The following is a 57,671-nucleotide window of genomic DNA, read 5'->3' on the forward strand; positions in this document are numbered from 1 at the left end:
ATGACGAGAGAGCATAAGAGACATACTGAACCTTACGGTGATACACAAAATTGTACCACTAAGGCTTGGGAAGGGAGTTTTCAGTACTTTAATCATTACTTATTAAGTACTTAGGTATAAATTGGTGGAGGCCCTGCCAGCTACATCCCGGCACACACGACACCTGCTATGGCTGCTTCCTTCCGGACCTGACCGAGTTAACAAGTTAGCGTTGCGGGAGAACCAACAGGGCCCCCATTGACGTTGTCGGCTTCATTTCTCCTGAGAGAATCGAAGCGGTGGGCATTATCAGTGATGCCCGAGGCAAAAGCAAGTTAACCGCCGACAACCGTTGTTTTCTTAAACAATACGCCTGAATCAGGGCGGACAGAAGGACATTTTTTGCGTCATACTGTTCGCCAAACACTGAGGAGGATGTCATGTCAGAGCCCGATAACTTTCGCCAGCGCGTATTCCAGATAATCGCCGCCATCCCCACGGGTCAGGTCACAACTTATGGCAACGTTGCACAGCTGGCCGGTTCTCCGAGAGCAGCACGTCAGGTGGGCGGCGTACTCAAAAAGTTACCGGAAGGCAGCACGCTTCCCTGGCATCGTGTGATTAACCGCCACGGTGAAATTTCCCTGCAAGGTGAAGACTTTAAACGCCAGCGTCAGGCGCTTCTGGCGGAAGGAATTACCTTTAAGAAAGGTAAAGTGGATTTAGAGAAGTACGGCTGGAAGTGGTAGCGGGTGATCGTTAAAAGGCACCGCCGGAGCGGTGCCTGAATCAATGTCAGTCACGGGTTGTTCAGTAACGTGTTAGTACGTTGCAGACTGCGTCGGAACTGCGCTTACCGGTGCTGGTGCAGTGCCCATCCCCGGATTTGACGGGTTAGTCATTGGCCCCAGAGCACTCGGTTTGGTCGCGACAGGAACGGCTACGACCGGGACAAGTTGCAGGTCGGCACGTGTGCCCTGACCGTTATTGATGACTTCTTTGATGCTGTCGGTAACAAAGGTCACCTGACCATTAATGGTCACCGCCGCACTTAACAGAACACGCGCGTTAGGCGCTATTTCCTGCGGGTTGTACGGCAGGATAAAGGTAAACGGTGCCTGTTTGCCCTGGGTTCTCGCGACTTTCTGCGAAATCACGCGCGATGGCGCATCGGCAACCGAAGCATCCGACAAGGTCACGGTCAGAACCGCATCAGGCGGCAAAGCCACACGCTGATTAATGAACACACTACCCGAAACGTTCGGGCCGGTGATCGCAGGTTCAGTGGCCGGGCTGGCCGCGGTATTTACAGGGGGTTGCTGCGCTGGTGCCTCATGATGCTGTGCACACCCGGCAAGAGTCAGAGACAGCGCGGTTCCACCTACTATCTGCCAAAGTTTCATTGATCGTACTCCCTTTTATTATTCGCTTGTCGACAAGCTGTAATAAACGCCGACGATGAATTTAGTGACTTAAACCAGCTTACCCGTTAATCATGGCACAAAAAACCAAGGTTTGCCGCCCGATGGTAAAACAAGACTTCTGAGCCATCAAAAGATCCACTATGATTAACAGGTTAGACCTGTCAGTGAAGGCGTATTTCAGAACATTCCTGCCTGCGGTATCCCGAGTAACTTGGGTCAATATCACCGGTAACTTTCATGAGGCCACTATGAGTCAGGCATTAAAAAATCTGCTGGATCTGTTAGATCTGGAAAAAATTGAAGAAGGGCTGTTTCGTGGTCAAAGTGAAGATCTGGGCTTACGTCAGGTCTTTGGTGGTCAGGTTGTCGGTCAGGCGTTGTACGCGGCCAAACAAACCGTGCCTGTCGATCGCGGCATTCACTCTTTTCACAGCTACTTTTTGCGTCCCGGAGACAGCAGTAAACCCATCATTTATGACGTGGAGATCCTGCGCGACGGCAACAGTTTTAGCGCACGACGCGTAAAAGCCGTTCAGCATGGCAAACCGATTTTTTATATGACCGCGTCGTTCCAGAGCCTGGAGAATGGTTTCGAACATCAGAACACCATGCCTGATGTCCCGGCACCGGAAACGTTAGTTTCTGAATCAGACATTGCCAAAAATCTGGCGCACCTTATCCCGGAAAAATTCCGCGAAAAATTCATTGGCCACAAGCCGATTGAAATGCGGCCGGTGAAATTCCATAACCCGCTGAAGGGAAGCGTCGAAGAGCCTCACCGCGCGGTGTGGTTCAGAGCCAACGGGGAGATGCCGGACGATTTGCGCATTCATCAGTATCTGCTGGGTTATGCTTCGGACTTCAATTTCCTGCCTACCGCGCTGCAACCGCATGGTATCGGGTTCCTTGAGCCGGGCATGCAGGTCGCCACTATCGATCACTCGATGTGGTTCCATCGCCCTTTCCGGATGGATGACTGGCTGTTATATGCCGTAGAAAGCACATCCGCTTCGGGTGCCCGCGGTTTTGTACGCGGACAGTTTTATACCCGTGATGGCGTGCTGGTTGCCTCAACGGTGCAGGAAGGCGTGATCCGCCAGAGAACGCCTGAATAGAATTGCGGGTAATGGGCAGTTAAAAAACAGGCATTAAAAAGGGGCGATATCATTATCGCCCCTTTTGCATATCATCATTATTTTATTGTTTGGTACTGCCTGATAAGAGAGTTAGCGCACTACTTTCTCTGAAATCATATTATTACTGGCTTACTGGTTGTAAGCGTTTTCGCCGTGGCTGTTAACGTCCAGACCTTCACGTTCCTGCTCTTCAGGAACACGCAGACCAACAATCATGTCAGCCACTTTGTAACCGATGAAGGCTACAACACCAGACCACACCAGCGTGACGCAAACACTGAAGAACTGCACCCAGACCTGATGGCCCATAGTGACGCCTTCTGCATAACCGACACCGCCGAGGGAGCTGGAAGTGAACACGCCGGTCAGGATGCAACCTACGATACCGCAGACGCCGTGAACACCGAACACGTCACAGGTATCATCTACACGCAGCCATTTTTTCAGGGTGACCACACCCCACAGGCCAGTCACACCGCCAACCAGACCGATAATCAAAGCACCGCCGACGCCGACCGTACCACAAGCAGGAGTGATGGCAACCAGACCTGCGATAGCACCGGAGCTTGCACCCAGCAGTGAAGGTTTACCGCGAACCATCCACTCAACCAGAGTCCAGGACAGGATTGCGCCAGCCGTTGCAATCACCGTGTTCAGGAACGCCAGCGCGGCAATGGAACTCGCTGCACTTGCAGAACCTGCGTTAAAGCCGAACCAGCCCACATACAGGATTGCTGCGCCAGTGAATACCATTGGCAGATTGTGTGGTTTGAAAGCTTCTTTGCCAAAGCCTGCACGTTTACCCAGCAGGTAAGCCCCCACCAGACCCGCAATAGCGGCGTTGATGTGAACAACAGTACCGCCCGCAAAGTCCAGTGCGCCATCAGCAGCCAGGAAACCGCCTGCCCATACCATGTGTGCCATCGGAATGTAGGAGAAGGTCAGCCAGATCACGGTGAAAATCAGCACCGCAGAGAAGCGAACACGTTCCGCGATACCACCGACGATCAATGCCACAGTAATACAGGCAAATGAGCACTGGAATGCCACGTGGATCATCTGAGAGAAGGTGCCGGTAACAGAATCCAGGCCGATGCCTTTCATCATTACATTGCCGAAACCGCCGAAGAAGGCGTTACCTTCGCTGAATGCCAGACTGTAACCGTAGAGGATCCACAGAACGCAGACCAGTGCGAAGGTCACGATGACCTGAGTCAGCATAGATAAAACGTTTTTAGAACGCAGTAAACCGCCGTAGAACAGCGCCACGCCAGGTACGGTCATGAACAATACCAGCGCGGTACAAATCATCATAAAGGCGTTATCAGCACCGTTTGCGACTGCTGGTGCTGCGGCCATGGCAAGCGAAGGCAGTAATGCCACGGCGCCAAGCCCCATCATGGATAAAAGTTTTTTCATTATTAACCCACCCCTGTTTCTCAAAACTGTTTTTCTAATCTGCTTTATCTCAAACCTGAAGGCATGAGAGATAAAAACCGGAAATTACAGTGCTGCTTCGTCGGTTTCACCAGTACGAATACGGATAACACGTTGCAATTCAGCAACGAAAATTTTGCCATCACCGATCTTGCCGGTGTAGGCCGCTTTGCTGATCACGTCGATCACTTCATCAAGCTGATCGTCTGCGATAGCAATGTCGATTTTTACTTTTGGAAGGAAGTTCACGCTGTATTCCGCGCCACGGTAAAGTTCGGCATGACCTTTCTGACGGCCAAAACCTTTAACTTCCGTTACGGTCAGCCCCTGAATTCCAACAGCAGACAGCGCTTCACGCACGTCTTCCAGCTTAAAAGGTTTGATCACCACAGTAACCAGCTTCATTGTGCCACTCCTCGAATTAAGGGCTTACCGCGAGAGGATTCGCGCCCGATACGCAATGATTAAAGCAAAGGGTGTGCCAGATTTGAAACTGACTAAAGATTCCTGCGATCCCCGCGCAAAATGGCATTTTAAGAATATTCGTGACCAGGCGCACAGTTGTTCCGCCATAAAGCGCACGGCAGTACGCGCACCATTTAAGTGCTCATCGCCGCTTTATAGTGCAAGATTTTAATCGCTGGCATTTTGCCTGCATGAATACGGTGCGCACACCGTTATAGCGGGAAGATAAGACCTTCGGGAGAGTATGCTGGCGTAACGGACCTGTTACGCCAGCAGAAAGATTATGCGTTTTCTGTGAAAGGAATTACCTGCTCAGCCGAAGCCAGTTCTTGTCCGGCGAGTTGCAACTGATACATCTGATAATACCGGCCTTTTTCTGCCAGAAGCTGCAAGTGGTTGCCCTGCTCAACGGCCTGCCCGCGATGCAGTACCATAATATTATCGGCATCCACAATCGTAGACAGACGGTGTGCGATAACAACCAGAGTGGTTTGCTGACGGATAGCACGCAGAGCGCGCTGAATTGCCTGCTCAGTTCCTGAGTCGATATTAGCCGTTGCCTCGTCAAGGATCAGAATTTCCGGTGCCTGCACCAAAACGCGCGCCATCGCCAGCAATTGCTTCTGTCCGACAGAAAGATTATTGCCCTGCTCCCCCAGACGCGTATTCAGCCCTTCCGGCATTTCACGCACCAGCGGAGAAAGTTGTACAATATCCAGTGCGTGCCAGACCTGCGCTTCATCGATATCGCGTCCTAAAGTTACGTTAGCGAATACCGACTCTGCCAGAACCACCGGATCCTGCTGAACCATCGCAATGCCCTTTCGCAGACTGGTGTGCGAGAGGTCAGCAAGATTACGTCCGTCGACGCGGATCTCGCCTTTATTCAGCGGGTAATAGCCCATCAGCAGATTCGCCAGCGTACTTTTTCCGCTGCCCGTGTGCCCCACCAGCGCCACAAACCCACGTGAAGGAACATGCAGAGAAATATTCTCCAGCACCCATTTGTCCGGGCGGTAGGCGAAACTAACGTCGCGGATATCGATCTCGCCGCTGGTAAGCAATTTATCGTCCGATCCGTATTGCTGCTGACTCCGGTCCATCAAATCAAATATACGTTCACCTGCAACCACGGCCTGCTGGAGTATGGATTGTTGCGACGTCAGCTCAATCAGAGGTTCGTTGAGACGCCCGAGGTAGTTGATGAAAGCATACAAAACCCCCACCCCGATCGAACCTTCTGCGCTGAAACCGAAGAGGATTAACAAGCCGCATAAAATCAGGGAAGAAAATAAGCTGAGCAGCGGCCGAAGCAAAAATCCTTCCAGCCGCAACGTTTGCATACGGGCCATATAATGCGACTGACTGGCACGAGACAGGCGTTCACCAAACCGTTTTTGCTGACGGAATTGCTGAATCACGTTCATGCCGTTGATGACTTCGTTGAAACCATCATTAATGTCTGCGAGATAAGCACGCACTTTGCGAACGACTGGCGTGCTGTAAATCTGGTACAGCGCCATCACCACAAATACAGCCGGGAAGATGCAGATAGCCACCGAGGCCAGCCGCCAGTCGAGGCTGAACATCGCCACCAGCATCGCGCCTATCAGCGCAATGCTGCGTAACACAGTCGAAACGACAGTGACATAAAGGTCGCGGATCACTTCCGTGTCATTAGTGACGCGCGAAATCAGCTGCCCGACCGGCTGGGTATCAAAGGCACTTAAAGGCTGACGCAATGCCGCATCCATGACATCGGTGCGCAGTCTCTGAACCACACCGACCGCAGCACGGTTAAACAGAAGCGCCTGAAAATAGTGCAGACTTGCTGCGAGAAATTGCAGAAAGATGAAACACAGCGCCAGCAAACTGACTTTTCCCCAGGGCAATTCACCTTTCGCCACATAGTGATCGATAAAGAAGCTGATCAGGATCGGGCCGGTAACCTCCGCTGCTGCTGCTATCCACAACATCAGGACGGCATAAGAAAGAGGCTTACGATAAGGTTTGCCATATCCCAAAAGACGTTTCAGTGTCGGCCATAGCTTCTGGATTTTACTTACTTTTTGTTCAGCCATGTTATTCCGCCTCCTTTTCCGGCACATCATCCAGCGCAGCTTCAAGTTGCTGATAGCGGAACATATCGCGATACCAGCCTGGCTTCGCAGCCAGTTCATCATGGCTACCGTGCTGTGAAATGCTTCCGTGACTGAATACCAGGATCTCACTGGCTTCGGTCAGCGCAGAAAGCCGGTGAGCACTGATTATGACCGTTCTGTCACTCCCCCACTGGCGAAGGTTTTGCAGGATCTGATGTTCAGTACGCCCATCGACAGCGGACAACGCGTCATCAAGGATCAGGATTTCCGCTTTCAGCAGCAGTGCTCTGGCAATCGAAATACGTTGTTTCTGGCCACCCGAAAGCATAACGCCACGCTCACCGACTTCAGTCTCATAACCCTGAGGCAAACGCAGAATGTCATCGTGAACGCTGGCCAGTCGTGCCGCTTCTTCAATTTCTTCCTGCGTGGCATCCGGGCGACCCAGTGCGATATTTTGCGCCACGGTATCCGAAAACAGGAAAGGCGTCTGGCTGACGACGGCAAGTCGTGCGCGCCAGTCATCGAGGCGGATCTCTTTAAGCGACAATCCGTGATAACGCACATCGCCTTCGGTCACATCGAACTGACGCTGGAGCAGAGAGAGCAAGGTACTTTTGCCGGATCCCGTAGGGCCACATAAACCCAGCATTTGCCCCGGTTGCAGGGAAAAAGCCACGGAAGTTAATGCCGCATGTTGGTTTTCGGGATAATGGAAGTTTTTGATTTGGGCATCAAGCACCGCGCGCCCCGCCGGTAAAGGGGTTGTGCCATCAGCCACTGCCGGCGCTTCCTGCAACAGGCTGCGGATACGGCTGTAGGCTGCACTGCCGCGTTCTACAATATTGAACATCCACGCCAGCGCCAGCATAGGCCAGATCATCAGCCCAAGGTACATCACGAAACTGGTCAGTTCACCGAGTGTCAGATGACCGTTGACCACCATCCAGCTGCCACCGCCGATGGCCAGAAGATTTGCCATACCAATGGAGACATAAATCGTCGGATCAAAACGCGCATCAACCCGGGCTACACGCAGGTTTTTGGCACCGGTGTCTGCTGCTACATCGGCAAATTGCGAGGATTGATGATTTTCCAGACCAAAGGCTTTGATCATGCGGATGCTGGTCAGGCTTTCCTGCGCCTGATCGTTAAGCGAGGAAAACGCCGCCTGCGCGGTTTTAAAGCGGGAATGAAGCTGATCGCCGTAGCGCTTGATAATGATCGCCATCACCGGCATCGGCACCAGCGAAAGCAGCGTCAGTTCCCAGCTTATCTGGGTTGCCATCACAATCAGTACGGCAAACCCCATGACCATTGAATCCACCAGCGTCAAAACGCCCTCGCCTGCGGCAAAGACCACGCGATCGACATCATTGGTGGCGCGGGCAATCAAATCGCCGGTGCGGTGACGCAAATAAAAAGCTGGATGCTGGCGACTGAGCTGGCGGAAATAATCTTGTCGCAGCTCCACGGCCAGTTGATATGAAGCACCGAATAGCAGCACGCGCCAGACATAGCGCAGCAGGTAAACGACTATCGCCGTGCCGAGCATCAGACCTAACCATGCGAAAAGCACGTTGTAAGACATTTGTTTTGACGTTACGCCATCAATGATTATGCCGACCAGTTTTGGCGGCAATAATTGCAGGACAGCAATAATGATCAGCAAGCCGACGGCACCCAGATACCGGCGCCATTCGCGACGGAAGTACCAGCCTAATTGTGCAAACAGTCTCACGCAGAGTTTTCCATACAAATAATAATGATTTTATTGAGTTAACTGATATCCGAAATACCCGTTACCTCTTCAGGCTGACAAGGATAACAGAGTTAACAGGCGTTTCTGATGAAACTTTTTACTGCAACTTTTGCATTAAATTGGCAATGCGGTGGTCGATTTTATGCGCTCCATCGCAAAACTGGAGGTCACATCGTTCAGTCCTGGAATGCCATTCACAAGTCGCTTGTAAAAGTTGTCGTAGCTTTTCATATCGGAAACCTGCACCTGCAATAAATAATCATATTCTCCGGCCATTCTGTAGAAACTCAGCACTTCCGGAAACGCTTCAACCTGTTGCACGAATCGCTGATACCACTCGCTGTTGTGATGTTGGGTCTTGATCAGCACAAATGCCGTCAGACTCAGCCCCAGCTTATCGCCATCCAGCAACGCCACTTTGCCGCAAATAACTCCGTCATCTTCGAGGCGCTTGATTCTTTTCCAGCAAGGGGTGGTCGTGAGATTGACGGCCTCCGCCAGTTCGTTCAGGGAAAGGGTGCAATCTTTTTGCAGCAGCGATAACAGCTTCAGGTCAATTTTATCTACCACGAGGTACTCCTGGAGAAAATAATTCTACAAATAAGTAAATCCGTAGATCAAAGAGTAACTTATTTCTCTGATGATTACGTTATTCTTATCTCATCAAAACACTTTCATGAGCCTGCAACATGCGCAATTCCTGGGTCACTCACGCCATTAAAGAAATCGACGCCGATTTTCAACGTTCCGCCGATACGCATTTAATTCGTCTCGCACTGAACGACTTCCCCGGGATTTCGTTGTATCTGAAAGATGAAAGTACGCATCCTTCGGGTAGCCTGAAACATCGCCTGGCACGCTCACTGTTTTTATATGGTTTGTGCAACGGCTGGATCCGCGAAAATACGCCCATCATTGAAGCCTCTTCGGGCAGCACCGCCATTTCAGAAGCCTATTTCGCAAGATTACTCGGTCTGCCTTTTATTGCCGTCATGCCTTCCTGCACCGCCCCGCGTAAAATTCAGCAAATTGAATTTTATGGCGGTCGCTGTCATTTCGTCGAAAATTCCGGCCAGATTTATGCCGCTTCCGAGCAGCTCGCCAGAGAACTGAACGGCCATTATATGGATCAGTTTACCTACGCAGAGCGCGCGACTGACTGGCGCGGGAACAACAATATTGCCGACAGTATTTTCCGTCAGATGTCCCGCGAACCGCATCCGGTGCCGCGTTATCTGGTGATGAGTGCCGGCACCGGCGGCACCTCGGCAACGCTCGGCCGCTATATCCGCTATCAGGGGCACGATACCGAACTGGTGGTTGTAGATCCTGAAAATTCCGTATTTTACGATTACTATCAGCAACGTAACGCCAGCGTCACCGCGCAATGTAGCAGCCGCATTGAGGGCATTGGGCGCCCGCGTGCTGAACCGTCATTTATCCCGGACGTTATCGACAGCATGATGCAGGTACCCGATGCCGCAAGCGTGGCGACCGTTCGCTGGCTTGAGCAGGTACTGGGACGCAAAGTCGGCGGTTCGACGGGCACTAATATGTGGGGCGCTTTGCAGCTGGCAAAACAAATGCGTGAGAAAGGCGAAACCGGCTCGATTGTCACCCTGCTTTGCGACAGCGGCGAACGTTATCTGAATACCTATTTTGATGACAACTGGGTGGCGAAGAATATCGGCGATATGTCGGTATATGCGGCACAACTGGAAGGACTCAACTGAATTTCCTCGAAATCATTCGGGCTACAACAAGGCAGCAAATGAATGAATCCCGATGAGCTTACAAATGTAAGTGATTTGGGTGAAAGAATGCAGCTAACGCAGTTGTAGTTTGAAGGATGATGAGGAAAAAAGCCGGGACAGAAGAGCCCGGCTTGCTGCAATACCTTAATATTCGGGGGAATAGGTGAGGTGTGGAGTGTGCAGCCAGTGTTGCAAAAAGTGAGACACAGCCTGATTGCGGCAATGCCCGATGATTTGTAAATGAGGTGATTGCTCTTTCAGCACCGGTAATGCGTTGCCCATAATTAATCCCATCCCGACGCCTTCCAGCATTTCTCTGTCGTTCATGGCATCGCCAAAGGCCATGCATTCTGACATTTCAATCCCCAGTCCCGCCGTCAGAAGCGCCAGCGCGCTGCCTTTATTGCTGCCCGCAGGCTGCACATCCAGACAATCTGCCGCTGAGAAACACAGATCCAGACGCGGGCCGAAATGCGCTTTCAACTGAGGAACCAACGCCAGCAGGGTTTCGTGAGGCGCGCAGAAACAGACTTTACTGTTTCCTGAATCTGGCAATAAACGCAGATCCTGTAACTGGTAGCGGAAACCACTGAACTGATGCGGGATAAGTAAATCAGGATCATCGAGCGAGGTAAACCAGCCGTCATCGCGGAATACGTGCAGACTGGCCGGGGTATCCCACTGTGTGTGCAGAAGTTCATGCGCACAATCTTCGGTCAAATCGCTCGCGTGCAGCCGGTGCCCGGCTAAATCATGAATGCGCGTACCGTTACCGGTGATGAGAAAACCATCCAGCCCGATATTTGCCAGAATATCTTTCATTTCCAGGTAATGACGACCGGTGGCAAATGTCAGTTTTACCGGTTTTTCAGCCAGCTGACGCAGCGTTGCCAGCGTTTTTTCGCCCAGGGTGTGATCGGGTAAAAGCAGCGTGCCATCCATATCAAATGCAGCTAAACGGTACATGTTTCCTCTCTGAGCGGGGATAATTTTCACGTTCAAAGTATGTACCCGGATTTACGGAACTAATAGTGAACAGTTTAAGAATACTGTTCCGGTTTTAGCTCACACTTTACCCCAGAGGTGCAAGCCAGCGCGCCGTGGGTGCGATATGCTGAACAAACAATATGCTTAACAAACAAGTAGCCTGAAAAATAAGGTTCCGTATTTATCATGCGCCTGCAAAACCGCCTGAATCAATTCCAGCGCCTTTATCTCAAAACCGGCTCGTTTCCGGTTCAGCTTACCGTGGCAGAACTGGCGGAAATCTTTTGCTGTAGCGAACGTCATACGCGGACTTTGCTCACTCATTTTCAGGATGCAGGCTGGATTGACTGGAAATCACAGGCAGGCCGCGGGAAACGTGCCTCGCTCTGCTGCCTGAGAACACCTGAAGATTTGCGCGGCACCTATCTGCAGGAATTACTGATAAACGGTGAACATTCTGCAGCACTGCAATTAAGTCAGCTGGACCCGACGCACCTTAATGCCCTGCTGGCTCCGCATCTGGGCGGACAATGGCAGGAGGATGCACCTACACTGCGCATTCCTTATTACCGCCCTCTCCAGACGTTGGATCCTCTGACCCTGACCGGACGGGCGGAGCAACATCTTGCCCATACCATTCATGCGGGTCTGACGCGCTATGTGCCGGGGAATTCTGCACCACAGCCGGATCTGGCACATCACTGGCAAGTCAGTAATAACGGCAAGACCTGGCAGTTTTTCCTGCGCAGTCAGTTGTTCTGGCATAATGGCGAACCGCTGAAAACAGCGCAGCTGATGACCCGTTTTCAGCAGTTAAAGAATTCTACACGCGGAAAACATCATCTGGCGTCCGTTACCAGACTGTCACAGCCACATGCGCTATGCCTGCAATTTGATCTCGATAAACCCGATTACTGGCTGGCGCATCGTTTTGCCGATCTCAATTGTCTGCTCTCCCACCCTGAAGATCCGCACATTGGTGCCGGACCTTTCCGGCTGACCACTTTTTCCCCTGAGCTGGTCAGACTCGAGCAACACACGTTGTATACGTTGCAGCATCCCTATCTGGCCGCGATTGAGTTTTGGATCACGCCGCAACTGTTTGCACAGAAGAACAATGTCAGCTGTCAGCATCCGGTCAGGATCATTCTGGGTGAACAGGAAGAATTATCGCGAGTAAAGCCGGTCAGGCGCAGCACCAGTCTGGGATTTTGCTATATCGCCGCCAATCTCAAGCGCGGCATGTTAAATGAAGCCCAGGCGCGCAAAATTGTCCGTCTGATCCAGCGCAGCGGCATGTTAAATAATTTGCCTATCGATCATGACCTGGTGAGATCCAGCAAAGAAATGCTGCCGGGCTGGCCAATTCCTTTACATGACGATGCGGATGTTCTGCTGCCCGAAAAACTGAGTTTGCTGTTTCACCCGCCAGTGGAATTTGAGCTGGTGGCGCAGGCGCTCAAGGAGAAACTGGCGGAAGAAGGCTGTGCACTTGAGGTCAGATATCATGCTGGCAGGCTTTGGGAAGACAATACATTACTCAGCTCAGCGGACCTTTTGCTCGGTGACCGCCTGATTGGAGAGTCTCCCGAAGCATCGCTTGAGAACTGGTTACAGCAAGACCCGCTGTGGCCGGGGATCCTGCGCGATGAAGATTACCGGCATCAGCAACAGCGTCTGACAGAAACTCAGCAAATCCCGCAGGAAAACCGCCGTTCGGATGAACTGCGCGAGCAATTCTTTCAATGGATGCAATCTGGCATCGTGACGCCTCTGTTTAATTATCAGTATCAGGTTAGCGCCCCGCCCCGTATCAGTGGTGTGCAACTAACGGCCTGGGGCTGGTTCGATTTTTGTCAGGCCTGGGTTCCGCCGCCGCTGCCAACGGAAAGTGCCTGAAGGAGCTGTTTCACTACACTCTGCCCGTAAAGGAAAGTAACATTAGGACAGTTTTGCTGCCCGGTGCGCAGTGAGTTTCAGATAATAGTTTCAACAACAGGTAATCAGAATGAAAAGAGCAGTGGTGGTTTTTAGCGGCGGACAAGATTCAACAACCTGTCTGATTCAGGCTCTGAAGCAATATGACGAAGTCCACTGCGTCACGTTTGATTATGGTCAGCGCCATCGTGCTGAAATTGAAATCGCACAGAAATTATCCGTGGAACTGAGTGCCCGTGCGCACAAAGTGCTGGACGTTGGTTTATTAAATGAACTGGCCGTCAGCAGCCTGACCCGCGATAACATACCGGTGCCTAACTTCGGTGATGAAAATGACGGCGGACTGCCAAGCACCTTCGTTCCCGGCCGTAATATCTTGTTCCTGACGCTGACGGCGATTTACGCTTATCAGATCCAGGCAGAAGCGGTGATCACCGGGGTTTGTGAAACTGACTTCTCCGGTTATCCGGATTGCCGCGATGAGTTTGTAAAAGCGCTGAACACGGCTGTTTCACTGGGTCTGGCACGCGATATCCGATTTGAAACGCCGCTTATGTGGCTAAATAAAGCGGAAACCTGGGCGCTGGCGGATTATTACCAGCAACTGGATCTCGTTCGCCATAAAACTCTGACCTGTTACAACGGCATTGCCGGCGATGGCTGTGGCGAATGTGCAGCCTGTCATTTGCGCGCCAATGGTTTGCAGCAATTCCAGCAGGATAAAGTAGGCGTGATGAATAGCCTGAAGCAGAAAACCGGCCTGAACTGATTTAACGAAAACCAGAAGCAAAGCGGGTGGCCTTCAGACCACCCGTTTCTTATTAATCAGTACGTATATCACTACGTAACCGAATCAATCGCTTTCCAGTTCCAGCTCACGCAATCGCTCCAGCAACTCACCTTCCAGCGGTAGCGCTTTTTGCGTACGCAAATCGATACATACAAACGTCAGCGTCGCATCGGCAACCACTTCGCCCTCACAGGTCACCACCTGTTCCAGCACACCGCTGCGTCCGTTTAATTGCTGCATACTGCTGTCAATGCGCAACACATCACCGAGCACTGCCGGTTTACGATAGTTGATATTGATATTCACCACGATGAACGCAATTTTATTTTCGCTCATCCACTGGAAACCTGACTGATTATCGAGCCATTCCCAGCGGGCAGTCTCGAGAAATTCCAGATAGCGCGCATTGTTGACGTGCTGATAAACGTCGATATGAAAACCGCGAACTTTGATAAAGGTATGCATAGTGGTTAAAAAACTCCTGATAGTCGCCTGAGGCATACAACCAAACTGGTCAGATGTCTTTAGAGATTAGCAGAAGAAAACGGCGGCAACCGTTAAGGGTTTACCGCCGCGACATCCGTCACAATTTCAGACGGTCCTTGTTACGTTCAAACAATGCAGCACCAATTCCCGGTACTTCGCGCAGTTGTTCCACATCGGTAAATTGCCCAAGCTCTTCGCGATAGCTGATGATGGCCTGCGCCTTCTTCATCCCTACCCCGTTCATCACTTTGGCAAACTCTTCTGCAGTCGCAGTGTTGATGTTGACGGTACTTTCATCTGTTGCCGCAACCTGCTCCTTTTTCACTTGCGGGCCTGAGACTTTCCCCGCGGCCGTGACCGGTGCCGCCGTGGTAGTCGCCACAGGACTGGTGGCATTGGGTGCCGCGTGTAACATAACGGGCAGAGTAGAAAGTCCCAGCGCCAGAGCCAACGAAAGTGATGTAATGCCTAATTTTTTCATGCTGTATCCTCCATGTGTTTGACAGCACGCAGAGAGTGCACCAGGCAGAAAAAGCGAACAACGGGCAAGTTTCAAATATGGAAAAGGCCGCGAAAGCGGCCTTTGTTTGTTGCAACGCGTTGCAACACTTTGCGGCGTTTACTGGTTTTGTGCGGCTGAACCGTATTTGATTTTTGCTTCCTGACGCAGGTTGGTCAGCAAGGCATCAAAGGTCACGTTCGAGGAGGTTTGTTGCATCTCCTGATTGAAGCGTGCGGTATCCGTTTCAGGAACGGTACCCGGTGTCACAGCATTCAGTTTGACCAGTACGCTGTTTCCTCTGTTGTCCTGAGTCAGACCATATACCGGCTGGCCTTTCTGAGGCTGTGGCAAGGCGTAAACGTTAGATTCAAAGGCAGAAGGCTGCTGGCTGCGTTGGACTTTCTGCGAAGCACCAAAGCTCAGGCCTGCCGCTTTCATCGCGTCATCGCCTTTACCTTCTTTCAGGGCAGCCAGCAGTTTCTCGCCATCCATCCGTGCCTGATCCTGCGCTTTCTGGCGTTTAACCAGCGTCGTCACCTGATCTTTCACTTCAGCGAAAGGTTTCACGCCTTCAGCTTTATGCGCATCAACACGAACCACAAAGGCGCGATCGCCATCAACAGTAATGATATCGGAGTTACTGCCCGGCGAACCGTCCTGACCAATCAGACCGCCATCAAAAATCGCCTGTACGACAGGTTTAAAATTGATGCCAGCAGGGATTTGGTTTTGGGTAAACCAGTCGGTATGCAACGCTTTAGAACCTGCCACTTCTTCGGCTGAAGCCAGAGATTCATTATCATTGGTGGCAGCTTCGCTGACTTTTTGTTGCAGCGCGTAGTAAGCATCCAGTGATTTTTCCTGCTTAAGCTTGTCAGTGATCGTGTTGCGGACTGCCGCTAACGGTTTCACCTGCTCAGGCGTCACGTCATCAAGACGCAGGATGAAGAAACCGCTGTCAGATTTAATCACGCCGGAAACCTGACCTTTGGTTGTCAGTTTCGCGTTCTTAAATTCTGGCAATGTCGTTTCCGGTTCCATCCAGCCCAAATCACCACCCTGTTTCGCACTCAGGGCATCGGTAGATTTAGTCTTAGCCAGTTCGGCAAAGTCAGTGCCTTTCTTCAGCTCAGCGGCGACAGCGTCGGCATCAGCCAGGGATTTCAGGACAATGACGCTGTAACGGCGGCGTTCAGGCTGACCAAACTCACTTTTGTGCTGGTCGTAATAGGCGCTGATATCAGCATCCGTCACGTCAGTTTTGCCCTGCATTGCCGCTGCATCCATTTCGATGTAGCTGACTTTTACCTGCTCAGGGGACATAAAGCTGTTTTTGTTCTGGTCGTAGAAAGCCTGCAACTCTGCATCAGTGACCTGCTGTTTTGCAGCCAGAGCATCGGTGTCCAGAATGGCGGTTTGTACATCACGAACCTGCAAAAGCAGTTCAGCCATTGCTTTGCTTTCTACCGGCAGAACAAAATCAGACTGACCGTAAGCCTGCTCAAGCTGCTGACTGATGAGCTGCTGTTTCATCAGCAGTGCAAAATTATCCGCGCTGTATCCCATGCTCTGGATGCTTTGCAGATATTTGGCGTTATCGAAACGGCCATCAGTCTGGAATTGTGGGGTGGCGAAAATCGCGTCTTTGATCTGCTGATCGCTGACGGTAATACCCAATTTTTTGGAATACTGATCCAGCAAAGTGACGTCAATCAGATTGCTCAGGGATTCCTGACGCAATTGCTGCATGTAACCATCACTGCCCGCGAGTTCAGAGAACTGATCTCCAAGCTGCTGCTGCAACCGGTTACGCTGGTTCTGCACTGCCTGCTCTAACTGAGCCCGACCGATTTCCTGACCATTCACTTTCGCTGCATAGTCGCCTGAACCGCCGACCAGGTAGTTGCCCACCCCTGTCAAAATAAAGGACAGAATAATCAGGGCCAGAATGATTTTGAGCACGACGTTGTTGGAAGCCGCGCGTAAATTGTCCATCATAGTGAGGCAACACTCCGCTGTAATAAAAAAAGCGCACCGTTTTCGATGCGCCTTGTATCTTACCTTACCAGCCCGGTGACGTCAGGTTATTGTTTAACAACCAGACCTGTGTGAAAAAGCATCAATGATGCACTCACAAGGTTGTAACGTCAGCTTGCAGGTAATTAGCCGTTAACGGCATCTTTCAGCGCTTTACCTGCACGGAAGCCAGGTACTTTGGCTGCTGCAATGCTGATTTCTTTACCGGTCTGTGGGTTACGACCAGTACGTGCTGAGCGTTCACGCACGGAGAAAGTACCGAAACCTACCAGAGCTACTTCATCCCCAGCTTTCAGGGTGTCAGTGACAGATGCAAGAACAGCATCTAAAACACGTCCCGCTGCGGCTTTAGAAATATCAGCACCGGCAGCAATTTTGTCGATCAATTGTGACTTATTCACTCTTATCATCCCCTCTTAAATTTCGTTCATCACGCCGCATTTTCCCTGCAGACGTGACCGCGCTGCTGTTATATCAAGCTTGTCAGAGCGATGCAAGCGACTGAAAGCAGCCTGAATCCTTCTGACCGTTGACTAACTTAACGGCACAAAAAAAAGCTGGCAAGTGAGATTTCACCTGCCAGCCTGAGTTTTATTCAACTGTGTAAGCTGATGTCACTATTTTGCTGCCACCGGCAGTGCGCCGTAAGCCGGATTTTGCAATGCGAAGTTCAGAACATCATCAATGCGTTTTACCGGGTGGATCTCAAGATCTGCCAGCACGTTTGCCGGAATTTCTTCCAGATCACGTTTGTTGTCGTCTGGGATCAGAACCACTTTGATGCCACCACGATGGGCTGCAAGCAGTTTTTCTTTCAGACCACCGATTGGCAGAACCAGACCACGCAGAGTGATTTCACCTGTCATCGCGACATCCGCGCGAACCGGGTTACCGGTCAGACAAGACACCAGCGCGGTACACATAGCGATACCGGCACTCGGACCATCTTTCGGCGTTGCCCCTTCAGGTACGTGAACGTGAATATCGCGTTTTTCGTAGAAGTCAGGGTTGATACCCAGTTTGTCAGCACGTGCTCGTACAACGGTCAGCGCCGCCTGAATGGATTCCTGCATCACTTCACCCAGAGAACCGGTGTAGGTCAGCTTACCTTTGCCCGGTACGCAGGCCGTTTCGATGGTCAGCAGTTCGCCACCCACTTCGGTCCACGCCAGACCAGTCACCTGGCCCACACGGTTTTCGGTATCAGCACGGCCATAATCGACCTTCTGCACACCGAGGAAATCTTTCAGGTTGTCGCCGTTGATTTCAATATGCTTGATATCTTTATCCATCAGCAATTGCTTAACCGCTTTACGGCAAAGTTTAGACAACTCACGTTCTAAACTACGCACGCCCGCTTCACGGGTATAGAAACGGATAATGCCGATAATCGCGCTGTCATCAACAGTCAGTTCGTTCTTCTTAAGCGCGTTACGCTCAATCTGCTTGGGCAGTAAATGCTGTTTGGAGATGTTCAGTTTTTCGTCTTCGGTATAACCGGAAAGACGGATCACTTCCATACGATCCAGCAGCGGAGCCGGGATGTTCATCGAATTCGAGGTCGCCACGAACATCACATCTGACAGGTCGTAATCGACTTCCAGATAGTGATCGTTAAACGCCACGTTCTGTTCCGGATCCAACACTTCCAGCAGAGCAGAAGCCGGGTCACCGCGCATGTCCGATGACATCTTGTCGATTTCATCGAGCAGGAACAGCGGGTTTTTCACCCCGACTTTCGCCATTTTCTGGATCAATTTGCCCGGCATGGAACCGATATAGGTACGACGGTGACCACGAATTTCCGCTTCGTCACGAACCCCGCCCAGCGCCATACGGACATATTCACGCCCTGTAGCACGCGCGATGGACTGACCCAGGGAAGTTTTACCCACACCCGGAGGCCCGACCAGGCACAGGATTGGCCCTTTGATTTTGCTGACGCGCGTCTGCACTGCAAGATACTCAAGGATGCGATCTTTAACCCTCTCGAGGCCAAAGTGATCGGTATCCAGAACTTCCTGGGCTTTGCGCAGATCTTTTTTCACTTTGCTGCGAGCATTCCATGGCACCTGAAGCATCCAGTCGATATATCCACGGACAACCGTGGCTTCGGCGGACATCGGCGACATCATTTTCAACTTTTGCAGCTCAGCTTCGGTTTTTTCACGCGCATCTTTCGGCATTTTGGCCGCTTCGATTTTGCGTTTCAGCGCCTCATGCTCGTCAGGCGTGTCGTCCATTTCGCCAAGTTCTTTCTGAATCGCTTTCATTTGCTCATTCAGATAGTACTCGCGCTGGCTTTTTTCCATTTGTTTTTTGACACGATTACGGATGCGTTTCTCAACCTGTAACAGGTCAATTTCCGATTCCATCATCGCCATCAGATATTCCAGACGCTCGGTGATATCAAACATTTCCAGCACGGACTGTTTGTCAGCGAGTTTCAATGGCATATGCGCGGCGATGGTGTCAGCCAGACGTGCAGCATCTTCAATGCTGTTCAGTGACGTCAACACTTCCGGCGGGATCTTTTTGTTCAGCTTGATGTAGCCTTCAAACTGATTAATCGCGGTACGCACCAGAACTTCCTGCTCGCGTTCATCCACGGCCGGAGATTCCAGATATTCCGCCTGGGCAGCAAAATGCTCGCCACTGTCAGAAAGTGTCGTAATACGCGCGCGTTGTAACCCTTCCACCAGCACTTTGACCGTGCCGTCCGGGAGCTTCAGCATTTGTAATATTGAGGCAACCGTACCCACGGAGAAGAGATCATTAACGCCCGGCTCATCTGTTGAGGCTTCTTTCTGCGCCACCAGCATGATTTTTTTGTCGTGATCCATCGCGGCTTCAAGGCACCGAATCGATTTTTCCCTGCCAACAAACAACGGGATCACCATGTGCGGATAAACCACCACATCGCGCAAAGGCAATACGGGGATTTCTATGCGTTCAGAACGCTCAGGGTTCATAGAGCTCTCTCTTAGTTTAGCTTCCGCCAGGTTAAGGAAATCTCGTGAAACACGAGTCAGACGGGTTTCAGCAAGTCGTTAACTGAGTATATGGGGATGAATGTCCGACATTCAACGATAAGAATGTGCGAAAAAAAAATGGGGGACAAAATCCCCCATTTCATGGCTAACCCTCTGGATAGATTGGCTAATTATTCGCCAGATGCCTGTTGCGCTTCTGGTTTGCCATAAATCATCAGAGGTTCTGACTGGCCCGCAATCACGGACTCATCAATCACCACTTTCTCGACATCTTCGAGAGACGGCAGATCATACATAGTATCCAGCAATGCGGCTTCTACGATTGAACGCAGTCCACGGGCACCGGTTTTACGGACCATGGCTTTTTTCGCAATCGCGACCAGCGCTTCATCACGGAATTCCAGTTCAACGCCTTCCAGATTGAACAATGCCTGATATTGCTTAGTCAGGGCATTTTTCGGCTCTTTCAGAATCTGAATCAGAGCCTCTTCGTTCAGCTCGCTCAGGGTCGCCACCACTGGCAGACGGCCAATGAACTCTGGGATCAGACCAAATTTGATCAAATCTTCTGGTTCAGCCTGCGCCAGCAACTGACCTTCGGTTGCTTTCTCTTCTTTGCCTTTCACTTCTGCGCCAAAACCGATACCGGTATTGGTGTTGATACGCTGACCAATCACTTTATCCAGACCGGCAAATGCGCCGCCACAGATAAAGAGGATTTTCGAGGTATCAACCTGCAGGAATTCCTGCTGTGGATGCTTACGTCCGCCTTGCGGTGGAACGGCAGCCACGGTGCCTTCAATCAGTTTCAGCAGCGCCTGCTGTACACCCTCGCCCGACACGTCACGGGTGATAGATGGATTGTCCGATTTGCGGGAAATCTTATCGATTTCATCAATATAAACAATCCCGCGTTGCGCTTTCTGTACGTCGTAGTCACATTTCTGCAGCAATTTCTGGATAATATTTTCGACGTCTTCACCCACATAACCGGCTTCGGTCAGCGTGGTGGCATCGGCCATGGTAAATGGCACATCCAGGAAACGCGCAAGGGTTTCAGCTAGCAGCGTTTTACCGCTACCCGTCGGCCCGATCAGCAGAATGTTGCTTTTGCCTAATTCAATACCGTTGCTGGTATCGCCATTACGCAGACGCTTGTAGTGGTTGTACACAGCCACAGCCAGCACTTTTTTCGCAGGTTCCTGACCGATAACATAATCGTCAAGGTGCTGACGAATTTCATGCGGCGTCGGTAATGCACTGCGTTCACGGTGTGGCGCAACTTCTTTAATCTCTTCGCGAATAATGTCATTACATAAATCGACACATTCATCGCAGATATACACTGACGGCCCGGCAATCAGCTTACGAACTTCATGCTGGCTTTTGCCGCAAAAAGAGCAGTACAGCAGCTTTCCTGAACCGTCTTTGCGCTTATCTGTCATCAGTAAACCTCTTCTTTAGTATCAGTCCCGCAGCGTAACAGTAACACCCCGGCACGACCATATTACACAACAGCCGCATGATGGGCTGATGTCTGTTCATTCCTGTTATGACTCATTCCAGGCAGGTTTTGTTTGAGACAAAACCTGCCTTTGAGACGTCCGTATGAGTATAACTATAGACCATCAGCCCGACAGAAATAAGCCGTCAGGCGCGATGGGTAAATACGGAGTCAACTAACCCGTACTGTACAGCCTCATCAGCCGACAGGAAACGGTCACGCTCAGTGTCACGCTCTATTTCTTCAAGAGTTTTACCCGTATGTTTCGCCATCAGCTCATTCATACGTGATTTCACTTTCAGAATTTCTTTCGCGTGGATCTCGATGTCCGTCGCCTGGCCCTGGAAACCGCCCAGTGGCTGGTGGATCATCACACGTGAGTTTGGCAGACAGAAGCGTTTGCCTTCTGCACCGGCGGTCAACAGGAATGCCCCCATTGAACACGCCTGCCCCATACAAATGGTGCTGACGTCCGGTTTGATGAACTGCATGGTGTCATAAATCGACATACCGGCAGTGATCACGCCACCCGGCGAGTTGATATAAAGGTAAATGTCCTTTTCCGGACTTTCTGCTTCCAGGAACAGCATCTGGGCAACAATCAGGTTAGCCATATGGTCTTCAACCTGACCTGTCAGGAAGATGATGCGTTCCTTAAGCAGACGGGAGAAGATGTCGTATGAACGTTCGCCCCGTGAAGTTTGCTCAACCACCATGGGTACCAACGCCATGTTTGGTGCAAATTGCTCTCTTTCACCACTGTATGACATAACCGTCTCCTAATAGATTCTGTTTGGCGCTCTTTAAAACCGATTCTACTTGAGATAGGCACACATGACTATGCTCAAGCGGCCAAGTCGCCATTTACACGCCTGACGGTCTTTATCAGTCAGATTTTAACTACAAATTTACCTGGGTTCGTTCTTATCAATTGGGGGATTTAGCCCCTTTTTTCAAGCCTGCAGGAATATTTCTTTTTCTCACGCTCTCCAAAACCCTGAAAAAACCATTCTGGAGGAGCTTAGTGTGAGGTTTCTACGTCGGCGGTGCCTTATATTGATAAATATAGTGCAAAAACAATAGTCAAAAACTAAAAATAGCTGATTTAAACAAATAAAAAGCCCGCAGTAAAAACTGCGGGCTTAAGCAGCAAACCTGTAAACAGGTTCAGCAACGTGCATAAATTTATGCAGGTTGAGTCTGGTTCATCAGCTCAGTAAAGGTAGTGGCTTTTTCAGTCACTTTCGCTTTAGACAACAGAGTTTCGACCGCTTGTTCTTCCAGAGCGACGTTGCGCATGTTGTTCATCAGCTCTTTGTTTTTGCTGTAGAACTCAACCACTTCTTGTGGATCTTCGTACGCAGAAGCCATTTCTTCGATCAGCGCTTTTACGCGATCTTCGTCAGCTTTCAGTTCGTGCTGGCTGATCACTTCGCCCAGCAGCAGACCGACAACAACGCGACGTTTAGCTTGCTCTTCGAACAACTCACGTGGCAGTTCCAGCGCTTGTTTTTCGTTGCCGCCGAAACGTTGTGCAGCCTGACGACGCAGAACATCGACTTCGCCGTCGATGAGTGCAGCTGGCACGTCGATTTCGTTAGCGCTGACCAGACCGTCGATTGCCTGAGTTTTGATGCGGTTACGAACAGCACCTTTCAGCTCGCGTTCCATGTTTTTACGCACTTCAGCACGCAGACCTTCAACAGAACCATCAGCCACGCCGAAACGTTTGATGAATTCTGGCGTCAGTTCTGGCAGTTCGCGCTCTTCAACTTTCTTCAGAGTGATAACGAACTTAGCTGCTTTCCCTTTCAGGTTTTCAGCGTGGTAATCTTCCGGGAAGTTCACGTCGATAGTGAATTCTTCACCCGCTTTGTGACCGACCAGACCTTCTTCGAAGCCTGGGATCATGCGGCCCTGGCCCATAGCCAGTACGAAATCAGAGGCTTTGCCGCCTTCGAAATCTTCACCGTCGATAGAACCGGAGAAATCAACAGTTACGCGGTCTTCAGCAGTGGCTGCAGCGTCAGTTTCTTTCCAGTCAGCTTGTTGCTTACGCAGAGTTTCCAGCATGGTATCAACATCAGCGTCGTTAACTTCAACAACCGGTTTTTCAACTTCGATGTTTTCCAGATCTTTCAGCTCAACTTCCGGGTACACTTCGAATTCTACGGAGAAATTGAAGTCTTCACCTTGCTTGTACTCACCCGGGATGTAGTTAGGTGCGCCAGCCGGATTGATTTTTTCTTTGATGATCGCATCAACGAAATTACGTTGCATCAGATCACCCAGCACGTCCTGACGTACTGAAGCGCCGTAGCGCTGTTCGATGATGTGGCTTGGTACTTTGCCTTTACGGAAGCCGTCAATACGTACTTTTTTAGAGACGTTGATCAGTTCACTGCTCACTGCTTTTTCAATGCTTTCAGCAGGAACAGTAATCGTTACGCGGCGCCCAAGGCCTTGAGTGGTTTCAACAGAAACTTGCATCTTGTTACCTCAAAAAAAAATCACAGTGCTCGGTCAACTCCAGAAGTCGTTCTCAAAATGAGAAGCAGCATCGAGTGCGCGAACTTACCTTGAAAACGACTTCTAAGAACCGGGACAGTTCTGTATCAGAACGTAGCCCTGTATTCGAGAGCGTCCGAAACCATTCCGGAAAAATTAGACGCGACATTATAGCGATGCAGACGCATTGAGTCGAGGACGGTATCTGTTACGCGGGAGGAAACTCACACGGGAATCGATCCTTCGAAAAAAGCGGTCATTGCATTGGCTTTTCACCTTGCCGTCTGTCCGTCAGAAGAAAAACAAAAACGGCCCGCGGGCCGTTTCTTGAAATTCGCATCTACTAATACCGCATCTGACAAGGAAAGTTCCAGTCTTACCGTCTCAAACACCGATATTTATGCCTTTTGTGAATCAAATCGTGACTATTACGCCATTGTGCCCGCGCCACGACAAGGTGGAGAAGCGGGAACCGTATCCTGCAAACCCTCCCATTCTTTCAGGGTATAGGTATGGAGTGCCAGTGCATGAACGCTGCCCGCCAGTTCTTCTGTCAGTCTTCCATAGATTGCACGATGACGCGCCAGGAAACGCTCGCCGATAAACTTATCGGACACCATCACGACTTTAAAATGGCTCTCGGAGCCTGCCGGGACATTATGACGATAACTTTCGTCAGTCACTTCCAGAAACGCAGGTTCGAATGCTTCAACTAATTTTGCTTCTATTTGCTCACGAATCATAGCAATCTCCTTACACCGCATCAGCTGAGAACTGCGTCTGTCTGGTACATCTGTCTCTCTATAATGATAGGCTGCTTTCCGGACATATGGATGCCAGAACAATAAATTTCTGCTGTGGATTGATAAAAACGCCACTCAGCCTGTCAAAGCTGATTCTGTCAAAGAATGCGCAGCTTCGCCACGGGTGATGGCAACCATCCGCGGCTTTACTGTGACTTTGCTGAAAAAAAGCGCAAAAAAGACGTTTTCCGGATTTTTGGGACTTCCCCCGGAAAATGGCAATGTTATGATGTCGGCAAAATTTTGAGCACTATTCCCTTATTAATATTGAGAAAATACACATGCTAAAGAAAATTATTTTCCCGGTTCTGGCTATGCTGATGCTGGCCGGTTGCGCCACCAGCACTAACACGCTGGATGTTTCTCCGAAAATTGTTCTGCCTTCACAGGATCCTACCCTTCAGGGCATTACTATCAGCATCAACGGTGCTGACCAGCGTCAGGATCAGGCACTGGCGAAAGTTAACCGTGACGGTCAGCTGATTTCGCTGACGCCTTCCCGTGACCTGCGTTTCTTGTTGCAGGAATCGCTGGAGAAACAAATGACTGCCCGTGGTTACATGGTCGGCGCTGACGGTGCGGTAGATCTGCAAATCGTCGTGAACAATCTGTATGCAGACGTTCAGGAAGGTAACCTGCGTTATAACATCACCACCAAAGCCGATATCTCTATCATCGCAACGGCTAAAAATGGCAGCAAACAGGTGAAAAACTACCGCTCGACGTACAACGTTCAGGGCGCACTTTCTGCGACTAACGCGAAAATCACCAACGCGGTTAACACCACTCTTGGCGATGTCATCAGCGACATGGCTTCAGACACCAGCATCAGCGACTTCATCAAAGCCAACGCACGATAAGTTTCTGCTGTAAGAGTGATCACTTCTGCCCGGCTTGTCCGGGCAGAATGCTTTCTCAAGCATGTGATTGTCTTTTCCGATAAGCATCCCTTCCTTTATTATGCGTATGCGCCACTCTCTCACCGGTTCGCAGGAACAGAATTTTAATGAAAGGTCAGTACTTCAAGATTTTCACGCAGCGTAATACCCTCATTCTGCTGCTTCTGGGGTTTGCTTCCGGCTTGCCACTGGCGCTGACATCCGGCACGTTGCAGGCCTGGATGACAGTGGAAAACGTCGATCTGAAGACGATTGGGATTTTCTCGCTGGTCGGCCAGGCTTACGTTTTCAAATTCCTGTGGTCACCGATGATGGACCGTTATACGCCCTCTTTCCTCGGGCGCAGACGCGGCTGGCTGATACTGACGCAACTCCTGCTCGTCGTGGCGATTTTCGCGATGGGATTTATGGATCCCTCGAAAGATTTATTCTGGCTGGCGTCGCTGGCGGTGCTGATTGCCTTCGCTTCGGCGTCTCAGGACATCGTATTCGACGCCTATAAAACCGATTTATTGCCACCGGAAGAGCGCGGGAACGGCGCGGCGGTTTCCGTACTGGGCTACCGGCTGGCGATGCTGGTTTCCGGCGGTCTGGCATTATGGCTGGCGGATCGTTATCTCGGCTGGCAGCACATGTACTGGCTGATGGCGGGTCTGATGTTCATTGGCGTCATTGCCACTCTGCTGGCGCCGGAGCCTGAAAACTCGCAACCGGCACCGCGCACTATCGAAATGGCCGTGGTTGCGCCGCTGAAAGACTTTTTTGGCCGTAACAATGCCTGGCTGATTTTGTTGCTCATCGTGATGTACAAAATGGGCGATGCTTTCGCGGGCAGCCTGAGCACCACGTTTTTGATCCGCGGCGTCGGGTTTGATGCCGGGGAAGTCGGGCTGGTAAACAAAACCCTCGGCCTGACCGCCACTATTTTCGGCGCACTGTTTGGCGGGATGCTGATGCAGCGTCTGAGCCTGTTCCGCGCGCTGATGTTATTCGGCATTTTGCAAGGCATATCAAACGCCGGTTACTGGCTCCTTGCCGTTACGGATAAAGATTTAATCACCATGGGCACGGCGATTTTCTTCGAAAACCTGTGCGGCGGTATGGGAACAGCCGCCTTTGTCGCGCTTTTGATGACTTTGTGTAACCGCTCGTTCTCAGCCACCCAGTTTGCTTTGCTCTCAGCGCTGTCTGCCGTGGGCCGCGTATATGTCGGGCCCATTGCAGGCTGGTTTGTAGAAGCCTACGGCTGGCCGTGGTTTTATCTTTTCTCCATTGTGGCGGCGGTTCCCGGTCTGTTGTTACTGGCCGTTTGCCGACAGACGCTGGAATACACGCAAAATACCGACAGTTTCCTGCCACGCATTCACTTTGCAAAATCCTACCGCTGGGCGCTGCGCTGCCTGCTGGCGGGCAGTCTGCTGCTGGTCCTCTGGCTGGTCACGCTGATTGCGGACAGTGCGGGCTGGGCATCTTGGCAAGCTCTGGCGACGATATTGCTGGAAACAGGTGCCGTCATTTGCCTGACTGGTGTTATTTTAGGCAGTCTGCTCGACTTTTTATCTCTGCGTCGTACCGCACGTTCATGATTTAACGCCATTCATATGAAAATGAGTGGCGCATTTCATTTAACAACTGCTCAATAAACAACACTCAATAATTTAAATTCAGAAAAAAGAATATTTCGCTGGATAATTTTTCTCGCTCGCTTTTTGTTGATTTTATTTCACTCACTTTAAACATTAATTTAACATTAATTAAACCTATCGATCAGATAATGGCCGGCGATAATAATGGGAAAATCTGTCACCCCTTGTTTTTCATCACTATAGAAAAAAATCTATACGCAACATATTGTTGCCCGATGTAAATTGTCACGATCCGTGACATGTGTGACTGCGTTAACATAAAGTGTCAACAGCGGCTTGACACTTGTTTAAGCGTGTTTACAGTCCTGCAACCTTCCCGTAAAATGCCCGCACACCTGAAGCGACAATAGAGCCCTAGTTATTGAGGTCGTTAGATGAGACTTAAGAAATACAATAAAAGTATTGGGATGTTGTCCTTATTTGCCTCCGCGTTATTGTTGAGCGGTTGCAATACGGCATTGATGGATCCCAAGGGAGCAATTGGACTCGAGCAGAGAACGCTGATTTTAACCGCTATCGGTTTAATGCTGATCGTTGTTATACCAGTTATTATCATGGCGCTTGCCTTTGCGTGGAAGTATCGTGCTTCCAACACAAATGCAAAATACAGTCCTGATTGGTCCCACTCCAACAAAATTGAAGCCGTCGTCTGGACAGTTCCAATTATTATCATTGCCATCCTGGCAACGATTACCTGGAAAACCACCCACTCGCTTGATCCGTTCAAGCCAATCGTGACTGACGAAAAACCGATGACGGTTGAAGTCGTTTCTCTGGACTGGAAATGGTTGTTCATTTATCCGGAACAGGGCATCGCTACCGTTAACGAACTCGTCATTCCTAAAGATGTGCCGGTTCAGTTCAAAGTCACTTCTGACTCTGTGATGAACTCGTTCTTTATTCCTCAGTTAGGCGGGCAGATTTATGCGATGGCCGGTATGCAGACTCAGTTGCATTTGATTGCAAATGAAGCCGGTACCTATAAGGGCATCTCAGCAAGCTTCAGCGGCCGCGGCTTCTCTGGCATGAAGTTCAACACGATTGCGACTCCAACCCGTGCCGATTTCGACACCTGGGTAGCGAAAGTGAAAAGCGCACCGAACCAACTGGCAACCACTGATGACTTCAACAAACTGGCAGCACAGAGTATCGACAACCCGGTCGAATACTTCTCTGTTGCAAAACCAGGCTTGTTCAAAGAAATCATTGGCAAATACTCCATGCATGACATGAAGGCAGCGCCAGAAGGTCACACCATGCCAATGCCAGCCGGCAGTGACATGAAAGGCATGGATATGGGTGGACAGTCTCACGCAGCCGGAGCCGAGGAATAAACGATGTTCGGAAAATTAACGCTTGATTCGGTTCCGTATCATGAACCGATTATCATGGTCACAGTTGCCGCGATTATCATCGGTGGCCTGGCAGTAGTTGCCGGCATCACCTATTTCGGTAAGTGGAAGTATCTGTGGTCCGAGTGGCTGACCTCCGTCGACCACAAAAAATTAGGTATCATGTATATCATTCTGGCCTTCGTCATGCTGTTGCGTGGCTTTGCCGATGCCATCATGATGCGTAGCCAGCAGGTTCTTGCTTCTGCAGGTGAACCGGGCTTCCTGCCACCTCATCACTACGACCAAATCTTTACCGCGCACGGCGTAATCATGATCTTCTTCATGGCGATGCCTTTCGTAATCGGTCTGATGAACGTGGTTGTTCCTTTGCAAATCGGTGCGCGCGACGTTGCGTTCCCGTTCCTGAACAACGTGAGCTTCTGGTTTACCGCCGCTGCTGTCGTGCTTATCAACATCTCTCTGGGTGTGGGTGAATTCGCACAGACCGGTTGGTTGGCCTATCCGCCACTGTCAGGTAAGGAATACAGTCCGGGGGTCGGGGTAGATTACTGGATCTGGAGTCTCCAGATATCCGGTATTGGTACCTTGCTGACCGGTGTTAACTTCTTTGCGACCATCCTGAAGATGCGCGCACCGGGTATGCCGCTGATGAAAATGCCGGTATTTACCTGGGCCGCACTGTGCACCAACGTGTTGATTATCGTGTCCTTCCCGATTCTGACCGTGACCATTGCACTGCTGACTTTAGACCGTTATCTGGGCACCCATTTCTTCACGAATGATATGGGCGGCAACATGATGATGTACATCAACCTGATTTGGGCCTGGGGCCATCCGGAAGTGTACATTTTGGTTCTGCCAGTATTTGGTGTGTTCTCGGAAGTTACCGCAACCTTCTCCAAAAAACGTCTGTTCGGTTACACCTCGCTGGTATGGGCAACCATCGCCATCACCGTGTTGTCGTTCGTCGTCTGGCTGCACCACTTCTTCACCATGGGTTCAGGCGCTAACGTCAATGCCTTCTTCGGCATCATGACGATGATCATTTCTATCCCGACTGGGGTAAAAATCTTCAACTGGCTGTTCACCATGTACCAGGGCCGCATCACGCTCAATGCTGCGATGCTGTGGACCGTTGGCTTCATCGTCACCTTCTCCGTAGGGGGTATGACCGGCGTGCTGCTGGCTGTTCCGGGTGCTGACTTCGTGCTGCACAACAGTCTGTTCCTGATTGCCCACTTCCATAACGTTATCATCGGTGGTGTGGTCTTCGGTTGCTTCGCAGGTCTGACTTACTGGTTCCCTAAATCCTTCGGCTTCACGCTGAACGAAAAATGGGGTGTGCGTTCATTCTGGTTCTGGATCATCGGCTTCTTCGTTGCGTTCATGCCACTGTATGCGCTGGGCTTCATGGGTATGACCCGTCGTGTCAGCCAGAACATCGATCCTGAGTTCCACCCGCTGCTGGTTGTTGCGGCATGCGGTGCAGCGCTGATTGCTATCGGTATCCTCTGCCAGCTGATCATGATCTTCGTCTCTGTTCGCGACCGTGACCAGAACCGTGATCTGACCGGTGACCCGTGGGGTGCTCGTACTCTGGAGTGGGCAACCTCTTCTCCTCCTCCGTTCTACAACTTCGCTATCGTGCCGCAAATTCACGACCGTGATGAGTTCTGGGACATGAAAGAGAAAGGCACTGCTTACAAACAGCCTGCTAAATATGAACCGATTCATATGCCACGTAACAGCGGCGCCGGTTTCATCATCGCTATGCTGAGTCTGGTTTGTGGTTTCGCATTAATCTGGGATATCTGGTGGCTGGCTGCAGTAACCTTCATTGGCCTGGCTGCGACCTGGATTGCGAAAAGCTTCGACGAAGATGTTGATTACTACGTGCCAGTTGAAGAAGTGGAACGTATTGAAAACCAACATTATGAACAAATCCGTAAAGCAGGTGTGAAACATGGCAACTGATACTCTGACCCACCACGATGAGGCCCATGCTGAGCATGGGCACCACGATGCAGGTGCAACCAAAGTCTTCGGCTTCTGGATCTACCTGATGAGTGACTGCATCCTGTTTGCGAGCCTGTTCGCAACGTATGCAGTACTGGTAAACGGGACCGCTGGCGGTCCCTCTGGTAAAGACATTTTTGAACTGCCGTTCGTGCTGGTAGAAACCTTCTGCCTGCTGTTCAGTAGTATCACTTACGGCTTTGCAATGCTGGCCATGAACAAGGGAAACACCGCTGGCGTTAAAGGCTGGTTGTTCCTGACATTCCTGTTCGGTTTAGGCTTCATCGGGATGGAACTCTATGAATTCCATCACCTGATTGCTGAAGGCTTTGGCCCGCAGCGCAGTGGTTTCCTGTCTGGCTTCTTTGCGCTGGTCGCGACCCACGGTCTGCACGTGACCTGTGGTCTGATTTGGATCCTGACCATGATGGTTCAGGTTTCTCGTCGCGGTCTGACTGAAGTTAACAAAACCCGTCTGATGTGTCTGAGCCTGTTCTGGCACTTCCTGGACGTGGTGTGGATCTGCGTGTTTACCGTTGTTTATCTGATGGGAGCGATGTAATGAGTCATTCTGCTACTTCCCATGGTGGCGCAAGCCACGGCAGCCTGAAGTCATACGCTATTGGCTTCATCTTGTCGGTTATCCTGACGGTGATCCCGTTTGCCATGGTCATGACCGACACGGCATCACATTCACTGATCCTGGGTACCGTGGTTGCTTCCGCAATCATCCAGATCGTTGTCCATCTGGTGTTCTTCCTGCACATGAATACGTCGTCGGAAGAGCGCTGGAACCTGGTGGCACTTCTGTTCACCGCTGTGATTATCTTTATCGTCGTTGTGGGCTCATTGTGGATTATGTATAACCTCAACCTCAATATGATGGTCAGTTAAAGAGCCGAGCTGCACGTGATGATTAAGCAATACCTGCAAGTAACGAAACCAGGAATTATTTTCGGCAACTTAATTTCTGTCATCGGGGGATTCCTCCTTGCTGCCAAGGGCAGCATCGACTTCCCACTCTTTCTCGCCACTTTGGTGGGTGTTTCGCTGGTTGTCGCATCGGGTTGTGTATTTAACAACTTTATCGACCGCGACATCGACCGGATCATGGAAAGAACGAAGAACCGGGTCCTGGTGAAAGGGCTTATTCCGCCGAAAACAAGCCTGGTTTACGCGACCATTCTGGGTATTGCGGGCTTTGCGTTGTTGTATATCGGAGCAAATCCGCTGGCGATGTGGCTGGCAGTGATGGGCTTTGTGGTTTATGTCGGCGTTTACAGCCTGTACATGAAACGCAACTCGGTATACGGCACGTTGATCGGCAGCTTGTCTGGCGCAGCGCCACCGGTTATCGGTTACTGCGCCGTTTCAGGCCAGTTCGATACCGGTGCCCTGATCCTGCTTCTGATTTTCAGCCTGTGGCAGATGCCGCATTCGTACGCGATTGCCATCTTCCGCTTTAAAGATTATCAGGCAGCAGGCATCCCGGTTCTGCCAGTGGTGAAAGGCATCTCCGTCGCCAAACATCATATTATCGTCTACATTCTGGCGTTTATGATTGCGACGCTGATGCTGACCCTGAGCGGTTACGCAGGTTATAAATACCTGGTTGTTGCCGCCGCTGTCAGTATCTGGTGGCTGGGCATGGCACTGAAGGGTTACAAAACGGAAAACGACGTGGTGTGGGCGAGAAAACTATTTGGTTTCTCCATCATCACTATCATGTCGCTGAGCTTCATGATGTCCGTGGATTTTAATTCTGCACCGACATCGTTGCTGACCTACGTTTGGTAACACTCAATTTCAGTGTAACGCTCTGAAATCATAGCGAAAGGCCAGTAGCAATACTGGCCTTTTCTTTTGCTCTGTCTCTCAGGCAAATCCCGTAATATCTGTTAAAGATCCATCGTTTTACCCAGGCCGGCTTAATCATTAAACTGTCGGATTGTTATTTTGAGGTAGTAATGTGAATGATAACCAGATGACCCCGCAGGAAAGCCGGGCTACATGGGGACTAGGGACTGTATTTTCTTTGCGCATGCTTGGCATGTTCATGGTTCTGCCGGTGCTGACCACCTATGGCATGAAACTTTCCGGCGCCAGCGAAACACTGATAGGCATCGCCATCGGTATTTACGGACTGTCACAGGCTGTTTTCCAGATCCCATTTGGACTGCTTTCTGACCGCGTTGGCCGCAAACCACTGATCGTCTTTGGTCTGGTCATCTTCTGCATCGGCAGCATTGTGGCTGCATCAACCGAATCTATCTGGGGCGTGATCATTGGTCGTGCCCTGCAAGGCTCCGGCGCAATTGCCGCCGCCGTAATGGCTCTGCTTTCTGACCTGACCCGCGAACAAAACCGCACAAAAGCGATGGCGTTTATTGGCATCAGCTTCGGCATTACCTTTGCGATTGCGATGGTGCTTGGCCCTATCATCACTCACGCCTGGGGCTTACATGCCCTGTTTTGGGCAATCGCGGTACTGACCATTCTCGGCATCATTATTACCCTTGCCGTGGTGCCCTCCCCTGCCACTCATATTCTTAACCGTGAATCGAGCATGGTGAAAGGCAGTTTCGGCAAAGTGCTGAGCAACGCCAAACTGCTGAAACTGAACTTCGGGATTATGTGTCTGCACATATTACTGATGTCGAGTTTTGTGGTGTTACCGCAGGTGATGGAACATGCCGGATTCCCGCCGAGTGAACACTGGCGTGTCTATCTGGTGACCATGCTGACCTCTTTTGTTGCCGTCATTCCGGTCATTATCTATGCAGAGAAAAAACGCCACATGAAACAGGTTTTCATGGGCTGCGTCGCGGTATTGCTGCTGGCGGAAATCGTGCTGTGGTCGGCGGGTCTGCATTTATGGGCAGTGATTGCCGGTATCCAGTTATTCTTCCTGGCGTTCAACGTGATGGAAGCGATTCTGCCCTCGCTTATCAGTAAAGAATCGCCTGCGGGCTATAAAGGCACCGCGATGGGTCTTTATTCCACTAGCCAGTTTATCGGTGTGGCGATTGGCGGCAGTTTAGGCGGTTATGTTTACGGACACGCGGGAGCCGGTGCAGTATTTCTGGTCTGTGCGGCCATTGCCGTAGTCTGGCTGCTGGTCAGCTCCACCATGACCGAACCGCCTTACGTCAGCAGCCTGCGCATTACCTTGTCGGAACTGGCAGTGAAAGACTCCGCACTTCAGGCACGCATCCTCGCCCAACCCGGCGTAGCAGAAGCTGTAGTCGTACCGGAAGAATTCAGCGCCTACGTAAAGGTCGATACCAAACAAACCAACCGTAAAGCCCTCGAACAGCTGGTCAGCGCCGCCTGATTTTAGCATCAAAAGGTGTGCCTCTGAAAATGGCACACCTTTTCATTTTTATACCCGCCCCTGTGACACCCCTCACTTAAAAAAACTCAATACCCGTTATCCTCAGGAATTCCTTAACAAAAATTTTTGTCAGTGATGACGGCTTGCGGGCCTTTTGAGGATCTCATGAAAACATATGCTCTCGTTGGCACCGGCGGTCGCTCGGGTTTATACATTGAAGCGATCAGCGGCAAATACCGCCACAACGCAAAATTTGTGGCCTTCTGTGATACAAACCAGACGCGAATGGATTACGCGAACTGCCAGTTAGAGCAGAACGGCATCGCCCGGGTATCCACCTGGAAAGCCGCTGATTTCAATACGATGCTCGACGAAACTAAACCGGATATCGTGATTGTCACCAGCATGGATCGCACGCACGACGATTACATCGTCCGCGCCCTGCACGCCGGATGTGATGTCATTACTGAAAAGCCGATGACCATCGATGAACAGCGCGCGCTGCGCATTCTGGATGCCGTGGACGCCACGGGTTATCAGGTACGCGTCGCCTTCAACTATCGCTATGCGCCACATCACAGCAAACTGCGTGAACTGCTGATGCAGGAAACCATCGGCGAAGTGCTGTCCGTACATTTTGAATGGTTGCTCAATACCGAACATGGCGCAGATTATTTCCGTCGCTGGCATCGTGAAAAACGCAATTCCGGCGGTCTGCTGGTGCACAAATCCACCCACCATTTCGACCTGATGAACTTCTGGCTGAACAGTACGCCGGAGAAAGTGTATGCCCAGGGCGACCTGCGTTTTTACGGCAGAGAGAATGCAGAGAAGCGCGGCGTGACAGAATTTTATCCGCGTGCGCATGGCTATCCACAGGCGGCGAAGGATCCTTTTGCACTGCACATGGAAGACAGCGCCCAGCTCAAAGCGCTGTATCTGGATGCTGAGCATGAAGATAATTATTTCCGTGACCAGAGTGTGTTCAACGATGGCATAAACATTGAAGATACGCTGTCGGTGCTGGTGAAATATCAGAATAAAGTCCAGCTGACTTATTCGCTGAACGCGTATCTGCCGTGGGAAGGTCTGAACGTGGTGTTCAACGGCACCCAGGGCCGCATTGAGATGAAAATCGTCGAGATGTCTTACGTGAATGCCGGTGGCAAACGTGAAAACGAAGGCAGCATTGAGAAAGCAGAAATCACGGTTTACCCGTTATTTGCAGAGCCCTGGAAAGCAGAATTCCAGCTGGGAGAAGGCGGTCACGGCGGTGGCGATAATGCCATGCTGGAAGACTTATTCGGCGAGCGCAAAGATGATCCGTTAAAGCGCGCCGCCGATCACCGCGCCGGAGCGATGTCGATCCTCACCGGGATTGCCGGGAATCTCTCGATGCAGCACGACAAACCGGTTTACTTTAAAGACTTCGAACTGGTGAAAAGACTGCGCCAGCCGAAATAACCCACAAAAAAGGGACGCATTGCGTCCCTTTAACGTACCCGCTAGCCAAAGTAATTCGTGTTGCAGGAAGGCGGCCAGCGAAGCCATCCCGATGAGCTTACTCAAGTAAGTGATTCGGGTGGCTAAGCGCAGCCAGCGCATCTGCAGCGCGAAGTACGACGGCTATTAGTCGCGGAAGTTTTTAAACTGGAAGGGCTGGCCTAAATCACCTTTTTTAACCAGTGCCATCACGGCCTGCAAATCATCACGCGCTTTGCCGGTGACGCGCACTTCGTCGCCCTGCACCTGCGCCTGCACTTTGATTTTACTGTCTTTGATCAGCTTGACGATTTTTTTCGCCAGCGCGGATTCAATGCCAGAATGCAGTTTGGCGTCCACGCTGTAGGTTTTACCGCTGTGCTCCATCTGCTCAGGAATTTCCAGCGCTCCGCCTTCAATGCCACGTTTGGCTAACTTCTCACGCAGAATATCAACCAGCTGATTGACCTGAAAATCAGATTCACTGGCCACTTTGATACTCTCGTTTTTCTCGTTGAGATCGAAGCTGGCCGGAATGTTGCGGAAATCCCAGCGGGTTTGCAGTTCACGGCTGGCATTTTCCACGGCATTGCGCACTTCCTGCATGTCGATTTCGGAAACAATGTCAAAAGACGGCATAATCGCTTCTCCCTGTAGTTTTTGTATTACACGTAATATGGCGTGCATAATACCGCCTTCAACCGTCGATGCCAAACAACAGCAAAACACTGAACATAAAATGCCCCGACGGTCAAAAAGTGCAGGTGTAAATGTGATGTACAGCACAAATGTCTATACTAATAAGATAACCGGACAGCAGAATATTCTTTCTACAGCCGATTTAGCGGGCGTAATTCGCCCCACATCCCGGGAGGCATAATGAAAATAACAGTATTGGGTTGCGGTGCACTGGGACAACTTTGGCTTTCAGCCCTTTATCAGCAAGGTCACGACGTTCAGGGATGGATCCGTATTCCTCAGCCTTTTTGCGCCGTCAACGTCATTTCGCCGGAAGGCACTGCGTTTAACCGCAACATGCCGACTAACGATCCACAACATCTCGCGCAGAGTGAATTACTGCTGGTCACGCTGAAAGCCTGGCAGGTTTCCGGCCCGGTCAGCACGCTGATGCCGATGCTTAATGATAATTGCGCGATCTTACTGCTGCATAACGGCATGGGTACCGTCGATGAACTACCGGCCAACCGGCTGGCAATTTTACAGGGCGCAACGACCCATGCGGCGCGCCATGAAGGTAATTCGATTGTCCATGTGGCGACGGGAGCGACACACATCGGGCCGGTGACTCCGCGCGGAGCGGCGCTCAGTTCGCTGGCCGATATGTTGCATAACGCCTTACCGGATGTCGCCTGGCATGACAACATCAAGCCGTCGCTGTGGAATAAACTGGCGGTGAACTGCGTCATCAATCCGCTGACGGCGCTGTATAATTGCACCAATGGTGACCTGCTGGCGTATGCCGACCAAATTGAGCAAATCTGTCAGGAAGTCGCGCAGGTGATGGCCATTGAGGGCGTCGAAATTCACAGAGAATCGTTGCTCAGCTTCGTCTATCAGGTGATTGAATCCACCAGCGCCAATCATTCGTCGATGTTGCAGGATATCCGCAACCAGCGTCATACCGAAATTGACTACATTACCGGCTATCTTCTGCGTCGCGGGCGCAAATTCGGTCTGACCCTGCCGGTCAATACCCGCTTATTTGAACAGATTAAAAGAAAGGAAAACGATTATGAGCGCGTCAGTTCTGGTCTGCCTGGCACCTGGTAGCGAAGAAATAGAAGCTGTTACCGTGATTGATCTGCTGGTGCGGGCGGGCGTTAACGTCACCACCGCCAGCGTGGCGGGCGACGGCAATCTGGAAATCCGCTGCTCACGCGGCGTGCGCATTCTGGCGGATGTTGCACTGGTGGATGTGGCAGATGATGACCATGACGTGATTGTGTTGCCCGGCGGCCTGGGCGGCGCGACCTGTTTCAGCGAAAGTCCGCTGCTGGTGGAAAAAGTCAGGCAGATGCACGTCAGCGGTAAAATTGTTGCGGCCATCTGCGCCGCACCCGCGCTGGTTCTGGAATACCATGATTTATTCCCGGTAGGGAATATGACCGGTTTCCCGGGTTTAAGGGATAAAATCGACCCCAATAAATGGTCCGATCGCCGGGTGATTTTCGATCCGCGCGTGGATCTGCTCACCAGTCAGGGGCCGGGAACGTCGATGGAATTTGCCCTGAAGATTATTGATTTGTTGCTGGGAAAAACCAAAGCCGCAGAGATTGCCGCCCAGCTGGTTCTCGCACCGGGAATTTATAACTACACCGATGAAGGCGCACGGGAATCCTGATTGGCATTGGAACCGGGACAAACAAAAAGGGGCTCAGCATTGCTGAACCCCTTTATTTTGGCTAACGCTAAAAAACTAAGGGCGGTAGACCTTCACATTATCGAAGCCCTGCTCTTTCAGATACAGCGCCTGCAAACGGCTCATTACGCCACGGTCGCAATACAGCAGATAGGTTTTGCTCTGGTCCAGCGAGCCAAACTGAGTCGCCAGTTTGTAGAACGCTAACGGCTTCACTTCAACCTTTTCCAGCACCAGCGGCTGCGCTTCCACTTCGTCCGGCGCGCGAACATCCAGAACGATATCAGTCGGGTCAAACTCCGCCACGGTTTCGACTTCCGGCACAGCTTCGGTCAATTGTGCAGCGATTTCGCGTATATCCACGTTACGCGCTTCACTGACCACTTTATCCAGAATGTCGAAATCGAACATCGCTTCTTCGGCTTCGATCTTGGCTTTCACCGCTTTCACTGTCGGGCTTTTCGAAATTACACCGCAATATTCCGGCATGGTTTTCGCAAAATCTTCGGTACCGATTTCACGGGCAATCTTGATGATGTGCTCTTTATCGTGAGAAATCAGCGGACGCAGGATCAGCGTGTCGGAAACGTTGTCGATCAGGCGCAGGTTAGTCAGCGTCTGGCTGGAAACCTGACCCAGCGCTTCGCCGGTGACCAGCGCCTGCACACCGTAGCGTTCAGCAATGGAAGATGCCGCGCGTACCATCATACGTTTCAACACCACACCCATCTGGCCGTCTTCGATTTTTTCGAGGATTTCACCGACTACCGGCTCGAAATCTACCGCGATAAAACGCACACGGTGTGAGCTGCCAAAACGGTTCCACAGATAATGTGCCACCTGCTTCACGCCGATTTCATGTGCTGCACCGCCGAGATTAAAGAAGCAGTAATGCACACGACAACCGCGACGCATCAGCATATAACTGGATACGCCGGAATCGAAACCGCCGGAAATCAGCGACATCACATCTTCCTGCGTGCCAATCGGATAACCGCCCTGACCTTCGAGGCGGCTTTTCACCAGTACCAGCTTATCTTCGTTGATTTCCAGTTTCACCGTAACCTGCGGATCCTTCAGGCTGACCTTCGCCGATTCGATGTGCTGGTTCAGACCGCCGCCGACGTAGCGTTCCACTTCAGTAGACGTGAAGTCATGTGTTCCACGACGTTTAACGCGCACGCAGAAGGTTTTGCCTTCAACTTCAGAACGGTAAGCTTCCAGTGTCTGCTCAAAAATGTTGTGAACGTCGGTGTAAGGACGGTCTTCCACTTCTTCAACATAACGAATGCCCGGAATGCGACAGAGCAATTCCTGGATCAGGTCGTGTTTGCTTTCGTCTTTGCTGCGAACTTCGATATGATCCCAGTGGCGGACTACCGCCAGCGTCTCATCATGCGGCCGCACAACGTTGCGGATGCTGCTTGAGAGGATCTTAATGAAGCGCAAACGCACAGATTGGCTCTTGATGGTGATTTCAGGGAACAATTTAATGATAAACTTCATGGCAGTCTTTTGTTAGCGGGTGAAAAATCGGGGTAGTAAGTCGCTGAATAAGGATCTAGGATCCTATTATTGCTAAGCCAGATGGTCGAAATGTGTCACATTGGGCTTAGCAATAATATCTGCGGCGCAGAGTATATCACTTAAAATGGGTACTCTGTGCACAAAACCCTGTAGCTGATGTCATGCTGAACAGGAATGTCTCTTGAGGCCGAGCGCTGACTCTGCCGCCTCAGTACTTCGATCATCCATTCTGATCAACGATATTAAAAGAGAATTATGCCAAAAAAATCTGCACCACCTGCCAATTTTGAAACGGCTCTGGCCGAACTGGAACAGATCGTTTCCCGCCTCGAATCAGGCGAGTTGCCTCTGGAAGACGCCCTCAACGAATTTGAGCAAGGCGTCCAGCTGGCACGTCAGGGGCAGCAAAAGCTGCAACAGGCAGAACAACGTGTTCAGATCCTGCTCGACAGCGACAACGATGCTCCGCTGACCCCGTTCACCCCAGAAGCCGAGTAACTGGTCATGTCTGAAGCGATTTCCCTTTCCGGTGCTGACGGATTTACGCATGAGCTGCGCGCGAAACAAAAGCGTGTCGATGATGTCTTAACGGCGTATGTCAGCGCACAGCCGCTGACCGATTTACCGCTGGTTGAAGCGATGCGCTACGGCGCGCTGCTCGGCGGTAAACGCCTGCGCCCGTATCTGGTTTACGCCAGCGGCCAGTTGTTCAGCCTGGATTTGAAGAATCTTGATGCCCCTGCGGCGGCCGTGGAATGTATCCACGCGTATTCTCTGATCCACGATGATTTACCGGCGATGGACGACGACGATTTACGCCGTGGCCAGCCGACCTGCCACATTAAATTTGGCGAAGCCAATGCAATTCTGGCGGGCGATGCGTTGCAGACGCTGGCGTTTTCGATTCTGGCTGACAGTGAAATGCCGGACGTGGCGGTAAAAGATCGTCTGGCGATGATTTCCGAACTGGCCAGCGCCAGCGGCGCCAGCGGCATGTGCGGCGGTCAGGCTCTGGATTTAGCGGCAGAAGGCCAGCAGGTCGGCCTCGAAGCACTGGAAAAAATTCATCGCCATAAAACCGGTGCGCTGATCCGCGCCGCCGTGCGCATGGGCGCGCTGGCTGCCGGTGAAACCGGACGTGCCGTTTTGCCTATACTGGATAACTACGCGCAGGCCATTGGATTAGCGTTTCAGGTCCAGGACGATATTCTGGATGTGATTGGCGACACCGCCACGCTCGGCAAACGCCAAGGCGCTGACCAGCAGCTCGGAAAAAGTACCTACCCTGCCCTGCTGGGGTTGGACGGTGCAAAGGCCAAGGCCATGGATCTGTATCAGGAAGCCGTCTGCGCACTGGATCAGCTGGCTGCACTTTCTTACAACACAGCGCCACTTCTCGCGTTAGCCAGCTTTATCATTGAACGCGATAATTAATCTTACTATGAGCAACTGATGAGTCTTGAATTAGCCAAATACCCGACACTGGCGCTGGCGGAGGATCCTGAAGATCTCCGCTCACTCCCTAAAGAGAGTCTGCCTAAGCTCTGCGATGAACTGCGTCAATATTTATTGGCCAGCGTCAGCCAGTCCAGCGGACACTTTGCGTCCGGTCTGGGAACGGTGGAACTGACCGTTGCGATGCATTATGTCTACAACACGCCATTCGATCACGTTGTCTGGGATGTTGGCCATCAGGCCTATCCGCACAAGATTCTGACCGGCCGCCGTGACCGTATTTCGACCATCCGCCAGAAAGGCGGTTTGCACCCGTTCCCGTGGCGCGGTGAAAGCGAATACGACACGTTGTCCGTGGGTCACTCTTCGACCTCCATCAGCGCAGGTTTGGGCATGGCGGTTGCCGCTGAGCGTGAAGGCAAAGGCCGCCGCACCGTCTGCGTGATTGGCGATGGCGCGATCACCGCCGGTATGGCCTTTGAAGCGATGAACCATGCGGGCGATATCAAACCCGACATGCTGGTTATCCTTAACGATAACGAAATGTCGATTTCTGAAAACGTCGGGGCGCTGAATAATCATCTGGCACAGCTGTTGTCCGGAAAGCTGTATTCACGTCTGCGTGAAGGCGGCAAGAAAGTGCTGTCCGGCCTGCCACCGATTAAAGAACTGGTGCGCCGTACCGAAGAACATCTGAAAGGCATGATGGTGCCGGGCACGCTGTTTGAAGAACTGGGCTTTAACTACATCGGGCCGGTAGATGGTCACGACGTGGTGGCACTGACGCAAACGCTGAAAAACATGCGCGACCTGAAAGGCCCGCAGTTGCTGCACATCATGACCAAAAAAGGCAAAGGCTACGAGCCGGCCGAAAAAGATCCCATCAGCTTCCATGCAGTGCCGAAATTCGATCCGGCTTCCGGCACGCTGCCGAAAAGTAAAGAAGGCCTTCCGACCTATTCAAAAATCTTCGGTGACTGGTTGTGCGAAACCGCCACTAAAGACAGCAAGCTGATGGCCGTTACGCCCGCAATGCGTGAAGGCTCGGGCATGGTGCGATTCTCGCGTGAATATCCGCAGCAGTATTTCGATGTGGCGATTGCCGAGCAGCACGCCGTGACGTTTGCCGCTGGTCTGGCAATTGGCGGATACAAACCGATCGTCGCGATTTACTCGACGTTCCTGCAACGCGCTTACGATCAGGTGATCCACGACGTGGCGATCCAGAATCTGCCGGTGCTGTTTGCCATCGACCGCGGCGGTATCGTCGGCGCCGACGGACAAACCCATCAGGGCGCCTTCGATCTGTCTTTCCTGCGCTGCATTCCAAACATGACCATCATGACGCCAAGCGACGAAAACGAATGTCGCCAGATGCTGCATACCGGTTATCACCACAACAGCGGCCCGGTTGCCGTGCGTTATCCGCGCGGGAGCGGCACGGGGGCAACCTGTGAACCTCTGGCATCACTGCCAATCGGTAAAGCCGTTGTACGTCGTGAAGGCGAGAAAGTCGCCATCCTTAACTTCGGGACATTGCTGCCGGAAGCCCTGGCTGCGGCAGAGAAACGCAACGCCACCGTCGTGGATATGCGCTTTGTGAAACCACTGGATGAAGCGTTGATCCAGGAACTGGCCGCCAGCCATGAAGTCCTGGTCACGCTGGAAGAAAACGCCATTATGGGCGGTGCGGGCAGCGGCGTGAATGAACTGCTGATGTCCAAACGTATTCTGGTACCGGTGCTGAATATCGGTCTGGCGGACAATTTTGTTCCGCAAGGCACGCAGGACGAAATCCGTCACGATGTCGGGCTGGATGCCGAAGGCATCGACCGTCAGATAACCGACTGGCTGGCCTGATAGTTCCCCCCCTCTTTCCATCTGAAAGAGGGGATTTCCCTTCCCCGATCCCTTCTTTATCACACGTCCATCCTGTTCTGTGAGCTACAGTTATAGCGTGCTAACCATTTTTTACGGCCTCTGAAATCAACTTGTATTTACCAGGAGATGTCATGCAATACACCACGTTAGGAAAAACCGGTCTGAACGTCTCACGCCTGTGTTTGGGCTGTATGACGTTTGGTGAACCGGATCGCGGAACTCATGCCTGGACGCTGCCAGAAGAAAGCAGCCGCCCGATAATTCAGCAGGCACTCGACGCCGGTATCAATTTCTTTGATACCGCCAACAGCTATTCAGATGGCAGCAGTGAAGAGATTGTCGGTCGCGCTCTGAAAGACTTCGCTAAACGCGATGAGATTGTCGTCGCCACCAAAGTCTATAACGCCGTGACCGGTCTGAAGCCGGGGCTGTCGCGCGCCTCAATTATGCAATCCATCGATGACAGCCTGCGCCGCCTTGGCATGGAGTATGTCGATCTGTTGCAAATCCACCGCTGGGATTATGAAACGCCGATTGAAGAGACGCTGGAAGCGCTGAATGACGTCGTTAAAGCCGGCAAAGCACGGTTCATCGGCGCATCATCTATGCATGCGCATCAGTTCAAACAGGCGCTGGATGCCTCTGCGCAAAACGGCTGGGCGAGCTTTGTGTCGATGCAGGATCAATACAATCTGATCCAGCGTGAAGAAGAAAATGGAATGTATCCGCTGTGTCAGGAAAGGAATATCGCGGTGCTGCCGTGGAGTCCGCTGGCGCGCGGCAAGCTGACCCGCCCGTGGGGAGAAACCACTGCACGTTCAGTTTCTGATAATTTTGCCAAAACGCTGTATGACGCCACCGATGAAGCGGACGGTAAAATCGCGGAACGCGTGGGCAAAATCGCGGACGATCACGGTGTGCCGCGTGCGCAGATCGCACTGGCGTGGATCCTGAGCAAACACGTCGTCACGGCTCCGATCATCGGTGCTTCGCGCCCTGCGCATCTTGAAGATGCCGTTGCCGCGCTGAAAGTGAAACTTTCCATTGAAGAAATTGCTGAACTGGAAATGGCCTATGTGCCGCACGAAGCCACCGGTTTCAAATGATCCCAATGATCTGACGTCATAAAAAAGGCGCTGTCAGGGGAACCCCGGCAGCGCCTTTTTACTGTTAATTGAAACCGATCAGAACAGGCCAGATGGCCAGTGATGACCAACCAGATAGATGATTGCCGCACCCAGCACACCGGCGACAACATCGTCGATCATGATGCCCATACCGCCCTGCACGTTGCGATCAAACCAGCGGATCGGCCAGGGTTTCCAGATATCCAGAACGCGGAAAACGATAAACCCGATCAATACCCAGCGCCAGTCGTTGACCGGGATCGCCATCAGGGTGATCCACATGCCGACAAATTCATCCCACACGATACTGCCGTGGTCATGAACCCGCATGTCGCGCGCCGTCTGGCGGCAAAGATACACGCCGATGCAAATACTGAACATGACGATCATCGAATACACCTGCCACGGCAGGTACGTCATGACTATCCAGAACGGGATCGCAGCAATAGAGCCCGCGGTACCGGGGCCGACAGGGAATAGACCACTGCCAAAACCGGTGGCGAGCAAGTGCCACGGATTACGCAGATTCAAACGCTTTTTAGCCGCAGCCATATCCTGAACCGGATCACCGGTTTTGCCTTTATACCCGGCCGGGCGTTTTTTTCGGCCAATATTCACAGTAATTCCTCTGCGGCAAAGTGATCAAAACCCTGCCATTCAAGTTCTACTGGTGCGCCTGAACGCAAAAATTTAATTCCTTCAGACAGCGGTGCAATCTGCCCGATACAGGTGAAATCAACGCCCAGATGGCTCAGCGCCACATCCAGCGCGCCACGGTTGATTTCCGGCACGGTGAAGCAAAGTTCGTAATCTTCGCCGCCGGTCAGTGCCCATTTCAGTGCCTGCTCAGGATCCGCGACTTTATTTAATGCCGCAGATAACGGGATCTCATCGAGGTCAAGGCGCGCGCCGCATTCGCTGGCATTCAGTATATGTTTAAGATCAGAAATCAGCCCGTCGGAGAGGTCGATAGCGGATGTCGCTAAATCACGCAGCGCCTGCCCCTGCAACACCCGCGGCGAAGGCCGCAGATGGCGTTTGAGCAGAAATTCACGGGTGTCGTTATCCGTCACATTCAGCTGTTCGAGCAAAATGGCGAGCCCCGCCGCGCTGTCACCGAGCGTACCGGTGACGAAAATCCAGTCACCAATGCCTGCGCCGGAGCGGGTTAATGCACGCCCTGCGGGCACCAGTCCCTGAATGGTTAACGTCATGCTCAGCGGACCGCGGGTGGTGTCACCGCCAATCAGCTGCATGCCGTAATAATTAAGCTGTTCAAACAGACTGTCGCTGAATGCCTGCAACCAGTCGGTGTTCACTTCCGGCAACGTCAGTGCCAGGGATACCCAGGCAGGATCGGCGCCCATCGCAGCCAGATCACTGAGGTTTACCGCCAGGGCTTTGTATCCCAAATCGGCCGGAGAAATCGTTTTTAGAAAATGGATGCCTTCGACCAGAGTGTCGGTACTGACTGCTAATAACTGCTTTTCGCCAACCGTCAGTAAGGCACAATCATCACCAATGCCTAAATGAACGTCCTGCCGGGCGGTTCTGAAACGGTTAAAGTAGCGAGTGATTACATCAAATTCGCCGCATGACATAGTACATTTCCAAATCGTTAGAATGACTTAAGGCCGGAAATCCGGCCTTAAAAGGGGTGTCACACAATAGATAAACCAGGTGACATCACCAGATTATCAACAGAGGCGGTGATCAGGTGAAAATGACTGTCGCCATTTGTGACTGAAGCCGACACTTTTTTGATGATCATTTTTTACGAATATGCGGGCCTGCTTTATCCAGCACACCGTTGACGAACTTATGGCTATCTTCTGCACCAAAAGTTTTCGCCAGTTCAATGGCTTCATTGATCGCCACTTTGTAAGGGACGTCCTGGCGTTTGCTCAGCTCAAACAGAGCCAGACGCAAAATCGCTCTTTCCACCTGGCCCAGTTCATCCAGCTGACGGGACAGGTATGGCGCCATCAGTGCATCGAGTTTCTCAGCACTGTTTGCTACACCAGCCAGCAGTTCGCGGAAATAGGCAATGTCTACGTCTTTGACATCCTGCTCGGTCAGGAATTCTAATTCAACATCGGCGATGTCATTTTTCGACAACTGCCAGGAGTAAAGCGCCTGAACGGCACATTCACGGGCGCGGCGACGAGCAGCAGGTTTCACGGATTTCCCCTTAACTAGATTCAGGCCTTAATAGCCTTGATAACATTAATCATTTCAAGCGCGGTCAGTGCAGCTTCTGCACCTTTGTTACCGGCTTTTGTCCCTGCGCGTTCGATGGCTTGTTCAATGCTTTCTGTGGTCAGCACGCCAAAGGCAACCGGGATTTCGCTGTTCATGGCAACGCTGGACAGGCCAGAGCTGCATTCGCCCGCTACAAACTCAAAGTGGGCAGTGCCCCCGCGGATCACGGTGCCAAGTGCAACAACCGCGTCAAATTTACCGCTTTCAGCCAGAGCACGGGTTGCCAGAGGCAATTCATATGCGCCCGGGACCCAGACTACGGTGATGTTGTCATCGCTGACCTGACCAATACGTTTCAACGCATCAACAGCGCCGGAAAGCAGGCTGTCATTGATAAAGTTGTTAAAACGAGCAATCGCGATCGCTACGCGCGCGTTAGGCGTGGCTACAACACCTTCGATAACGTTCATAGTTTTCCTTAAAGTGGGTTCAGGAGTTTCTCAACCCCAGCCGCAGGGGGGCGGATTCTATCATAAAATTACCCTGTCTGGACATGCGCTTTTAACGTCATTCCTTCAGGGGCGAGTAAAATTCTCAGTACACCGGTTTCAGGCGTAAACGTAAGTCAGGGCCAATCTGGCGGATATCACTGAAAGCGAACTCCGGCGCATCAGCCAGATGTTGCAAACCGGGCAACTCACAGAGTGCGCGCCCATTATTACCCAATAACTTAGGTGCCATATAAACGATTAATTCATCAACCAGACCCGCTTGTAATAAGGCGCCGGCCAGCTGTGCGCCTGCTTCCACCCAGATGGAGTTTATCTGGCGTTTCGCCAGCTGCATCATCAGCAAAACCAGGTCAATACGATTATCGCGCCCGGCCACGCGCCATTGTTCGACGGACTCCGGCCAGACTTGTGAATCGGCTTCAAGGCGCGCCAGCAAGACTTCACCGGGGATATTCACCAGCTGGTGCTGCGGCGTGACACGGTTCTGGCTGTCGAGAACGATGCGCAGCGGCTGACGCAGATTTTTTTCGGGATAAATTGCCTGCACTTCGCTGCCCAGCTCGCTCCAGCGCACATTCAGCGAAGGATTATCTGCCAGCACAGTGGCACTGGTGCTGAGAATAGCCGAACTTTGTGCGCGAAAACGCTGCACATCCGCACGGGCTGCCGCGGATGTGATCCACTGACTTTCGCCGGAGGCCATCGCCGTTCTGCCATCCAAAGACGCGCCCATTTTCAGCTGCACATAAGGAAAACCGGTGCGCATCCGTTTGAGAAAACCAAGGTTTACGGCTTCTGCCTGTGAATGCATCAGCCCGTGGCTGACGTCAATATCGTTCTGCTTAAGGCGGTATAGGCCACGCCCCGCGACTTCCGGATTAGGATCCTGCATCGCGGCAACCACACGGGCGACACCGGCGGCCAGCAACGCATCGGCACAAGGCGGAGTACGTCCGTGATGGCTGCAAGGCTCAAGGGTGACGTAAGCTGTCGCGCCGCGGGCTTTCTCACCGGCCATGCGCAAAGCATGCACTTCCGCATGCGGCTCACCGGCACGCAAATGGTAGCCTTCGCCGACAATCTCGCCATTCAATACAATGACGCAACCCACATTGGGATTCGGCGTCGTCGTAAAGCGACCGAGGCGCGCCAGTTCGAAGGCGCGCGCCATATAGCGTTCATCAGCAGGTAGCTCATCAGCAGATAGTTCATCAGAAAGATTTTGAACAGACGATATTTGATCAGGCAACATCAGCGTTCCTTAGTCCTGAAGGCGGGCGATCTCTTCACCAAATTCACGGATATCTTCAAAGCTGCGGTAAACCGACGCGAAGCGAATATAAGCGACTTTATCCAGCCCTTTCAGGGCGTCCATCACCAGATTGCCGATCATTGTAGCCGGGATTTCACGTTCACCGGTGGCGCGCAGCTGTGACTTAATATGACTGATGGCCGTTTCGACATCATCTGAGCTGACCGGGCGTTTTTCCAGCGCTTTCAGAAAACCACCGCGAAGCTTGTCTTCGTTGAAAGGTTCGCGAACTTCATTGCTCTTAATGACACGCGGCATCACCAGTTCAGCCACTTCGAATGTGGTGAAACGCTCATGGCACACCAGGCACTGACGGCGACGGCGAACCTGCGATCCATCGCCTACCAGACGGGAATCGATGACTTTAGTATCAACAGCGGCACAAAATGGGCAATGCATAGCACTTCCTGATCGCGAACTCAATTGGACATTAGTTTACCCCGAAGTGTGCCGACAACAAAGGCTGTCGCTACTTTCATAGACATCGGGTTAAACTTAGCTATCTATATTGGTGCCCGGACAGAATGTTTCAACGGGCAGATGAAAGGAAGTCTCTGATATGACGAAACACCCGCGACTTTTACTGGCCTGTGCCGCATTACTTAGCCTGGCGGGCTGCGCGAAGCAAAATCCTCAAATGCCTGAGCTGAAAACTGAAGTCGGCCAGCTGAATCAAAAACTCCAACGCCTGACGGATCTGGCTACTGCGCTGGAACAGCAAACCACGCTCAACCGCCAGTCAGCGAATGGCGTGTATTTGTTGCCGGCAGCGAAAAGTGCCGCGTTGCTGAAAAGTGATATTGGCCAGCTGGAAGTTCAGCTGAACCGCGTTGCACCGGATGCCACAGGTGTTCAGGCAGTGCTTGAAATCAAAAACACCTCCGGCCAGCCATTGCCGCCGTTTACGGCTTCTTTAAGCTGGGGACAGCTGGATCCGGTCACCGGCAAACCGCTGACCGTCGATATGCAAACCCAGACGATCACCGTCGAGCCCGACTTATTGCCGGGACCGGTGAAAACCGTCGAGGTGAAGTTTAATCAGGTGACCATTGAAACATTGGGCTTCGTCCATTTGCATAATATTGTCGCAGCGCCTGAGGCATCGTCACAAGTCACTGCAAAACCCTGACTCCCGCTCGTCGCTAAATCAAAACAAAAAAGCCGAACATCAATGAATGATGTCGGCTCTTATTCTCAGTCGCAAGAAAACTAATGTTTTACAATGGGATAAGGTTGGTATACGCCACGCAAGCTGTTCAGGAATGCAACAATATCATTAACATCCTGTGCAGAAGGATTTTCACCTACCTGGAAGACCATCATTTGCCGCACGGCTTCATCCAACGTTGCCACATCTCCCCGGTGGAAATACGGAGCCGTCAGGCTGATATTACGCAGAGTCGGTACTTTCTGCCGGAATCGATCGCGCTCATTGTGAGTCACGTTCAGGCGGCCGATATCTGCATCCGTAAAATCATTATGAAAGTATTCTTTTCTTAGCCCAAGAGGTTCGTAAGACTGGCCACCCAATGTCTTACCGACATGGCAAGTGGCGCATTTATTCTCCTTAAACAACTGATAGCCATGTTGTTGTTGCGCAGTGATCGCTTGCTCGTCACCGCGTAAATAACGGTCAAACGGGCTATCGGGAGTTATTAATGTTTTCTCGAACTCGCTGATGGCATCAGTGATCGTAGCTTGAGTAAATCCCTGCGGATAACTTTCGAGGAACTTCTCCTTCAAGCCTGTATCCTGATCGAGTTTGGCAATAATTTCATCCCAGGATACCGATCCCATCTCTTTCGGATTGAGTGGCGGACCGCCCGCCTGAGCCTGTAAATCAGCGGCACGTCCATCCCAAAATTGCTGATGGTTAAAGACTGCATTAAAGACCGTCGGCGCGTTGATTGGCCCTGTCTGCTCCTTGATGCCTATGGATGTTTTATGCCCGTCAACGCCGCCAGTAGCCAATGAATGGCAGCTGGCACATGAAACCGTACCATCTCCGGAAAGCCGCGGGTCATGGAATAAACGCGTTCCGAGAGCCACTTTGTTGCTATCAACCTCTGATGACTTCGGCAAGATTTGCACGGGTTCATTCTGCCATTCGGCCGCTGCCCCTGCCGTACTGTAATAGGTGCGTCGTTGTTGTTTAACCCAGGTCAAAAGTTCATTACGCTCTGCCTGACTCATCTTTCCGGCCCAGTGCAAAGCGGTGTAACGGGCAGGCGGCATTGCATTATTTTGCATCACCCATTCAATCTTCGCCAAATCAGCTTCTGGCGCAGCCTTCCCGTCACGCAAACTCTGACGTACGGGCTGAAGATCAAACAACTTGTTCCCGATTTGGATGTCGTAATTCATCAATTGTTTAGCAACAGGTAATGAGGCATAGAAAGGTAACGATGCGGATGGCGTATGGCAGTAGTCACACCCCTTTTGATTCAGCATTTTTAGAATCTTGGCATTCTCGGGTGAAAGTCCGGCAACTGAAGATGATGTGCTGCGTTGTGTGTCGAAATGATAAACATAAGCCACGGTACCCAAATAGCATAAACAACCCGCTATCGCCGCACCCACGATGGTCTTTTTAATATTATTCATGAACCTTCCCTATCCTGATGACATCCCGACAGCCCGCCGTGGCGAAGCTCTGTATCTGCGTCGATTTTCCGGCAAGATATGATGATGACAGAGAAAGAGAGGGGGATTGATTAACATCAAATACTACAGCACAGCTTACCTATTACTGAGATAGGCCAGGGCTATTGAATATAGCCGGACGGTTTGAGAAGCAAAAAAAAACCCCGCATGCGGGGTTTTTGTTTTCTATGTCGGTCACTGAGTCATCGGCAAATTACGGAAGGATCGAAGGCTGATCTGCGCCCTCTTTTTCCACTTTCTGCTGCAACATGTGTTCACGCTTCATACCCAGTTTCAGGGCCAGCGCAGACGCCACGTAGATTGACGAAACCGTACCAATCGACACACCAATCAGCATGGTCAGTGAGAAGCCTTCCAGCAACGCACCACCAAAGATATAGAGCATCAGCACCACCATCAGCGTAGTTGCTGAGGTCATAATGGTACGGCTTAACGTCTGGGTCAGGGACACGTTCATGATTTCGTAAGAGTTACCGCGACGAATTTTGCGGAAGTTTTCACGAATACGGTCCGATACCACGATGGAGTCATTCAGCGAGTAGCCGATAACCGACATCAGGGACGCGATGATGGTCAGGTCAATTTCGATCCTGAACAGTGACAACACGCCCATGGTAATGATCACGTCGTGCGCCAGTGCGATAACCGCACCCAGCGCCAGTCGCCATTCAAAGCGGAAACCGACGTAAATCAGGATACTGATCAACGCGATCAGCAGCGCCATGCCGCCAGCCTGCGCCAAATCGTTACCTACGCTCGGACCGACAAACTCGACACGTTTTACGGTGGCGTCTTTGTCGATATCCGCGTTCACCAGGCTGAGGACTTTATTCCCCAGTTCCTGACCGGCATTACCGGATACAGGCGGAAGGCGAACCATCACATCGCGGCTGCTGCCAAAGTTCTGAACAACAGGATCCTTGAATCCTGCTTTTTCCAGATCGGCACGCATGGTGTCCAGATTCGCGGGCTGGCTAAGGCTGATTTCAATGACGGTACCGCCAGTGAAGTCCAGACCCCAGTTGAACCCGCGAACACCCATAATCGCAACAGATGCGATAAACAACAGGCCGGAAATACAGAAGGCCACGTTGTCCCAGCGCATAAAGTCGATGACTTTACGGCCGTAGTTCAGTTGTTCAACAGTATATGGTTGTTGCTGTGCCACAACGCACTCCTCAGATAGACAGCTTTTTAATGCGCTTGCCGCCGTAAACCAGGTTCACGATTGCACGGGTTCCGACGATCGACGTAAACATCGACGTTGCCACACCGATAGCGGTGGTGATAGCAAAGCCTTTAATCGAACCGGTGCCCACTGCATAAAGAATAATCGCCGTGATCAGGGTAGTAATGTTGGCATCAATGATACTGGAGAACGCGCCTTTATAGCCTTCATGGATAGCTTGCTGAATGGAACGTCCATTCTTCATCTCTTCCTTGATACGCTCGTTAATCAGTACGTTGGCGTCTACGGCTACCGCCAGGGTCAGAACGATACCTGCGATGCCCGGCATGGTCAGCGTCGCACCTGGCAACAGTGACATAATACCGACAATCAGAATCAGGTTTGCCACCAGCGCAGTTGTTGCGATAAGGCCAAACTTACGATACCAAACCACCATGAACAGAATGGATGCCACCAGGCCCCACAAGCACGCTTCCAGACCCTGAGTGATGTTTTGCATCCCTAAAGTCGGGCCGATAGTCCGTTCTTCAACAATCTGAATTGGCGCGATCAACGCACCGGCGCGCAGCAACAGAGACAGCTGACGGGCTTCATTCGGATCATTCACCCCGGTGATACGGAAGCTGTTACCCAGACGTGACTGAATGGTCGCCACGTTGATGACTTCTTCTTGTTTCGCCAGGATGGAACGGCCATTCGCATCTTTCTTACCGCTGTCTTTGTACTCCACGAACAGGGTTGCCATCGGTTTGCCGATGTTATCCTTCGTAAAGTTAGACATGGCGTTACCGCCAGCGCTGTCGAGTGAGATGTTAACCTGCGGCTGATTGTATTCATCCATGCTGGATGACGAGTCAGTGATGTGGTCACCGGTCAGGATCACGCGTTTGTACAGCACCACCGGACGGCCATCACGCATGTTTTTCACTTCGCTGTCGCCCGGTACACGACCGGTTGAAGCAGCAGAAGCATCCACATTGGTGTTAACCAGACGGAATTCCAGTGTTGCGGTCGCGCCTAAAATTTCTTTAGCACGCGCTGTATCCTGAATACCCGGCAGCTCAACCACGATACGGTCAGCACCCTGACGCTGTACCAGCGGCTCGGCCACACCCAGTTGGTTTACACGGTTACGCAGGATGGTGATGTTTTGCTGAACGGCATACTCGCGCGCTTCACTCAGGCGAGCATCAGTCATCACCACGTTAGCTGCGGTATCGCCGCTGTTGGTGATCACTAAATCGCGGTGACGTGGGCTCAGGTAGCTGACCGCAGAATCACGGGTAGCAGCATCGCGGAAACGCACTTCAACGCCATAGTTGTCGAGCTTACGCACCGTGGCATAAGGAATATTCTTGTCGCGCAGGTCGCTGCGCATGTTGTCCATCGTCTGCTCTTGCAGCTTACTCAGCGCGGTATCCATATCCACTTCCATCAGGAAGTGAACACCACCACGCAAGTCGAGGCCCAGCTTCATCGGCTCAGCGCCCAGCATGCTCAACCAGCGCGGCGTTGCCGGCGCGAGGTTCAGTGCAATAACAAACTTGTCGCCCAGCGCTTCCGTCAACGCTTCACGTGCACGTAGCTGTACATCCGTGTCTTTGAAACGGGCAAGAATAGCGCCTTTCTCCAGAGCAACTGATTTGATCTGGATTTTGCTTTGATCTAATACGTTACGGACTTGGTCCAGCGTTGCCTCACTGGCGTCGGAACCCCGAGCACCAGTGATTTGAACAGCCGGATCCTCACCATAAAGGTTGGGAAGTGCATAAAGCAGCCCGACGATGATCACAACGATCAACATCAGATACTTCCACGCAGGATAACGGTTTAACACGGCAGTTCCCTTCGGGAAAATCGAAAATTAGATAGACTTCATCGTGCCTTTTGGCAGAACTGCTGCCACGAAGTCACGCTTGATCATCACTTCGTTGGTGTCGTTCAGTGCGATAACCACATAACCGGTTTCGGCTACTTTGGTTACGCGACCGATCAGACCACCGGTGGTCATGACTTCGTCACCTTTACCGATAGAGTCCATCAGTTTTTTGTGTTCTTTAGAGCGTTTCTGCTGCGGGCGCAGGATCATGAAATAGAAGATCAGACCAAAAACCACCAGCATGATAACCAGAGAGTAAGGACTTCCCTGTGACGGTGCGCCGGTCGCTGCGACTGCATCGGAAATGAAAAAGCTCATTTAATTTCCCTCATTGTTGTTGTGAAGCAAAGTTGTAGTAAAACAAATCGCGGATCCGAACAGGAGTCTGGCGATGAAACGTCTCGCACAATACCTCATAATGCCGGTCCAAGAAATTATAAAATCGGCACCCTCTTACGAAGATGCCGATATTAGAAAGAAATCAGAAATTTAAAGGCGGAACCGGCTTGCCTTTACGTTCGTAGAATTCTGTCACAAACGTTTCTAATTTACCCTCTTCGATAGCCTGGCGTAAACCGGCCATCAGACGCTGGTAATAGCGCAGGTTATGGATCGTGTTCAGACGCGCACCAAGAATTTCGTTGCAACGGTCGAGATGATGCAAGTAGGCGCGGCTATAATTGCGACATGTGTAGCAATCACAGTGTTCATCCAGCGTTGAAGTGTCATCTTTATGCTTAGCATTTCGGATTTTCACGATGCCGTCGGTCACGAAAAGATGACCATTTCGCGCATTACGCGTTGGCATTACGCAGTCAAACATATCGATACCGCGACGCACGCCTTCAACCAAATCTTCCGGTTTACCGACACCCATCAGGTAACGTGGTTTGTCTTCCGGGATTTGCGGGCAAACGTGTTCGAGGATACGGTGCATATCTTCTTTTGGCTCGCCTACTGCCAGGCCGCCCACAGCGTAACCATCAAAGCCGATATCTACCAGCCCTTTTAATGAGACATCTCGTAAATCTTCGTAAACGCTACCCTGAATAATCCCGAACAAAGCATTCTTATTATTCAATTCGTTGAAGCGATCGCGGCTGCGTTGTGCCCAGCGTAAAGACATTTCCATCGAGCGTTTTGCATAGTCCCAGTCAGCAGGATATGGCGTACATTCGTCGAAGATCATTACGATGTCGGAACCGAGATCGTTCTGGATCTCCATGGATTTTTCCGGGCTCAGGAATACCGGATCCCCGTTGATCGGGTTGCGGAAATGCACACCTTCTTCTTTGATTTTGCGCATCGCGCCCAGGCTGAACACCTGGAAGCCGCCGGAATCGGTGAGGATCGGGCCATGCCAGTTCATGAAATCATGCAGGTCGCCATGCAGCTTCATGATTTCCTGACCCGGGCGCAGCCACAGGTGGAAAGTGTTACCCAGCAAAATTTGTGCGCCGGTTTCTTTGACTTCTTCCGGGGTCATGCCTTTTACAGTGCCGTAAGTGCCCACGGGCATAAATGCCGGGGTTTCAACCACGCCACGTTCAAAGACCAGACGTCCGCGGCGTGCGCGGCCATCGGTAGTGCTTAATTCGTATTTCACATTGCCTCCAGCATCAGAGAAACAGTCTGATGAGGTTAAGTCCGTGGCATGACGCCCGGAAAAGAAAGCCCGGATGCACGGAGTGCGCCCGGACCGGTATTTACAAAAAGGCTACTGACCGACCACTTCCTGTGGCGCCAGCGGGTTACGGTTGATGAACATTGCATCACCATAACTAAAGAAACGGTACTGCTCAGCGACGGCCTGATGATAGGCATTCATCGTATTTTTATAGCCGGCAAATGCCGACACCAGCATGATCAGCGTCGACTCAGGCAGGTGGAAATTGGTAATCAGGGAATCAATCACGTCATAGTGATAACCCGGATAGATGAAGATCTTAGTATCGCCGAAGAAGGGTGCAATCAGCGCATCTTCACTGGCTTTTGCCGCGCTTTCCAGCGAACGGACGGACGTTGTGCCCACGGCCACCACTTTATTGCCGCGTGCTTTACAGGCCAGCACCGCGTCCACCACTTCCTGAGGCACTTCGGCATACTCAGCGTGCATGATGTGGTCTTCAATGGTGTCCACGCGAACCGGCTGGAAAGTCCCTGCGCCCACGTGCAGCGTGACGAAAGCAAACTCCACGCCTTTGGCTTTCAGCGCATCCATCAGCGGCTCATCGAAGTGCAAACCGGCAGTTGGCGCGGCAACTGCACCCGGACGTTCGCTGTAGACGGTCTGATAAAGTTCGCGGTCGGATTCTTCATCAGGACGGTCGATATATGGTGGCAGCGGCATATGGCCGATTTCGTTGAGCAGAGTAAAGACATCACGATCTTCATTAAATTCCAGCTCGAACAACGTATCGTGGCGCGCCACCATCGTCGCTTTAATCTCTTCTTTATCACCGAGCAGCAGTTCTGCGCCCGGTTTTGGCGATTTGGACGCACGCACATGCGCCAGCACGCGATGCGAATCGAGTACACGCTCAACCAGCACTTCAATTTTTCCGCCGCTGACCTTACGGCCAAATACGCGGGCCGGGATCACGCGGGTATTGTTAAATACCAGCAAATCACCGGGGTGGATTTTATCGAGAATGTCAGTGAACACGCCGTGCGTTAACTCACCGCTCGGCCCGTCCAGAGACAACAAACGACAGCCGCTGCGCTGGGTCTGCGGATAGCGGGAAATCAGGGATTCAGGGAGTTCAAAAGAAAAATCGGCAACACGCATGGCTTTTCACTTCACTTAACGACAAAAACAGGCGGCTTAGTCTAGAGGGACGGGGCATCCCCTGCAAGCATCTGCGTCAATAAAGGCATCCGCTGCGCTGTCAGAGATCAACTTTCCTGCGTTATACTCCGCCAATGAACTTTCTAGCTCACCTCCATCTGGCCGCTCTGGCCGAAAGCTCCCTGACCGGCAACCTGCTGGCAGACTTCGTTCGCGGCAATCCTGACGGACAATATTCGGCTGAAATCGTCAGCGGGATCCGCATGCATCGCCGCGTTGATACCATGACGGATTCCCTGCCGGAAGTCAGAATTGCGCGCAGCTATTTTCGCGATGATTTTCGCCGCGTAGCGCCGATCACGCTGGATGTGGTCTGGGATCACTTTCTCTCGCGCCACTGGGCGACGATTCATCCGCAGCAGTCGCTGGAAGATTTTCTTGACGACTGTCAGCAGGAAATCGAACCGCTGCTGCCTGAAATGCCTGAGCGTTTTCAGAATCTGAATGCGTATTTATGGCCGGAACGCTGGATGGAACGTTATGCCGTGCTGCCTTTTATTGGTGATGTTTTACGCGGCATGGCCAACCGGCGGCCAAAACTCGGCGCGCTGACCGGTTCATTTCACGATATCGAGCTGAATTACGACGCTCTGGAACAGCTTTTTTGGCAGTTTTATCCGGTCATGATGCAACAGGCGAAAGACCGGCAAATCTGACAAATACCGCGAATTTTGTGAATCACCCCACAATTCCCTGCAAAACAAAAGGTTTTTGTTAAAGAAGTTTGAGACTTGCGTCAAAGACTGATAGCCGGATGCTATCTGATTGATTGGTGTGATGGGGTTTATTCACCCGAGGGTTGCCCCTATACTGGCAGTCGTTTTGTTCACCCTTCCTTCTCACCTACGACACCCTCATGGGTTTCATAAGGAGTAATATTATGGTTCTGGTAACTCGCCCAGCCCCTGACTTCACCGCAGCAGCAGTATTAGGCAGCGGCGAAGTAGTTGAAAACTTCAACTTCAAAAAACACACTGCAGGCAAACCAACTGTTATCTTCTTCTGGCCAATGGACTTCACTTTCGTATGTCCTTCTGAGCTGATCGCTTTCGATCACCGTTACGAAGAATTCCAGAAACGTGGCGTAGAAGTGGTAGGCGTTTCTTTTGACTCCGAGTTCGTTCACAACGCATGGCGTAACACCCCTGTTGAGAAAGGCGGTATCGGTCCAGTTAAATACGCAATGGTTGCTGACATCAAACGCGAAATTCAGAAAGCTTACGGTATCGAACATCCGGACGCTGGCGTTGCACTGCGCGGCTCTTTCCTGATCGACAAAGAAGGCGTTGTTCGTCACCAGGTAGTGAACGATCTGCCACTGGGTCGTAACATCGACGAAATGCTGCGTATGGTTGA

General features: G+C 51.6%; 53 protein-coding genes and 1 other RNA gene (1 of these 54 running past the window's edge). 23 read left to right on the forward strand and 31 right to left on the reverse strand.

The genetic code is table 11. The features are described 5' to 3' along the window. Nucleotides 1-131: 131 nt before the first annotated feature. An RNA gene (gene ffs / locus D6C13_RS14945) (signal recognition particle sRNA small type) lies at nt 132-228 on the reverse strand. A gap of 191 nt (nt 229-419) precedes the next feature. Between ffs and D6C13_RS14950 the strand changes: the two genes are divergently transcribed. Further along, a complete protein-coding gene (locus tag D6C13_RS14950) occupies nt 420-728 on the forward strand; it encodes an MGMT family protein (protein WP_120133522.1) in 309 nt (102 codons plus the stop codon). Nucleotides 729-800: 72 nt separating this feature from the next. Here D6C13_RS14950 and D6C13_RS14955 read toward each other — a convergent pair whose 3' ends face one another. Then, nucleotides 801-1,382 carry a YbaY family lipoprotein gene (locus D6C13_RS14955; RefSeq protein WP_120133523.1) on the reverse strand — a complete coding sequence of 194 codons (582 nt, stop codon included), beginning with the start codon at nt 1,380-1,382 and terminating at the stop codon, nt 801-803. Between the two features lie 269 nt (nt 1,383-1,651). Here D6C13_RS14955 and tesB point away from each other — a divergent pair, with 269 nt between their 5' ends. Then, a complete protein-coding gene (tesB, locus tag D6C13_RS14960) occupies nt 1,652-2,518 on the forward strand; it encodes an acyl-CoA thioesterase II (protein ID WP_120133524.1) in 867 nt (288 codons plus the stop codon). A 150-nt stretch (nt 2,519-2,668) separates the two neighbouring features. Here tesB and amtB read toward each other — a convergent pair whose 3' ends face one another. From amtB to D6C13_RS14985, 5 genes are all read right to left on the reverse strand, one after another. Next, nucleotides 2,669-3,958: an ammonium transporter AmtB gene (amtB, locus tag D6C13_RS14965; RefSeq protein WP_120133525.1), complete on the reverse strand. Its 1,290-nt coding sequence runs from the start codon at nt 3,956-3,958 to the stop codon at nt 2,669-2,671. Nucleotides 3,959-4,042: 84 nt separating this feature from the next. Then, the gene (gene glnK / locus D6C13_RS14970) at nt 4,043-4,381 is read right to left on the reverse strand and encodes a P-II family nitrogen regulator (RefSeq protein ID WP_009639071.1); all 339 of its coding nucleotides are present in this window, start codon (nt 4,379-4,381) and stop codon (nt 4,043-4,045) included. Between the two features lie 341 nt (nt 4,382-4,722). Further along, on the reverse strand, nt 4,723-6,522 hold the full coding sequence (locus D6C13_RS14975) for a SmdB family multidrug efflux ABC transporter permease/ATP-binding protein (RefSeq protein ID WP_120133526.1): 1,800 nt from the start codon (nt 6,520-6,522) through the stop codon (nt 4,723-4,725). Nucleotide 6,523: 1 nt separating this feature from the next. Continuing rightward, entirely contained in the window at nt 6,524-8,284 is a 1,761-nt protein-coding gene (locus tag D6C13_RS14980; RefSeq protein ID WP_120133527.1) for a SmdA family multidrug ABC transporter permease/ATP-binding protein, read from the reverse strand. Between the two features lie 135 nt (nt 8,285-8,419). Beyond that, a complete protein-coding gene (locus D6C13_RS14985; protein WP_120133528.1) occupies nt 8,420-8,875 on the reverse strand; it encodes an Lrp/AsnC family transcriptional regulator in 456 nt (151 codons plus the stop codon). A gap of 119 nt (nt 8,876-8,994) precedes the next feature. Between D6C13_RS14985 and D6C13_RS14990 the strand changes: the two genes are divergently transcribed. Next, on the forward strand, nt 8,995-10,038 hold the full coding sequence (locus D6C13_RS14990) for a PLP-dependent cysteine synthase family protein (protein ID WP_120133529.1): 1,044 nt from the start codon (nt 8,995-8,997) through the stop codon (nt 10,036-10,038). A 165-nt stretch (nt 10,039-10,203) separates the two neighbouring features. On the opposite strand, the gene cof is transcribed toward D6C13_RS14990, so the two are convergent. Beyond that, nucleotides 10,204-11,025, reverse strand: a complete 822-nt coding sequence (cof, locus tag D6C13_RS14995; RefSeq protein ID WP_120133530.1) for an HMP-PP phosphatase — start codon at nt 11,023-11,025, stop codon at nt 10,204-10,206. 207 nt (nt 11,026-11,232) lie between these two features. Here cof and D6C13_RS15000 point away from each other — a divergent pair, with 207 nt between their 5' ends. Both D6C13_RS15000 and queC read left to right on the forward strand, forming a co-directional pair. Next, complete coding sequence (locus D6C13_RS15000) at nt 11,233-12,945, forward strand: SgrR family transcriptional regulator (protein ID WP_120133531.1); 1,713 nt, start codon at nt 11,233-11,235, stop codon at nt 12,943-12,945. A 109-nt stretch (nt 12,946-13,054) separates the two neighbouring features. Beyond that, a complete protein-coding gene (gene queC / locus D6C13_RS15005; RefSeq protein WP_120133532.1) occupies nt 13,055-13,753 on the forward strand; it encodes a 7-cyano-7-deazaguanine synthase QueC in 699 nt (232 codons plus the stop codon). Between the two features lie 84 nt (nt 13,754-13,837). Here queC and D6C13_RS15010 read toward each other — a convergent pair whose 3' ends face one another. The 9 genes from D6C13_RS15010 to bolA form a co-directional block, all read right to left on the reverse strand. Next, a complete protein-coding gene (locus D6C13_RS15010; protein WP_120133533.1) occupies nt 13,838-14,239 on the reverse strand; it encodes a YbgC/FadM family acyl-CoA thioesterase in 402 nt (133 codons plus the stop codon). A 118-nt stretch (nt 14,240-14,357) separates the two neighbouring features. Further along, nucleotides 14,358-14,741, reverse strand: coding sequence for a ComEA family DNA-binding protein (locus D6C13_RS15015; RefSeq protein ID WP_120133534.1), 384 nt, complete (start codon nt 14,739-14,741; stop codon nt 14,358-14,360). A gap of 138 nt (nt 14,742-14,879) precedes the next feature. Continuing rightward, entirely contained in the window at nt 14,880-16,760 is a 1,881-nt protein-coding gene (gene ppiD / locus D6C13_RS15020) for a peptidylprolyl isomerase (RefSeq protein WP_120133535.1), read from the reverse strand. A gap of 164 nt (nt 16,761-16,924) precedes the next feature. Beyond that, nucleotides 16,925-17,200, reverse strand: a complete 276-nt coding sequence (gene hupB, locus D6C13_RS15025) for a nucleoid-associated protein HU-beta (RefSeq protein WP_013576637.1) — start codon at nt 17,198-17,200, stop codon at nt 16,925-16,927. Between the two features lie 216 nt (nt 17,201-17,416). Next, the gene (gene lon / locus D6C13_RS15030) at nt 17,417-19,771 is read right to left on the reverse strand and encodes an endopeptidase La (RefSeq protein ID WP_120133536.1); all 2,355 of its coding nucleotides are present in this window, start codon (nt 19,769-19,771) and stop codon (nt 17,417-17,419) included. Between the two features lie 191 nt (nt 19,772-19,962). Next, nucleotides 19,963-21,237 (reverse strand): ATP-dependent protease ATP-binding subunit ClpX, encoded by a 1,275-nt coding sequence (clpX, locus tag D6C13_RS15035; protein WP_120133537.1) that lies wholly within the window; start codon nt 21,235-21,237, stop codon nt 19,963-19,965. Between the two features lie 205 nt (nt 21,238-21,442). Next, on the reverse strand, nt 21,443-22,066 hold the full coding sequence (clpP, locus tag D6C13_RS15040) for an ATP-dependent Clp endopeptidase proteolytic subunit ClpP (protein WP_056771081.1): 624 nt from the start codon (nt 22,064-22,066) through the stop codon (nt 21,443-21,445). Between the two features lie 415 nt (nt 22,067-22,481). Then, on the reverse strand, nt 22,482-23,786 hold the full coding sequence (gene tig / locus D6C13_RS15045) for a trigger factor (RefSeq protein WP_120133538.1): 1,305 nt from the start codon (nt 23,784-23,786) through the stop codon (nt 22,482-22,484). Nucleotides 23,787-24,232: 446 nt separating this feature from the next. Then, on the reverse strand, nt 24,233-24,547 hold the full coding sequence (gene bolA / locus D6C13_RS15055; RefSeq protein WP_013576642.1) for a transcriptional regulator BolA: 315 nt from the start codon (nt 24,545-24,547) through the stop codon (nt 24,233-24,235). Nucleotides 24,548-24,888: 341 nt separating this feature from the next. On the opposite strand from bolA, the gene D6C13_RS15060 reads away from it, so the two are divergent. The 9 genes from D6C13_RS15060 (at nt 24,889) to D6C13_RS15100 (ending at nt 35,321) form a co-directional block, all read left to right on the forward strand. Continuing rightward, nucleotides 24,889-25,467 (forward strand): lipoprotein, encoded by a 579-nt coding sequence (locus D6C13_RS15060; RefSeq protein WP_113876144.1) that lies wholly within the window; start codon nt 24,889-24,891, stop codon nt 25,465-25,467. Nucleotides 25,468-25,613: 146 nt separating this feature from the next. Beyond that, nucleotides 25,614-27,092: a muropeptide MFS transporter AmpG gene (gene ampG / locus D6C13_RS15065; protein ID WP_120133539.1), complete on the forward strand. Its 1,479-nt coding sequence runs from the start codon at nt 25,614-25,616 to the stop codon at nt 27,090-27,092. Nucleotides 27,093-27,526: 434 nt separating this feature from the next. Beyond that, nucleotides 27,527-28,486 carry a cytochrome o ubiquinol oxidase subunit II gene (cyoA, locus tag D6C13_RS15070; protein ID WP_120133540.1) on the forward strand — a complete coding sequence of 320 codons (960 nt, stop codon included), beginning with the start codon at nt 27,527-27,529 and terminating at the stop codon, nt 28,484-28,486. 3 nt (nt 28,487-28,489) lie between these two features. Next, the gene (gene cyoB, locus D6C13_RS15075) at nt 28,490-30,481 is read left to right on the forward strand and encodes a cytochrome o ubiquinol oxidase subunit I (RefSeq protein ID WP_120133541.1); all 1,992 of its coding nucleotides are present in this window, start codon (nt 28,490-28,492) and stop codon (nt 30,479-30,481) included. Then, the gene (locus tag D6C13_RS15080; protein ID WP_120133542.1) at nt 30,471-31,085 is read left to right on the forward strand and encodes a cytochrome o ubiquinol oxidase subunit III; all 615 of its coding nucleotides are present in this window, start codon (nt 30,471-30,473) and stop codon (nt 31,083-31,085) included. Before cyoB ends, D6C13_RS15080 begins: the two co-directional genes overlap by 11 nt. Continuing rightward, on the forward strand, nt 31,085-31,417 hold the full coding sequence (locus tag D6C13_RS15085; RefSeq protein WP_013576648.1) for a cytochrome o ubiquinol oxidase subunit IV: 333 nt from the start codon (nt 31,085-31,087) through the stop codon (nt 31,415-31,417). The genes D6C13_RS15080 and D6C13_RS15085 overlap by 1 nt, the downstream gene beginning before the upstream one ends. Before the next feature lie 18 nt (nt 31,418-31,435). After that, on the forward strand, nt 31,436-32,320 hold the full coding sequence (gene cyoE / locus D6C13_RS15090) for a heme o synthase (protein WP_112287502.1): 885 nt from the start codon (nt 31,436-31,438) through the stop codon (nt 32,318-32,320). Between the two features lie 172 nt (nt 32,321-32,492). Then, nucleotides 32,493-33,857, forward strand: a complete 1,365-nt coding sequence (locus D6C13_RS15095) for an MFS transporter (RefSeq protein WP_167458035.1) — start codon at nt 32,493-32,495, stop codon at nt 33,855-33,857. A 165-nt stretch (nt 33,858-34,022) separates the two neighbouring features. Then, entirely contained in the window at nt 34,023-35,321 is a 1,299-nt protein-coding gene (locus D6C13_RS15100; protein WP_120133611.1) for a Gfo/Idh/MocA family protein, read from the forward strand. Between the two features lie 165 nt (nt 35,322-35,486). On the opposite strand, the gene D6C13_RS15105 is transcribed toward D6C13_RS15100, so the two are convergent. Next, nucleotides 35,487-35,978 (reverse strand): YajQ family cyclic di-GMP-binding protein, encoded by a 492-nt coding sequence (locus D6C13_RS15105; protein WP_015698330.1) that lies wholly within the window; start codon nt 35,976-35,978, stop codon nt 35,487-35,489. Nucleotides 35,979-36,218: 240 nt separating this feature from the next. Between D6C13_RS15105 and panE the strand changes: the two genes are divergently transcribed. Together panE and yajL are read left to right on the forward strand one after the other, a co-directional pair. Continuing rightward, nucleotides 36,219-37,130: a 2-dehydropantoate 2-reductase gene (gene panE / locus D6C13_RS15110; RefSeq protein ID WP_120133543.1), complete on the forward strand. Its 912-nt coding sequence runs from the start codon at nt 36,219-36,221 to the stop codon at nt 37,128-37,130. Continuing rightward, the gene (gene yajL, locus D6C13_RS15115) at nt 37,093-37,701 is read left to right on the forward strand and encodes a protein deglycase YajL (RefSeq protein WP_120133544.1); all 609 of its coding nucleotides are present in this window, start codon (nt 37,093-37,095) and stop codon (nt 37,699-37,701) included. The genes panE and yajL overlap by 38 nt, the downstream gene beginning before the upstream one ends. Before the next feature lie 75 nt (nt 37,702-37,776). Here the strand turns inward: yajL and thiI are convergent, their stop codons facing one another. Further along, entirely contained in the window at nt 37,777-39,225 is a 1,449-nt protein-coding gene (gene thiI, locus D6C13_RS15120) for a tRNA uracil 4-sulfurtransferase ThiI (protein WP_120133545.1), read from the reverse strand. A 276-nt stretch (nt 39,226-39,501) separates the two neighbouring features. Between thiI and xseB the strand changes: the two genes are divergently transcribed. The 4 genes from xseB to D6C13_RS15140 all read left to right on the forward strand — a co-directional run bounded on the left by xseB (nt 39,502) and on the right by D6C13_RS15140 (nt 43,688). Continuing rightward, nucleotides 39,502-39,744 (forward strand): exodeoxyribonuclease VII small subunit, encoded by a 243-nt coding sequence (gene xseB, locus D6C13_RS15125; RefSeq protein WP_013576657.1) that lies wholly within the window; start codon nt 39,502-39,504, stop codon nt 39,742-39,744. 6 nt (nt 39,745-39,750) lie between these two features. Continuing rightward, nucleotides 39,751-40,680, forward strand: a complete 930-nt coding sequence (ispA, locus tag D6C13_RS15130) for a (2E,6E)-farnesyl diphosphate synthase (protein ID WP_120133546.1) — start codon at nt 39,751-39,753, stop codon at nt 40,678-40,680. Nucleotides 40,681-40,698: 18 nt separating this feature from the next. Then, nucleotides 40,699-42,561 carry a 1-deoxy-D-xylulose-5-phosphate synthase gene (gene dxs, locus D6C13_RS15135; RefSeq protein ID WP_120133547.1) on the forward strand — a complete coding sequence of 621 codons (1,863 nt, stop codon included), beginning with the start codon at nt 40,699-40,701 and terminating at the stop codon, nt 42,559-42,561. Nucleotides 42,562-42,713: 152 nt separating this feature from the next. Beyond that, the gene (locus tag D6C13_RS15140; protein ID WP_120133548.1) at nt 42,714-43,688 is read left to right on the forward strand and encodes an aldo/keto reductase; all 975 of its coding nucleotides are present in this window, start codon (nt 42,714-42,716) and stop codon (nt 43,686-43,688) included. A 78-nt stretch (nt 43,689-43,766) separates the two neighbouring features. Here the strand turns inward: D6C13_RS15140 and pgpA are convergent, their stop codons facing one another. The 6 genes from pgpA to nrdR form a co-directional block, all read right to left on the reverse strand. Then, complete coding sequence (gene pgpA / locus D6C13_RS15145) at nt 43,767-44,261, reverse strand: phosphatidylglycerophosphatase A (RefSeq protein WP_120133612.1); 495 nt, start codon at nt 44,259-44,261, stop codon at nt 43,767-43,769. Between the two features lie 62 nt (nt 44,262-44,323). Further along, nucleotides 44,324-45,310, reverse strand: a complete 987-nt coding sequence (gene thiL / locus D6C13_RS15150) for a thiamine-phosphate kinase (RefSeq protein WP_120133549.1) — start codon at nt 45,308-45,310, stop codon at nt 44,324-44,326. 166 nt (nt 45,311-45,476) lie between these two features. Then, entirely contained in the window at nt 45,477-45,890 is a 414-nt protein-coding gene (nusB, locus tag D6C13_RS15155; protein ID WP_013576663.1) for a transcription antitermination factor NusB, read from the reverse strand. A gap of 20 nt (nt 45,891-45,910) precedes the next feature. Next, complete coding sequence (gene ribH / locus D6C13_RS15160) at nt 45,911-46,381, reverse strand: 6,7-dimethyl-8-ribityllumazine synthase (protein ID WP_095924936.1); 471 nt, start codon at nt 46,379-46,381, stop codon at nt 45,911-45,913. A 124-nt stretch (nt 46,382-46,505) separates the two neighbouring features. Next, on the reverse strand, nt 46,506-47,675 hold the full coding sequence (ribD, locus tag D6C13_RS15165) for a bifunctional diaminohydroxyphosphoribosylaminopyrimidine deaminase/5-amino-6-(5-phosphoribosylamino)uracil reductase RibD (protein WP_279630069.1): 1,170 nt from the start codon (nt 47,673-47,675) through the stop codon (nt 46,506-46,508). A gap of 9 nt (nt 47,676-47,684) precedes the next feature. Further along, entirely contained in the window at nt 47,685-48,134 is a 450-nt protein-coding gene (nrdR, locus tag D6C13_RS15170; RefSeq protein WP_120133550.1) for a transcriptional regulator NrdR, read from the reverse strand. Nucleotides 48,135-48,294: 160 nt separating this feature from the next. Here nrdR and D6C13_RS15175 point away from each other — a divergent pair, with 160 nt between their 5' ends. Further along, on the forward strand, nt 48,295-48,864 hold the full coding sequence (locus tag D6C13_RS15175; protein ID WP_120133551.1) for a DUF3251 domain-containing protein: 570 nt from the start codon (nt 48,295-48,297) through the stop codon (nt 48,862-48,864). Nucleotides 48,865-48,944: 80 nt separating this feature from the next. On the opposite strand, the gene D6C13_RS15180 is transcribed toward D6C13_RS15175, so the two are convergent. The 6 genes from D6C13_RS15180 to queA all read right to left on the reverse strand — a co-directional run bounded on the left by D6C13_RS15180 (nt 48,945) and on the right by queA (nt 56,255). Beyond that, nucleotides 48,945-50,339 (reverse strand): cytochrome-c peroxidase, encoded by a 1,395-nt coding sequence (locus D6C13_RS15180; protein ID WP_120133552.1) that lies wholly within the window; start codon nt 50,337-50,339, stop codon nt 48,945-48,947. A gap of 253 nt (nt 50,340-50,592) precedes the next feature. Next, entirely contained in the window at nt 50,593-51,504 is a 912-nt protein-coding gene (secF, locus tag D6C13_RS15185; RefSeq protein WP_244212704.1) for a protein translocase subunit SecF, read from the reverse strand. Nucleotides 51,505-51,577: 73 nt separating this feature from the next. Then, nucleotides 51,578-53,425: a protein translocase subunit SecD gene (secD, locus tag D6C13_RS15190; RefSeq protein ID WP_120133554.1), complete on the reverse strand. Its 1,848-nt coding sequence runs from the start codon at nt 53,423-53,425 to the stop codon at nt 51,578-51,580. Nucleotides 53,426-53,452: 27 nt separating this feature from the next. Continuing rightward, nucleotides 53,453-53,785 carry a preprotein translocase subunit YajC gene (gene yajC, locus D6C13_RS15195; RefSeq protein WP_120133555.1) on the reverse strand — a complete coding sequence of 111 codons (333 nt, stop codon included), beginning with the start codon at nt 53,783-53,785 and terminating at the stop codon, nt 53,453-53,455. A 163-nt stretch (nt 53,786-53,948) separates the two neighbouring features. Then, nucleotides 53,949-55,073 carry a tRNA guanosine(34) transglycosylase Tgt gene (tgt, locus tag D6C13_RS15200; protein ID WP_120133556.1) on the reverse strand — a complete coding sequence of 375 codons (1,125 nt, stop codon included), beginning with the start codon at nt 55,071-55,073 and terminating at the stop codon, nt 53,949-53,951. Nucleotides 55,074-55,184: 111 nt separating this feature from the next. Further along, on the reverse strand, nt 55,185-56,255 hold the full coding sequence (queA, locus tag D6C13_RS15205; protein ID WP_120133557.1) for a tRNA preQ1(34) S-adenosylmethionine ribosyltransferase-isomerase QueA: 1,071 nt from the start codon (nt 56,253-56,255) through the stop codon (nt 55,185-55,187). Between the two features lie 134 nt (nt 56,256-56,389). On the opposite strand from queA, the gene D6C13_RS15210 reads away from it, so the two are divergent. Further along, entirely contained in the window at nt 56,390-56,971 is a 582-nt protein-coding gene (locus D6C13_RS15210; RefSeq protein ID WP_120133558.1) for an ACP phosphodiesterase, read from the forward strand. A gap of 224 nt (nt 56,972-57,195) precedes the next feature. Next, nucleotides 57,196-57,671, forward strand: the 5' portion of a protein-coding gene (locus D6C13_RS15215; RefSeq protein WP_095924927.1) for a peroxiredoxin C. 127 nt of this gene lie beyond the right edge of the window; 476 of the gene's 603 nt are visible here — the first part of the coding sequence; it begins with the start codon at nt 57,196-57,198; its stop codon lies beyond the right edge, outside the window.

The organism is Rahnella woolbedingensis (genome assembly GCF_003602095.1).
GTDB lineage: Bacteria > Pseudomonadota > Gammaproteobacteria > Enterobacterales > Enterobacteriaceae > Rahnella > Rahnella woolbedingensis.

Excerpts from the sequence above, each read along its gene's own strand:
- ribD (WP_279630069.1), bottom strand. The coding sequence starts at position 47,675 with ATGTTGCCTGATCAAATATCGTCTGTTCAAAATCTTTCTGATGAACTA.
- D6C13_RS15000 (WP_120133531.1), top strand. The coding sequence starts at position 11,233 with ATGCGCCTGCAAAACCGCCTGAATCAATTCCAGCGCCTTTATCTCAAA.
- thiI (WP_120133545.1), bottom strand. The coding sequence starts at position 39,225 with ATGAAGTTTATCATTAAATTGTTCCCTGAAATCACCATCAAGAGCCAA.
- D6C13_RS15010 (WP_120133533.1), bottom strand. The coding sequence starts at position 14,239 with ATGCATACCTTTATCAAAGTTCGCGGTTTTCATATCGACGTTTATCAG.
- D6C13_RS14950 (WP_120133522.1), top strand. The coding sequence starts at position 420 with ATGTCAGAGCCCGATAACTTTCGCCAGCGCGTATTCCAGATAATCGCC.
- lon (WP_120133536.1), bottom strand. The coding sequence starts at position 19,771 with ATGAACCCTGAGCGTTCTGAACGCATAGAAATCCCCGTATTGCCTTTG.
- D6C13_RS15085 (WP_013576648.1), top strand. The coding sequence starts at position 31,085 with ATGAGTCATTCTGCTACTTCCCATGGTGGCGCAAGCCACGGCAGCCTG.
- ppiD (WP_120133535.1), bottom strand. The coding sequence starts at position 16,760 with ATGATGGACAATTTACGCGCGGCTTCCAACAACGTCGTGCTCAAAATC.
- D6C13_RS15210 (WP_120133558.1), top strand. The coding sequence starts at position 56,390 with ATGAACTTTCTAGCTCACCTCCATCTGGCCGCTCTGGCCGAAAGCTCC.
- D6C13_RS15175 (WP_120133551.1), top strand. The coding sequence starts at position 48,295 with ATGACGAAACACCCGCGACTTTTACTGGCCTGTGCCGCATTACTTAGC.
- secF (WP_244212704.1), bottom strand. The coding sequence starts at position 51,504 with ATGCGCTGGGACAACGTGGCCTTCTGTATTTCCGGCCTGTTGTTTATC.
- D6C13_RS14990 (WP_120133529.1), top strand. The coding sequence starts at position 8,995 with ATGCGCAATTCCTGGGTCACTCACGCCATTAAAGAAATCGACGCCGAT.
- cof (WP_120133530.1), bottom strand. The coding sequence starts at position 11,025 with ATGTACCGTTTAGCTGCATTTGATATGGATGGCACGCTGCTTTTACCC.
- ribH (WP_095924936.1), bottom strand. The coding sequence starts at position 46,381 with ATGAACGTTATCGAAGGTGTTGTAGCCACGCCTAACGCGCGCGTAGCG.
- D6C13_RS15180 (WP_120133552.1), bottom strand. The coding sequence starts at position 50,339 with ATGAATAATATTAAAAAGACCATCGTGGGTGCGGCGATAGCGGGTTGT.
- panE (WP_120133543.1), top strand. The coding sequence starts at position 36,219 with ATGAAAATAACAGTATTGGGTTGCGGTGCACTGGGACAACTTTGGCTT.
- bolA (WP_013576642.1), bottom strand. The coding sequence starts at position 24,547 with ATGATTCGTGAGCAAATAGAAGCAAAATTAGTTGAAGCATTCGAACCT.
- amtB (WP_120133525.1), bottom strand. The coding sequence starts at position 3,958 with ATGAAAAAACTTTTATCCATGATGGGGCTTGGCGCCGTGGCATTACTG.
- thiL (WP_120133549.1), bottom strand. The coding sequence starts at position 45,310 with ATGTCATGCGGCGAATTTGATGTAATCACTCGCTACTTTAACCGTTTC.
- glnK (WP_009639071.1), bottom strand. The coding sequence starts at position 4,381 with ATGAAGCTGGTTACTGTGGTGATCAAACCTTTTAAGCTGGAAGACGTG.
- ispA (WP_120133546.1), top strand. The coding sequence starts at position 39,751 with ATGTCTGAAGCGATTTCCCTTTCCGGTGCTGACGGATTTACGCATGAG.
- tig (WP_120133538.1), bottom strand. The coding sequence starts at position 23,786 with ATGCAAGTTTCTGTTGAAACCACTCAAGGCCTTGGGCGCCGCGTAACG.
- yajL (WP_120133544.1), top strand. The coding sequence starts at position 37,093 with ATGAGCGCGTCAGTTCTGGTCTGCCTGGCACCTGGTAGCGAAGAAATA.
- clpX (WP_120133537.1), bottom strand. The coding sequence starts at position 21,237 with ATGACAGATAAGCGCAAAGACGGTTCAGGAAAGCTGCTGTACTGCTCT.
- D6C13_RS15140 (WP_120133548.1), top strand. The coding sequence starts at position 42,714 with ATGCAATACACCACGTTAGGAAAAACCGGTCTGAACGTCTCACGCCTG.
- queC (WP_120133532.1), top strand. The coding sequence starts at position 13,055 with ATGAAAAGAGCAGTGGTGGTTTTTAGCGGCGGACAAGATTCAACAACC.
- cyoA (WP_120133540.1), top strand. The coding sequence starts at position 27,527 with ATGAGACTTAAGAAATACAATAAAAGTATTGGGATGTTGTCCTTATTT.
- cyoB (WP_120133541.1), top strand. The coding sequence starts at position 28,490 with ATGTTCGGAAAATTAACGCTTGATTCGGTTCCGTATCATGAACCGATT.
- D6C13_RS15015 (WP_120133534.1), bottom strand. The coding sequence starts at position 14,741 with ATGAAAAAATTAGGCATTACATCACTTTCGTTGGCTCTGGCGCTGGGA.
- queA (WP_120133557.1), bottom strand. The coding sequence starts at position 56,255 with ATGCGTGTTGCCGATTTTTCTTTTGAACTCCCTGAATCCCTGATTTCC.
- nrdR (WP_120133550.1), bottom strand. The coding sequence starts at position 48,134 with ATGCATTGCCCATTTTGTGCCGCTGTTGATACTAAAGTCATCGATTCC.
- D6C13_RS15105 (WP_015698330.1), bottom strand. The coding sequence starts at position 35,978 with ATGCCGTCTTTTGACATTGTTTCCGAAATCGACATGCAGGAAGTGCGC.
- D6C13_RS15080 (WP_120133542.1), top strand. The coding sequence starts at position 30,471 with ATGGCAACTGATACTCTGACCCACCACGATGAGGCCCATGCTGAGCAT.
- xseB (WP_013576657.1), top strand. The coding sequence starts at position 39,502 with ATGCCAAAAAAATCTGCACCACCTGCCAATTTTGAAACGGCTCTGGCC.
- cyoE (WP_112287502.1), top strand. The coding sequence starts at position 31,436 with ATGATTAAGCAATACCTGCAAGTAACGAAACCAGGAATTATTTTCGGC.
- D6C13_RS15060 (WP_113876144.1), top strand. The coding sequence starts at position 24,889 with ATGCTAAAGAAAATTATTTTCCCGGTTCTGGCTATGCTGATGCTGGCC.
- D6C13_RS15100 (WP_120133611.1), top strand. The coding sequence starts at position 34,023 with ATGAAAACATATGCTCTCGTTGGCACCGGCGGTCGCTCGGGTTTATAC.
- pgpA (WP_120133612.1), bottom strand. The coding sequence starts at position 44,261 with ATGGCTGCGGCTAAAAAGCGTTTGAATCTGCGTAATCCGTGGCACTTG.
- dxs (WP_120133547.1), top strand. The coding sequence starts at position 40,699 with ATGAGTCTTGAATTAGCCAAATACCCGACACTGGCGCTGGCGGAGGAT.
- ampG (WP_120133539.1), top strand. The coding sequence starts at position 25,614 with ATGAAAGGTCAGTACTTCAAGATTTTCACGCAGCGTAATACCCTCATT.
- D6C13_RS14955 (WP_120133523.1), bottom strand. The coding sequence starts at position 1,382 with ATGAAACTTTGGCAGATAGTAGGTGGAACCGCGCTGTCTCTGACTCTT.
- clpP (WP_056771081.1), bottom strand. The coding sequence starts at position 22,066 with ATGTCATACAGTGGTGAAAGAGAGCAATTTGCACCAAACATGGCGTTG.
- tesB (WP_120133524.1), top strand. The coding sequence starts at position 1,652 with ATGAGTCAGGCATTAAAAAATCTGCTGGATCTGTTAGATCTGGAAAAA.
- yajC (WP_120133555.1), bottom strand. The coding sequence starts at position 53,785 with ATGAGCTTTTTCATTTCCGATGCAGTCGCAGCGACCGGCGCACCGTCA.
- D6C13_RS14975 (WP_120133526.1), bottom strand. The coding sequence starts at position 6,522 with ATGGCTGAACAAAAAGTAAGTAAAATCCAGAAGCTATGGCCGACACTG.